The sequence below is a fragment of the Siccirubricoccus deserti genome, from assembly GCF_014283215.1.
Taxonomy (GTDB): Bacteria; Pseudomonadota; Alphaproteobacteria; order Acetobacterales; family Acetobacteraceae; genus Siccirubricoccus; species Siccirubricoccus deserti.
The window spans coordinates 221,767-277,554 of record NZ_JACOMF010000001.1 but is presented as its reverse complement, the minus strand read 5'-3'; the positions used below and the strand labels follow the sequence as shown (position 1 = coordinate 277,554).

General features: G+C 70.7%; 53 protein-coding genes (2 of these 53 cut by a window edge). 33 read left to right on the top strand and 20 right to left on the bottom strand.

Annotation, left to right across the window (positions count from 1 at the left end):
- On the bottom strand, positions 1 to 481 hold the 5' portion of the coding sequence (locus H7965_RS01315) for a hypothetical protein (protein ID WP_186768707.1). The gene continues 398 nt to the left of window position 1, outside the view; 481 of the gene's 879 nt are visible here — the first part of the coding sequence; the start codon lies at positions 479 to 481; its stop codon lies beyond the left edge, outside the window.
- 137 nt (positions 482 to 618) lie between these two features.
- Positions 619 to 1,641: an adenosine kinase gene (locus tag H7965_RS01310; protein ID WP_186768706.1), complete on the bottom strand. Its 1,023-nt coding sequence runs from the start codon at positions 1,639 to 1,641 to the stop codon at positions 619 to 621.
- 262 nt (positions 1,642 to 1,903) lie between these two features.
- Between H7965_RS01310 and H7965_RS01305 the strand changes: the two genes are divergently transcribed.
- The 6 genes from H7965_RS01305 to H7965_RS01280 all read left to right on the top strand — a co-directional run bounded on the left by H7965_RS01305 (position 1,904) and on the right by H7965_RS01280 (position 6,994).
- A complete protein-coding gene (locus H7965_RS01305) occupies positions 1,904 to 2,584 on the top strand; it encodes an EI24 domain-containing protein (RefSeq protein WP_186768705.1) in 681 nt (226 codons plus the stop codon).
- Between the two features lie 112 nt (positions 2,585 to 2,696).
- Positions 2,697 to 3,317: a bactofilin family protein gene (locus H7965_RS01300; RefSeq protein ID WP_315898673.1), complete on the top strand. Its 621-nt coding sequence runs from the start codon at positions 2,697 to 2,699 to the stop codon at positions 3,315 to 3,317.
- A 96-nt stretch (positions 3,318 to 3,413) separates the two neighbouring features.
- Complete coding sequence (locus H7965_RS01295; RefSeq protein ID WP_186768704.1) at positions 3,414 to 3,917, top strand: hypothetical protein; 504 nt, start codon at positions 3,414 to 3,416, stop codon at positions 3,915 to 3,917.
- Positions 3,918 to 3,930: 13 nt separating this feature from the next.
- Complete coding sequence (locus tag H7965_RS01290) at positions 3,931 to 4,860, top strand: AEC family transporter (protein WP_186768703.1); 930 nt, start codon at positions 3,931 to 3,933, stop codon at positions 4,858 to 4,860.
- Between the two features lie 110 nt (positions 4,861 to 4,970).
- On the top strand, positions 4,971 to 5,939 hold the full coding sequence (locus H7965_RS01285; RefSeq protein ID WP_186768702.1) for a Bug family tripartite tricarboxylate transporter substrate binding protein: 969 nt from the start codon (positions 4,971 to 4,973) through the stop codon (positions 5,937 to 5,939).
- 26 nt (positions 5,940 to 5,965) lie between these two features.
- Positions 5,966 to 6,994 carry an SAM-dependent methyltransferase gene (locus H7965_RS01280; RefSeq protein WP_186768701.1) on the top strand — a complete coding sequence of 343 codons (1,029 nt, stop codon included), beginning with the start codon at positions 5,966 to 5,968 and terminating at the stop codon, positions 6,992 to 6,994.
- 10 nt (positions 6,995 to 7,004) lie between these two features.
- Here the strand turns inward: H7965_RS01280 and H7965_RS01275 are convergent, their stop codons facing one another.
- Positions 7,005 to 7,643, bottom strand: coding sequence for an SGNH/GDSL hydrolase family protein (locus H7965_RS01275; protein ID WP_186768700.1), 639 nt, complete (start codon positions 7,641 to 7,643; stop codon positions 7,005 to 7,007).
- A gap of 342 nt (positions 7,644 to 7,985) precedes the next feature.
- On the opposite strand from H7965_RS01275, the gene H7965_RS01270 reads away from it, so the two are divergent.
- From H7965_RS01270 to H7965_RS01255, 4 genes are all read left to right on the top strand, one after another.
- A complete protein-coding gene (locus H7965_RS01270; protein ID WP_186768699.1) occupies positions 7,986 to 9,203 on the top strand; it encodes an OpgC family protein in 1,218 nt (405 codons plus the stop codon).
- The gene (locus H7965_RS01265; protein WP_456308112.1) at positions 9,200 to 9,952 is read left to right on the top strand and encodes an SGNH/GDSL hydrolase family protein; all 753 of its coding nucleotides are present in this window, start codon (positions 9,200 to 9,202) and stop codon (positions 9,950 to 9,952) included. Before H7965_RS01270 ends, H7965_RS01265 begins: the two co-directional genes overlap by 4 nt.
- A 166-nt stretch (positions 9,953 to 10,118) precedes the next feature.
- The gene (glcF, locus tag H7965_RS01260) at positions 10,119 to 11,477 is read left to right on the top strand and encodes a glycolate oxidase subunit GlcF (RefSeq protein ID WP_186768697.1); all 1,359 of its coding nucleotides are present in this window, start codon (positions 10,119 to 10,121) and stop codon (positions 11,475 to 11,477) included.
- On the top strand, positions 11,474 to 11,704 hold the full coding sequence (locus H7965_RS01255) for a DUF2798 domain-containing protein (RefSeq protein WP_186768696.1): 231 nt from the start codon (positions 11,474 to 11,476) through the stop codon (positions 11,702 to 11,704). The genes glcF and H7965_RS01255 overlap by 4 nt, the downstream gene beginning before the upstream one ends.
- A gap of 60 nt (positions 11,705 to 11,764) precedes the next feature.
- On the opposite strand, the gene H7965_RS01250 is transcribed toward H7965_RS01255, so the two are convergent.
- Positions 11,765 to 12,796, bottom strand: coding sequence for an ABC transporter substrate-binding protein (locus H7965_RS01250; protein WP_222440415.1), 1,032 nt, complete (start codon positions 12,794 to 12,796; stop codon positions 11,765 to 11,767).
- A gap of 127 nt (positions 12,797 to 12,923) precedes the next feature.
- Entirely contained in the window at positions 12,924 to 13,373 is a 450-nt protein-coding gene (locus H7965_RS01245) for a hypothetical protein (RefSeq protein ID WP_186768694.1), read from the bottom strand.
- 240 nt (positions 13,374 to 13,613) lie between these two features.
- On the opposite strand from H7965_RS01245, the gene H7965_RS01240 reads away from it, so the two are divergent.
- The 6 genes from H7965_RS01240 to H7965_RS01215 all read left to right on the top strand — a co-directional run bounded on the left by H7965_RS01240 (position 13,614) and on the right by H7965_RS01215 (position 23,643).
- Positions 13,614 to 15,152: an acetolactate synthase large subunit gene (locus H7965_RS01240; RefSeq protein WP_186768693.1), complete on the top strand. Its 1,539-nt coding sequence runs from the start codon at positions 13,614 to 13,616 to the stop codon at positions 15,150 to 15,152.
- A 339-nt stretch (positions 15,153 to 15,491) separates the two neighbouring features.
- Complete coding sequence (locus H7965_RS01235) at positions 15,492 to 16,730, top strand: efflux RND transporter periplasmic adaptor subunit (protein ID WP_186768692.1); 1,239 nt, start codon at positions 15,492 to 15,494, stop codon at positions 16,728 to 16,730.
- Positions 16,731 to 16,876: 146 nt separating this feature from the next.
- Complete coding sequence (locus tag H7965_RS01230) at positions 16,877 to 20,020, top strand: efflux RND transporter permease subunit (RefSeq protein ID WP_186768691.1); 3,144 nt, start codon at positions 16,877 to 16,879, stop codon at positions 20,018 to 20,020.
- Complete coding sequence (locus H7965_RS01225; RefSeq protein ID WP_186768690.1) at positions 20,017 to 21,504, top strand: TolC family protein; 1,488 nt, start codon at positions 20,017 to 20,019, stop codon at positions 21,502 to 21,504. Before H7965_RS01230 ends, H7965_RS01225 begins: the two co-directional genes overlap by 4 nt.
- A gap of 61 nt (positions 21,505 to 21,565) precedes the next feature.
- A complete protein-coding gene (locus H7965_RS01220; protein WP_186768689.1) occupies positions 21,566 to 22,339 on the top strand; it encodes an SDR family oxidoreductase in 774 nt (257 codons plus the stop codon).
- Positions 22,340 to 22,476: 137 nt separating this feature from the next.
- A complete protein-coding gene (locus H7965_RS01215; protein ID WP_186768688.1) occupies positions 22,477 to 23,643 on the top strand; it encodes an acyl-CoA dehydrogenase family protein in 1,167 nt (388 codons plus the stop codon).
- On the opposite strand, the gene H7965_RS01210 is transcribed toward H7965_RS01215, so the two are convergent.
- From H7965_RS01210 to H7965_RS01195, 4 genes are all read right to left on the bottom strand, one after another.
- Positions 23,621 to 24,040: a hypothetical protein gene (locus tag H7965_RS01210; protein WP_186768687.1), complete on the bottom strand. Its 420-nt coding sequence runs from the start codon at positions 24,038 to 24,040 to the stop codon at positions 23,621 to 23,623. The two genes, H7965_RS01215 and H7965_RS01210, sit on opposite strands and share 23 nt — an antisense overlap.
- Before the next feature lie 165 nt (positions 24,041 to 24,205).
- Complete coding sequence (locus tag H7965_RS01205; RefSeq protein WP_186768686.1) at positions 24,206 to 24,889, bottom strand: Fe2+-dependent dioxygenase; 684 nt, start codon at positions 24,887 to 24,889, stop codon at positions 24,206 to 24,208.
- Positions 24,890 to 24,891: 2 nt separating this feature from the next.
- Positions 24,892 to 27,003 (bottom strand): TonB-dependent receptor, encoded by a 2,112-nt coding sequence (locus H7965_RS01200; protein ID WP_186768685.1) that lies wholly within the window; start codon positions 27,001 to 27,003, stop codon positions 24,892 to 24,894.
- Positions 27,004 to 27,142: 139 nt separating this feature from the next.
- The gene (locus H7965_RS01195; RefSeq protein ID WP_186768684.1) at positions 27,143 to 27,340 is read right to left on the bottom strand and encodes a hypothetical protein; all 198 of its coding nucleotides are present in this window, start codon (positions 27,338 to 27,340) and stop codon (positions 27,143 to 27,145) included.
- Between the two features lie 35 nt (positions 27,341 to 27,375).
- On the opposite strand from H7965_RS01195, the gene H7965_RS01190 reads away from it, so the two are divergent.
- Both H7965_RS01190 and H7965_RS01185 read left to right on the top strand, forming a co-directional pair.
- On the top strand, positions 27,376 to 28,068 hold the full coding sequence (locus tag H7965_RS01190) for a DUF1194 domain-containing protein (RefSeq protein ID WP_229682429.1): 693 nt from the start codon (positions 27,376 to 27,378) through the stop codon (positions 28,066 to 28,068).
- Between the two features lie 13 nt (positions 28,069 to 28,081).
- Positions 28,082 to 29,197, top strand: a complete 1,116-nt coding sequence (locus tag H7965_RS01185; protein ID WP_186768683.1) for a 2-aminoethylphosphonate--pyruvate transaminase — start codon at positions 28,082 to 28,084, stop codon at positions 29,195 to 29,197.
- Here the strand turns inward: H7965_RS01185 and H7965_RS01180 are convergent.
- Together H7965_RS01180 and H7965_RS01175 are read right to left on the bottom strand one after the other, a co-directional pair.
- Complete coding sequence (locus H7965_RS01180) at positions 29,175 to 30,287, bottom strand: sensor histidine kinase (RefSeq protein WP_186768682.1); 1,113 nt, start codon at positions 30,285 to 30,287, stop codon at positions 29,175 to 29,177. The genes H7965_RS01185 and H7965_RS01180 overlap by 23 nt on opposite strands.
- A 98-nt stretch (positions 30,288 to 30,385) precedes the next feature.
- Complete coding sequence (locus tag H7965_RS01175) at positions 30,386 to 30,595, bottom strand: DUF1289 domain-containing protein (protein WP_222440414.1); 210 nt, start codon at positions 30,593 to 30,595, stop codon at positions 30,386 to 30,388.
- 104 nt (positions 30,596 to 30,699) lie between these two features.
- On the opposite strand from H7965_RS01175, the gene H7965_RS01170 reads away from it, so the two are divergent.
- Both H7965_RS01170 and H7965_RS01165 read left to right on the top strand, forming a co-directional pair.
- A complete protein-coding gene (locus H7965_RS01170; protein WP_186768680.1) occupies positions 30,700 to 32,370 on the top strand; it encodes a formate--tetrahydrofolate ligase in 1,671 nt (556 codons plus the stop codon).
- Positions 32,371 to 32,469: 99 nt separating this feature from the next.
- Positions 32,470 to 33,051, top strand: a complete 582-nt coding sequence (locus H7965_RS01165) for a sigma-70 family RNA polymerase sigma factor (protein ID WP_229682428.1) — start codon at positions 32,470 to 32,472, stop codon at positions 33,049 to 33,051.
- 52 nt (positions 33,052 to 33,103) lie between these two features.
- Here H7965_RS01165 and H7965_RS01160 read toward each other — a convergent pair whose 3' ends face one another.
- Positions 33,104 to 33,352, bottom strand: coding sequence for a hypothetical protein (locus H7965_RS01160; RefSeq protein ID WP_186768679.1), 249 nt, complete (start codon positions 33,350 to 33,352; stop codon positions 33,104 to 33,106).
- A gap of 162 nt (positions 33,353 to 33,514) precedes the next feature.
- Here H7965_RS01160 and H7965_RS01155 point away from each other — a divergent pair, with 162 nt between their 5' ends.
- Complete coding sequence (locus H7965_RS01155) at positions 33,515 to 34,732, top strand: methyltransferase domain-containing protein (protein ID WP_186768678.1); 1,218 nt, start codon at positions 33,515 to 33,517, stop codon at positions 34,730 to 34,732.
- A 150-nt stretch (positions 34,733 to 34,882) separates the two neighbouring features.
- Here H7965_RS01155 and H7965_RS01150 read toward each other — a convergent pair whose 3' ends face one another.
- Positions 34,883 to 35,413, bottom strand: a complete 531-nt coding sequence (locus H7965_RS01150) for a carboxymuconolactone decarboxylase family protein (RefSeq protein ID WP_186768677.1) — start codon at positions 35,411 to 35,413, stop codon at positions 34,883 to 34,885.
- A 164-nt stretch (positions 35,414 to 35,577) separates the two neighbouring features.
- Entirely contained in the window at positions 35,578 to 36,153 is a 576-nt protein-coding gene (locus H7965_RS01145; protein ID WP_186768676.1) for a peroxiredoxin, read from the bottom strand.
- A gap of 145 nt (positions 36,154 to 36,298) precedes the next feature.
- Here H7965_RS01145 and H7965_RS01140 point away from each other — a divergent pair, with 145 nt between their 5' ends.
- The 4 genes from H7965_RS01140 (at position 36,299) to ykgO (ending at position 39,190) form a co-directional block, all read left to right on the top strand.
- Entirely contained in the window at positions 36,299 to 37,228 is a 930-nt protein-coding gene (locus tag H7965_RS01140; RefSeq protein ID WP_186768675.1) for a hydrogen peroxide-inducible genes activator, read from the top strand.
- 29 nt (positions 37,229 to 37,257) lie between these two features.
- The gene (gene acdA / locus H7965_RS01135) at positions 37,258 to 38,493 is read left to right on the top strand and encodes a 3-sulfinopropanoyl-CoA desulfinase (protein WP_186768674.1); all 1,236 of its coding nucleotides are present in this window, start codon (positions 37,258 to 37,260) and stop codon (positions 38,491 to 38,493) included.
- A gap of 213 nt (positions 38,494 to 38,706) precedes the next feature.
- Complete coding sequence (locus H7965_RS01130) at positions 38,707 to 38,961, top strand: hypothetical protein (RefSeq protein ID WP_186768673.1); 255 nt, start codon at positions 38,707 to 38,709, stop codon at positions 38,959 to 38,961.
- 103 nt (positions 38,962 to 39,064) lie between these two features.
- A complete protein-coding gene (ykgO, locus tag H7965_RS01125; protein ID WP_043337704.1) occupies positions 39,065 to 39,190 on the top strand; it encodes a type B 50S ribosomal protein L36 in 126 nt (41 codons plus the stop codon).
- A gap of 90 nt (positions 39,191 to 39,280) precedes the next feature.
- Here ykgO and H7965_RS01120 read toward each other — a convergent pair whose 3' ends face one another.
- A complete protein-coding gene (locus H7965_RS01120) occupies positions 39,281 to 39,637 on the bottom strand; it encodes a hypothetical protein (RefSeq protein ID WP_186768672.1) in 357 nt (118 codons plus the stop codon).
- A 180-nt stretch (positions 39,638 to 39,817) separates the two neighbouring features.
- Between H7965_RS01120 and H7965_RS01115 the strand changes: the two genes are divergently transcribed.
- Together H7965_RS01115 and H7965_RS01110 are read left to right on the top strand one after the other, a co-directional pair.
- Positions 39,818 to 41,278, top strand: coding sequence for an FAD-linked oxidase C-terminal domain-containing protein (locus H7965_RS01115; RefSeq protein ID WP_186768671.1), 1,461 nt, complete (start codon positions 39,818 to 39,820; stop codon positions 41,276 to 41,278).
- Positions 41,275 to 42,459: an FAD-binding protein gene (locus tag H7965_RS01110; protein ID WP_186768670.1), complete on the top strand. Its 1,185-nt coding sequence runs from the start codon at positions 41,275 to 41,277 to the stop codon at positions 42,457 to 42,459. The genes H7965_RS01115 and H7965_RS01110 overlap by 4 nt, the downstream gene beginning before the upstream one ends.
- Before the next feature lie 109 nt (positions 42,460 to 42,568).
- On the opposite strand, the gene H7965_RS01105 is transcribed toward H7965_RS01110, so the two are convergent.
- Positions 42,569 to 43,522: an MBL fold metallo-hydrolase gene (locus tag H7965_RS01105; protein ID WP_186768669.1), complete on the bottom strand. Its 954-nt coding sequence runs from the start codon at positions 43,520 to 43,522 to the stop codon at positions 42,569 to 42,571.
- A 51-nt stretch (positions 43,523 to 43,573) separates the two neighbouring features.
- Positions 43,574 to 44,551: a 2-hydroxyacid dehydrogenase gene (locus H7965_RS01100; protein WP_186768668.1), complete on the bottom strand. Its 978-nt coding sequence runs from the start codon at positions 44,549 to 44,551 to the stop codon at positions 43,574 to 43,576.
- Positions 44,552 to 44,710: 159 nt separating this feature from the next.
- Between H7965_RS01100 and H7965_RS01095 the strand changes: the two genes are divergently transcribed.
- From H7965_RS01095 to H7965_RS01075, 5 genes are read left to right on the top strand one after another with little or no spacing between them, the layout of a single operon-like run.
- Positions 44,711 to 45,502, top strand: coding sequence for an SDR family oxidoreductase (locus H7965_RS01095; RefSeq protein ID WP_186768667.1), 792 nt, complete (start codon positions 44,711 to 44,713; stop codon positions 45,500 to 45,502).
- A gap of 57 nt (positions 45,503 to 45,559) precedes the next feature.
- Entirely contained in the window at positions 45,560 to 46,825 is a 1,266-nt protein-coding gene (locus H7965_RS01090; RefSeq protein WP_186768666.1) for a hydantoinase/carbamoylase family amidase, read from the top strand.
- A complete protein-coding gene (locus H7965_RS01085) occupies positions 46,822 to 48,891 on the top strand; it encodes a hydantoinase/oxoprolinase family protein (RefSeq protein WP_186768665.1) in 2,070 nt (689 codons plus the stop codon). Before H7965_RS01090 ends, H7965_RS01085 begins: the two co-directional genes overlap by 4 nt.
- A gap of 2 nt (positions 48,892 to 48,893) precedes the next feature.
- Complete coding sequence (locus H7965_RS01080) at positions 48,894 to 50,564, top strand: hydantoinase B/oxoprolinase family protein (RefSeq protein ID WP_186768664.1); 1,671 nt, start codon at positions 48,894 to 48,896, stop codon at positions 50,562 to 50,564.
- Between the two features lies 1 nt (position 50,565).
- Positions 50,566 to 52,020 (top strand): N-acyl-D-amino-acid deacylase family protein, encoded by a 1,455-nt coding sequence (locus tag H7965_RS01075; protein ID WP_186768663.1) that lies wholly within the window; start codon positions 50,566 to 50,568, stop codon positions 52,018 to 52,020.
- 289 nt (positions 52,021 to 52,309) lie between these two features.
- Here the strand turns inward: H7965_RS01075 and H7965_RS01070 are convergent, their stop codons facing one another.
- A complete protein-coding gene (locus tag H7965_RS01070) occupies positions 52,310 to 53,281 on the bottom strand; it encodes a Bug family tripartite tricarboxylate transporter substrate binding protein (RefSeq protein WP_186768662.1) in 972 nt (323 codons plus the stop codon).
- Between the two features lie 217 nt (positions 53,282 to 53,498).
- Between H7965_RS01070 and H7965_RS01065 the strand changes: the two genes are divergently transcribed.
- Complete coding sequence (locus tag H7965_RS01065; protein WP_222440412.1) at positions 53,499 to 54,563, top strand: phosphotriesterase family protein; 1,065 nt, start codon at positions 53,499 to 53,501, stop codon at positions 54,561 to 54,563.
- Between the two features lie 22 nt (positions 54,564 to 54,585).
- On the opposite strand, the gene H7965_RS01060 is transcribed toward H7965_RS01065, so the two are convergent.
- Both H7965_RS01060 and fdh3B read right to left on the bottom strand, forming a co-directional pair.
- A complete protein-coding gene (locus H7965_RS01060) occupies positions 54,586 to 55,761 on the bottom strand; it encodes a formate dehydrogenase subunit gamma (protein WP_186768661.1) in 1,176 nt (391 codons plus the stop codon).
- Positions 55,758 to 55,788 carry the 3' portion of a formate dehydrogenase FDH3 subunit beta gene (fdh3B, locus tag H7965_RS01055; RefSeq protein WP_186768660.1) on the bottom strand. Its footprint extends 566 nt past the window's final position, so only the last 31 of its 597 coding nucleotides appear in the window; its start codon lies beyond the right edge, outside the window; the stop codon is at positions 55,758 to 55,760. Before fdh3B ends, H7965_RS01060 begins: the two co-directional genes overlap by 4 nt.

Below are 55,788 nucleotides of genomic sequence, written 5' to 3'. Positions count from 1 at the left end.
CCATGTCATCGCGTGGCATAGACGCCAGCGCCGCAAGGGCGAGGTCCATCTCCCGCAGCGCGGCCGTCCGGTCGCGTGCCTGCAACGCGGCGCGCGCGGCGCTGAGCCGTTCCACCGCCGGGCTGCGCATCGGTCGTTCGGCATCCCGGGCCGGCGGCACGACGCGGGTCAGCAGCCGGGTCTCGGCGCGTTCCAGCAATTCGGCCGCTTCGCCGGGCCGGTTGCGGCGCGTCGCCTCCTGCGCCTGGGCGACCCAGCCGCTCGGGTCGGAGGGGCCGGCGGTCAGGCGGTCCGCTTCGGTCGCGGCGCCGCGCTGCCCCGGCAGGCCGGGCGAGGCGGCAAGCTGCTGCTCCTGCCGCATCTGCCGCAGCGACATATCGCCGCCGCCAGAGGCGGCCTGGGAGAGGGCAGGGCCCGCGAACAGCAACGCCCCGAGGGCGGTGCCGGAGGCAAGGGTGGTCAGACGGTGGGTGCGGCGCATCAGGGTCTCCGATCGAGCCGGTGTCCCGCATGCGGCTGACCGCCGACAGGAAGGGGGCCTGGGCGGAAGCCGCGCCGTGCGGTGCCTGGCCGATTCCCGCCCCGCGGCCGGCATGGCCCCGCGGCGATCGGCCGATGCTACCCTAAGACGGAGGAGACCGGGCGGTTCCCGGGCGGCAGCCTGCCGGCGACCAGCGCCTTGAGATCGGCTTGCGGCCGAGCGCCGAAATGCGAGATCACCTCGGCCGCCGCCACCGAGCCCCAGCGGCCGCATTCCGGCAGCGGCAGGCCCTGGGTGTAGGCGGCGAGGAAGCCGGCGGCATAGGCGTCACCGGCGCCGGTGGTGTCGACCACCCGGGTCGGCACCGCCGGCACCTCATGCCGCGCCTCGCCGGCCACCACCAGGCTGCCGGCGGCGCTGCGGGTCAGCGCCGCCAGCCCGACCTCCTCGGCGGCCTGCGTCGCGGCGGCGGCGAAGTCATCGGTCTCGTACAGCGCCAGCAGCTCGCTCTCGTTGGCGAAGAGGATGTCGGCCTCCTCCCGCACGAAGCGGCGGAAGGCTTGGCGGTGGCGCTCGACGCAGAAGGCGTCCGAGAGGCTGATCGCAACCTGCCGCCCTGCCTGGTGGGCGAGGCGGGAGGCTTCGCGGAACGCCGCCTGTGCCGCCGGCGGGTCGAACAGGTAGCCTTCCAGATAGACCACCTTGGCCCGCGCCACCTCCGCCGGATCGACATCGGCGGCGGAGAATTCGACGCAGGCGCCGAGGAAGGTGTTCATCGTCCGCTGCGCATCCGGCGTCACCAGGATGAGGCAGCGCGCGGTCGGCGCCCCGCCCTGCAGCGGCGCGGTCGGGAAATGCACCCCCGCGGCGCGGATGTCATGGCCGAAGACGCCGCCGAGCGCATCCTCCGCCACCTTGCCGAGAAAGCCGACCCGCGCCCCGAGCGCCGCCGCGACGGCGCAGCTATTGGCCACCGAGCCACCGGAGCTTTCCACCCCCGGGCCCATCCGCTGGTACAGCGCCTCGGCCTCCTCGGCGCCGGTCAGCCGCATCGCGCCTTTCGTGAGGTTCTGCGCGGCGAGGAACTCATCCTCCGCCCGGGCCAGCACGTCGACGATCGCATTGCCGATGCCGAGGATGTCGAGGGTAGGCTCGCTCATGTGCGGGATACACCTTTGCCGGCGCGCGGCGTTGCGGGGCGGTTGGCGACGGGATAGAGCGGATCGCGGCGGGGCATGAACGCCCGGAGCGTGAATCCGCTCTAAAAAGAACAGGCTACGGCGGATCGCGGCGGGGCAGGAACGCCCCGGGGCGTGAAGCCGCTCTACACACGACAGGCCACAGCGGAGTGGCATTCAGATCTGAATGTAGTCCGCTGTAGCCTCCGTCCCGACGCGCCGCAACCTCGGGGATTCCGCGCCGATGCTCGCCGCCTGCCTGCTGACCCTGCGCCAGATCGGTGACCCGGCCTTCCTCGGCCCGCTGGTGCGGGGGGTGATCGGCGCCTGCATCGCCTTCCTCGGCCTGGCGGCGGCGGCCGCTTGGCTGGTCGGCTGGCTGGCAGGCGGGGAGGGGTGGCTGGCCGGGCTCGCCGCGGCGGCGGGCGGGCTGATGGCGCTCGGCCTCGCGGTCTGGCTCTTCGTGCCGGTGGTGCTGGCGCTCTCCGGCCTGTTCCTCGACTCGGTGGCGGCGGCGGTGGAGCGGCGCTTCTACCCGGCGCTGCCGCCGGCGAGCGGGGCGGGACTGGGGGCGCAGCTGGCCTTCAACCTCGGCCTCGCGCTCCGCTTCGGGCTGCTGTCGCTGGCGGCGCTGCCGCTGGCGCTGCTGGTGCCGCCCTTCGGTGCGGTGCTGCTGTGGCTGATCTCGACCATCGCCCTCGGCCACGGGCTGTTCGAAGGGGTGGCACAGCGGCGGATGTCGGTGCTCGAGTCGCGCCGGCTGCGGCGGCAACGGGAGGTGCCGGTGCTGGGGCTCGGCGCGGTGCTTGCGGCGATGGCGCTGGTGCCTGGGCTCAACCTGCTGGTGCCGGTGCTGGGCACCGCGGCGATGACCCATCTGATGCATCGCAACACCGGCGGAATGTCCGCGGAAATCCGGATTTGAACGCTGACGTCTGTTGTGCCTGCACAACTCCGCGTGTTAGCCCGGGGCCACCGGGCGCGGTGCCAGATCACCGTTCCGCCGCCCGCGTGACGCTGTGATTAGGGGAAGCAGCATGGCCATCTTCAGCCGCAAACGTGAGGACGGGCCAGGGGCGCCCGGGGCCGATCCTGCGCCGGGCGGCCAGGCCGCGCGCGACGCCGAACTCGGCGTGCCGCCCTATCGCCCTTCTTCCAAGGATGCGCCCAGCATGAACACGGCTCCGAAGCCCTCCGCTGCCCCCGCCGCGCCGACCCTCGGTCCCCGTCCCGCGCCGGTGGGCGTGCCGGCCCGTCCGGTCGGCCGGGCTGATCCGGCGGATCGCCGCACCCTGGTGGTCGGCCGCGGCATCAGCCTCCAGGGCACCGTCACCGATGCCGAGCGGCTGGTGGTCGAGGGCACCGTCGAGAGCCAGATGATCCAGGCAACCGAGCTCTTCGTCGCCCAGGCCGGCGTCTTCAAGGGCGAGGTCCAGGTGGAGGATGCCGAGATCGCCGGCCTGTTCGACGGCACCATCACCACCCGCGGCAGCCTGGTCATCCGTGCCACCGGCAAGGTCACCGGCACCGCCCGCTACCGCAAGCTGCAGGTCGAGGAAGGCGGGCAGGTCTCCGGCAAGATGGAGATGGTGACCGAGGGCCAGCTCGCCGCGGCCCCGGCGCCGGCCCGGCTGTCGGCGGAGCCCGCCGAGGCCTGAGTCCCACCGCGTCCCCGTCTCTGGCCGGAGGCGGGGGACGCCTCTGGGTGCCGCACCCCTTGCGGCCCTGGCCGCCACCCCCGGGACCCGAGCGCCATGGCGCCCCGTCTCCGCCTGCTGCTGCTGCTCCCTGCCGGCTGCGCCGGCGCAGAGGCCCCCACGGCCGAGCTACGCGCGGCGCTGGACCAGGGCAGCGCCAGCCTCGCCGCCATGGGGCAGCTGGTGCCCGCCACGCTTCAGCTGACAGACCCCCCGCCGGATACGCCGCCCTCGGGCGATGCCATCGCCTGGCCGCACCGTCCCGCCCGCCCCGGCGGGCCGCGCGCCGCCGCGCAACTGCTTGGCGTCGGGCCAGGGGAGCTGCGGCGCCTGCTCGGCGAGCCGACGCTGCGCCGGGCCGAGGGGACGGCCGAGGTCTGGCTCTACGCCGGCGGCGGCTGTGCCCTCGACCTCATCCTCTACCCGGCGGCGCGGGGCGGGCTGCGCGTGGCGCATGCCGCGGCCCGGGCGAATGGCGCCGAAGCGCGCACCGAGGCGGCCTGCCTCGGCGAGATCGCCGGGGTGCCGCAGGACACGCCGCGGGCGGGATCCGGCGCATGAGGCACCGCGCGCCTTGAGCCTCTTTCTCGACGTCTTCGTGCCGCCCTTCGGGGCGATGCTGGCTGGCGTGCTGCTGCGCCGCTGGCTGCTGCGGGAGGATGCGATCTGGGCCGGGATCGAGCGGCTGGTGTTCTGGGTGCTGCTGCCGGCGCTGCTGGTCTCGGCCATCGGTGCGGTGGATCTGGCGGCGCTGCCGCTCGGCGGGATGGCGGTGGTGATCTGGCTGGCGCTGCTGGCCGGGGCAGGGCTCAGCCTGCTGCTGGCCCGCGCGGCCGGTACTGACCATGCCGCAACCACCTCGGTCTTCCAGGGCAGCATCCGCTTCAACCAGCTGATGGGCTTCTCCATCATCAGCGGCCTCTACGGCAGCATCGGTACCAGCCTCGGCGCCATCGCCACCGGCCTCATCGTGCCCTTCGTCCAGGTGCTGGTCACCCTGGTCTTCGCGCTGGGCAAGGCGGATGGGCAGCGCCTGTCGCCGCGCCGGGTGCTGCGCCAGCTCGCGGCGAATCCGCTGCTGCTGGCTTGCCTCGCCGGCTTCGCCGTGGCGCTGCTCGGCGGGCTGCCGGCCGGGCTGCGGCCGCTGCTGGCGACCTTCGGCCATGCCTCGGTGGCGCTCGGCCTGCTCTGCGTCGGGGCGGCGCTGTCGCCCTCCGCCATCCGTGGCCGGCTGCCGTTGCAACTGGTGACGGCGGGGCTGAAGCTGGCGGTGATGCCGCTGCTCACCCTCGGCATCGGTCAGGCGCTGGCGCTGGAGCCACTGGCCCTGGCGACCGCGGTGGTCTTCATGGGGCTGCCGACGGCGACGACCAGCTATGTCATGGCCCGTGCCATGGGCGGCGACGCGCCGCTGATGGCGGCGGTGATCACCCTGCAGCACCTGCTGGCGGCGCTCAGCCTGCCGTTGCTGATCGGGCTGCTCGGGGCAGTGCCCCACCCCTGAGCTTCAGGCCGGCGTTGTCCGGCCCTCGCGGCAATGCGTCCGGGGCCGTGACGGAAGCCCTGCGCATCGGCTAGATGCGAAGACGGACGACGGTGCGGGGACAGCAGGCGATGCTCGGACGACGCGGGGTTATGGCGGGGCTTGGCGGTATGGCGGCGCTGGCCGGGCCGGCGCGGGCGCAGGGCTTCCCCGACCGGCCGCTGCGCTGGGTGGTCGGCTACCCGCCGGGCGGCGCCAGCGACCTGTTCGCCCGGCTGATCGGCGCCCATCTCACCGCCCGGCTCGGCCAGAATGTGGTGGTGGAGAACCGCCCCGGCGGCGGCGCGGTGCTGGCCAGCGAGATGGTCAGCCGCAGCCCGGCCGATGGCTATACCCTGATGCACGTCGACAACGGCATCCTGGTCTACAACCCGGCGCTCTACACGCGCCTGCCCTATGATCCCGACCGCGACTTCCAGGGCGTCGGCTTCATCGGCCGCTTTCCGCTGTTCATCGTGGTGCGGCCCGACAGTCCGGTGAAGGATTTTTCCGACTTCGTCGCCCAATCGAAAACACGGGCACCGAACTACGGAACCCCGGCGGTGGCCTCGCCGCACCATCTGGCGATGGAGATGGTCAAGCGCCGCACCGGACTGGAGGCGACGCATGTGCCTTACCGCGGCGGGCCGGCGGCGATGCAGGACCTGCTGGCGGGCAATGTCGATTGCGTCGTCATCGATTGCGCCACCGGCATCCCCTTCATCGCCGGCAAGCGGGTGAAGACCCTCTGCGTCTTCTCCGAGGCGCGGAGCCCGCGGGCGCCGGAGGTGCCGACCCTGCGGGAGATGGGCTTCGCCAATGCCATCGCCTATGGCTGGCAGGGGATGAGCGTGCCGGCGGGGGTGCCGGCACCGATTGTCGCCCGGCTGGCCGAGGCGCTGCGGGGCGGCGTCGCCGCCGATGACGTGCAGGCCCGCTACCGTGACCTCGGCATCGAGAGCACGCCCTGGAGCCCGGCGGAATTCCAGGCCTTCGTGCAACGCGAGAATGCCGAATGGCGGCCGCTGATCCGCGAGCTGGGAATCAAGCTCGACAGCTAGCGCCGCAGGCGCCACAGCCTGTGGCGATGATCGCCGGAATCCTTCGACACCTCACCCGCTGGCGGCGGCGCCACCGCGTCCTGCCCTTTGTCGGGGATACCAGGCTGCGCGGGGAGCGCGAGGCGGAGCTGGCCCGCTGGTCGGTGAAGGTGCTCGGCGCCGAGATGGCGCAGCGCCACTACGCCGCCGGCCTCGCCGGGCCGGTCGCGCCGGTGCCGGAAGGACCAAGCCCGGCCGGGCTGACCAGCCGCAGCTGCCGGCAATCCGACATCGAGGCCGATTGGCTGCGCCATTGGTGCAGGCTGCTCGGCACGCCGCCGGTCTATCATCGCAAGCTCTGGGAGAATTGCTTCATCCTCCAGGCGTTGTGGGAGGCGGGGATGCTGGCACCCGGCCGCCGCGCCCTGGGCTTCGCGGTCGGCCGGGAATCCCTGCCCGCGATCCTCGCCGCGCATGGCGTGGCGGTGGTGGCGACCGACCTTGATGGCGGCGACGCCCGCGCCCGGGACTGGATCGCCACCGGTCAGCACGGCAGCGCGGCGGAGGCGCTGTTCCGCCCGGCGCTGCTGCCGCGGGCCGAATTCGACGCCAGGGTCAGCTTCCGCACCGCCGATATGGCGGCGATCCCGGAGGATCTGCGGCAGGGTGGCTTCGACCTGGTGTGGTCGGCCTGCGCCATGGAGCATCTCGGCAGCCTTGAGCGCGGGATGCGCTTCGTCGAGCAGGCGATGCGCTGCCTGCGGCCGGGCGGCATCGCGGTGCACACCACGGAGTTCAATCTCGACGAGCTGGCCGGCACCCTTAGCCGCGGCGCCACCGTGCTCTACCAGCGGCGGCATCTGGAGGCGCTGGCGGCGCGGCTGGCGGCGCAGCGCCATGAAATGCTGCCGCTGGATGACGGCCATGGCAGCGGGATGCTGGACCGCTTCGTCGACCTCCCGCCTTTCGAGGAGGCGGGCTCGCCGCTCGGTACGGTCTTCCCGCCGCATCTGCGGCTTTCGGTGCGGGGCTTCCCGGTGACCTCGGCCGGGTTAATTGTGCGGGCGGGGGGGTAGCCGGCCCGCCTCAGCGGTGGGCGATCAGCGCCGGGCCCACCGCATCCTGCATCGCGCGCGACAGCGCCGCCGCCACGCAGGCGTAGCCGCGGTCGTTGTGGTGCAGCCCGTCGGGCGACAGCATCTCGGCATTCGGCGTGCCGGCTTCCTCCCAGGCGCGCATCAGCGCGGCGCGGGAGAACAGCGGCGCCCGGGCGTGCAGCGCCAGGTCATGCAGCGCCGAGTCGAAGCGGCTGTAATGCGGCGCCGAGAGGATGCGCGGCGCCCGCTGGCTGTCCATCAGCACCACCTCGGCGCCGGCGGCCCGGACGCGGGCGATGCCGTGCGCCATGGCGGCGCTGAAGCTCTCCGGCGCCATGCCCCGCAGCACGGCATTGGCGCCGGCCTGCCAGATGACGATGGCCGGGCGTTCGGCCAGCACGTCGGCGTCAAGCCGGGCCAGCATCTCACCGACTTCCTGGCCGCCCTTGCCGCGGTTCAGGATCCTGACCCGCAACCCCGGCAGGGCTTGGCGCAGTCTGGCCTGGAGCTGGGCGGGGTAGGTCATGGCATCATCGCTGGCACCGGCGCCCTCGGTGGAGGAGGAGCCGAAGGCGACAATGGTCAGCGGCCGTCCGGCCTGCACCGCGGCGCGGGCCCGCGGCAGCACCAAGTTCTGGGCGGGCGCGGGCGGGCAGGGCTCCGCCGCTGCCCCTGGGGGAAGGGCAAGCGACGCAAGGCACAGCAATACGGTGAAAAAACCTCGCATCGTGCAAAAATGGCGCAAGCGGGAGGGGCTGAACAAGGCGAAATCGTGTGCTCAGCTCCTCAGGCATGATGGATCTGGCATGCGTCCAGGCAGCGCCAGCGTATGAAAAATCCGTAATCCGTCGCCACGGCTGGGATGTGGCAACATGCCTGGTTGCCGCTCCCCGCGACTGCGGTTGCCGAAGGGCAATCCCGGCTTGCATGCGGCGCCGGCCTCCCGCATGGAGCACCCGCGGAGGTGTCGATGCGGAGCCTGATCCGCGGTGCGCAGGAGGCCAGCCCCAAATCGGGGGCGAGGCGCGACCTGAGGGTCGATTTCTTCCGCGGCATCGCGCTGTTCTGCATCTTCATCGACCATGTGCCGGGCAATTGGCTCGGCCTCCTCACCTTGCGCAACATCGCCCTCTGCGATGCCACCGAGGCCTTCGTGCTGCTGGCCGGCTATGCCGCCGGGCTGGCCTATGGCGCGACCCTCGACCGCCGCGGTTTCACCTTCACCGCCGCCTCCCTGCTGCGCCGCGTCGGCACGCTCTATGTCGCGCATATCTTCCTGCTGGTGGTCTTCACCGCGCAGGTCGGCTTTTCGGCGGCGGCGCTCGACACCACCGCCTATCTCGACGAGCTGCACCTGGATGTCTTCGCCGAGCAACCCTACCAGGCGCTGCTGCAGGCGCTGCTGCTGCGCTTCCAGCCGGCCTTCCTCGACATCCTGCCGCTCTACATCGTGCTGCTGCTGCTGCTGATCCCGGCCTCGCCGCTGCTGCGTCACCCGGCGGTGCTGCTGGGGCTGTCGGGCGCCGGCTACCTGGTGGTGCGGCTGCTCGACCTCAACCTGCCGGGCTGGACCGGCGGCGGCTGGTTCTTCAACCCGCTGGCCTGGCAGCTGCTGTTCTTCGCCGGCTGCGCACTGGGCTACGTGCCGCGGGCGGCGGGGCGGCGGGGCACCCCGCCGGCGGTGCCCTTCCACCCGCTGTTGGCGGCGGCGGCGGGGCTGGTGCTGGTGGTTGGCGCCGCCGCCATGCTGATCGCCTATGCCGATGCCGACAGCTTCGCCGGGCTGCCCGAGAACGTCGCCCTGGTGCTGGCGGATGTGGACAAGACCGGCCTGCACCCCTTCCGCCTCGTCTCGATACTGGCGCTGGCTTACCTGCTCGGCCATCTGGTCCCCTTCGACGCCGGCTGGGTGCGCAGCCGGGTGGCGGCGCCCTTCGTGCTGATGGGACAGCACGGGCTGCCGGTGTTCTGCACCGGCATCTTTCTCTCCTTCCTCGGCCGGCTGGCGCTGGAGCAGGCGGAGGGCTGGCTGATGCAGCTGGCGGTGAACCTCGCTGGCCTTGCCGTGCTTGTCGGGGTCGGCGCCATCGCCGCCTGGTACCGGCTGCGTGAACAGGCGCCGGTCCAGCGGCCGGCCGCTGACGCCTTGCCGGATGTCGCGCCCTCTTCTACGACTCCAGTGCAATGAGCTGGTTACGACGCCTCCTGTTGCTGGGCGTGCTCCTTGTCCCCGTCGGGGCGACGGCGGCGGGCCCGCCCGCTTGTGGGGCGCCGATGGAACTGCTGGACCCGGGCGCGCCGCTGCCCACAGTGGCCCGGGCGGTCACGGCCGGGGCGCTGCGGATCCTGGTCGTCGGCTCCGCCTCGGTGCTCGGCCCTGGCACCAGCGGCCAGGCCGCCGGCTGGCCGGCTCGGTTGCAGGCCCTGATCCTCGCGCGTCGCCCCGGCCTGAAGCTGGAGCTGCGGGTCCGCGGCGCCCGCGGCGCCACCGCCACCGACACCGCCGGCATGCTGCGCGAGGAACTCGCCCGCAAGCCAGCTGATCTGGTGCTGTGGCAGACCGGCACTGTGGAGGCGGCGCGCGGCCTGGAGGTCGATGAGATGGTCGAGGCGCTGCACGGCGGGCTCGACCAGTTGAAGGCGGCCGGCGCCGGTGCGGTGCTGATCGACCCGCAATTCTCCCGCTTCCTGCGCGCCAATGCCAATGTCGATGCATATCGGGAGGCGTTGCGCTTGGTTGCCGCGGCGCATGGCGTGCCGCTGTTCCGGCGCTACGAGGTGATGCGGCACTGGGCCGAGACCGACACGATCGACCTGGAACGCGCGCCCCGCAACGCGCGCACCGCAGTGACCGACCGGCTCAACGATTGCCTGGCTCAGGCGATCGCCATGCTGCTGCGCGCGGCGGTGGCGGAGGCGCGCGCGGCCACGCCGTGAGGTTTGCCGGCATGGATGCCGCAGCACCCATGCCCTTGAACCGTCGGCCTGCCGCCGTGGCCCTGGCTGCGGGGCACGGGACACAACGGCTGTGGCCGGCCGGCGGGGGAAGGCTGGCCCGACGAGGCGCGGCGGCCTATATCCAGGGGCCGTCCCGCGAGGCCTCATGCAGACCAGCTTCACCCCGGAACAGCTGAAGGATGCCGATACGCGGGAGAGCAATAGCATTCTCCGCACCTGCGTCCATTGCGGTTTCTGCACCGCCACCTGCCCGACCTTCGTGCTGCTGGGCGACGAGCTGGACAGCCCGCGCGGCCGCATCTACCTGATCAAGGACATGCTGGAGAGCGGCCGGCCCGCCACCGAGGAGGTGGTGCGCCATGTCGACCGCTGCCTCTCCTGCCTGTCCTGCATGACCACCTGCCCCTCCGGCGTGAACTACATGCATCTGGTGGATCACGCCCGGCGCTACATCGAGGAAACCTACACCCGGCCCTGGCCGGAACGCGCCCTGCGCCGGCTGCTCGGCCGGCTGCTGCCCTATCCGCGCCGGTTCCGGCTGGCGTTGCAGGGCGCCCGGCTGGCGCGCCCCTTCGCCGGGCTGATCCCGGGCGGCTCGATGACCGCGGCGCGGCTGCGCGCCATGCTGCGGCTGGCGCCGCGGAGCCTGCCGCCGGCCGGCCCGGCCGCGCGGCCGCAGATCCACCGGGCCGAGGGCGAGCGGCGCGGCCGGGTCGCCCTGCTCACCGGCTGTGCCCAGCAGGTGATCTCCCCATCGATCAACGAGGCGACGATCCGGCTGCTGACGCGAATGGGGATCGAGGTGGTGGTGACCGCCGGCCAGGGCTGCTGCGGCGCGCTCAACCATCATCTGGGCGAGCATGACCCGGCGATGCGCCTGGCCCGCGCGAATATCGCCGCCTGGAGCGCCGAGCTGGAAGGTGAGGGGCTGGATGCGGTGGTGGTCAACGCCTCCGGCTGCGGCACCACGGTGAAGGACTACGGCTTCATGTTCCGCGAGGAGCCGGAGCCCTGGAAACGGCGGGCCGCGGCGATCGCCGGCATCGCCATGGACATCTCGGAGGTGCTGGTGAAATTCGGCTATGCGCCGCGGCGGGAGGAAGCACCGGGGCTGACCGTCGCCTACCACGCCGCCTGTTCCCTGCAGCACGGCCAGAAGATCATCGCCGCGCCGAAGCAGCTGCTGCTCCGTGCCGGCTTCCGGGTGAAGGAGCCGGCCGAGGCGCATCTCTGCTGCGGCAGTGCCGGCACCTACAACCTGCTGCAGCCCGAGATCGCCGGACGGCTGCGCGAACGGAAGCTGGCGAACCTCGAACGCACTGGGGCGGATCTGCTGGCGGCCGGCAACATCGGCTGCCTGACCCAGCTCGACGGCGGCGGGCTGCCGGTCGCGCATACGGTGGAGCTGCTGGACTGGATGGCCGGCGGGCCGCCGCCGCCGGCGGTGGAGGCGGCGCGGCAGCGCCAGGCCAGTTCCGAGGCGGCACGGCAATCCGCGGCATGATCCCGGCCCGCTACGCCGCGGCGCTGTTCCCGCTGGTCATGACCTTCTTCATGGCTGGCGTGGTCTCCCTGCTGCTCACCCTGGTCAATCTCGGCACGCCGCCTGGCTTCCTGCGGCTCTGGCTGCTCAACTGGGCCCTGGCCTGGAGCTTCGCCTTTCCCGCCGCGATGATGGCGATCCCGATCGCCCGGCGCATCGTCGGCTGGCTGACCACGGCGCCGCGCTGAGCGTGGGGTAGGGCGCCGGTCGGCCCGCCCCACGCGCAGGGGCGGGGGCTGGTCGGCGCCTCAAACCTTGCCGATGCCCTTGTTGACCAGCGACAGATCGAAGGCCTTCCGCCAGTCGAGGTCGCGCGGCAGCACCCCGACCTCCGCCACCGCCGCATGGAAGCGCTGCCAGCGCGCCTCGGTCATCGCGCCGATGCCGAGGGTCGCCGCATCGCCCGAGCGGACGATGCCATGCTCGTTCATCATCCGCGTGCCGAAGGCGATCAGCTCGTCGGTCATCTCGGGGTTCTGCGACTTGATGAGCGCATTGGCGGCGGCGGTGTCGAAGCCGCCGGCCGGCCCCTTCAGATACTGGTCCCAGCCTTCCATCGAGGCATCGATGAAGCGCTGCACCACCTCGCGCCGCTCGCTCAGCGTCTTCGCGCCGATGTTGATGGTCGTGCCATAATTCTCAAAGCCGGCGTCATGGATCAGCAGCGTATCCGGGTTCACCCCGGCGGCGCGGATCGAGAAGGGCTCGCTGCCCAGATAGCCCTGCTGGACGAGCTGCTTGTCGAGCAGGAAGGGCTGCAGGTTGAAGGTGTAGGGGCGAAGCTGGTCTTCCCGCAGGCCGTATTTCTTCACCAGGAAGGGCCACCAGGTCACCCGCGCCTCGGCACCGACCAGGATGGTGCGGCCGCGCAGCGCCTCGAACCCGCTGAGGCCGGTGTTCGGATGGGCGATCAGGACCTGCATGTCCTTCTGGAAGATCGCCCCGATGCAAAGGAAGGGGATGTTCTCGCGGACGAAATTCAGCGCCACCAGCCCATTGCCCATGGACATGTCGACGCGCCCGCCGAGCAGCAGCTGCGCCGGGTTGACCTGCGGCCCGCCGGTGCGGAGGTCGACCTCCAGCCCTGCCTTGCGGTACAGCCCCGCGGCCTGGGCCTGGTAGAAGCCGCCGTGCTCCGCCTGGGCCCGCCAGTTGGTGACGAAGGACACCCGGTCGAGGCGCGGCTGCGCGCGCACCGGCCCCGCCACCAGCAGCGGCGCCCCGGCCCCGAGCAGACCCAGCGCCGCACGGCGCGACAGGCGGTAGCGTTGCACGGTCATCGGATCGGTCCCCTTCCCTGGCGGAGCGGCCATGCCGGCCGACTGCCTCGCGCAACAAAGTGACATGCCGGGGCCATCGCGCAAGCGCCGCAATGGCCTCGGCGGCGGGCGGGGAGCCGGCTTGGCCTCAGCGTCGCAGCCGCAATGGCCGCAGCAGCAGCAGCGCGGTGCCGAAGCCCCAGGCGCCGTTGTAGAGGCCGGCCCGCAGCCAGACCTGCTTGTTGCCGCCGGCGAAGAGCGGCAGCCCCTTCATTGTGGCCACCAGGGTGAAGGCGACCAGGGTCAGGGCCAGCGCGCCGAAAATGAAGCCGGTCAGCAGCGCCGGCAGCGATGCGCGTTGCAGCAGCGCTGCCAGCACGATCCCCCAGATCCCGCCCCAGAAGGCTTGCGACAGCACTGTCGGGATACCGAAGGGCGGCACCGGGGCCAGGTTGAAGGGCGCCCCCACCCGGCCGAACAGGTTTCCCGACCAGGGCAGGTAAGTGCCCAGGTTGTGCAGGATGAAGGCGGTGCCCTGGTGGAACACCAGCACCGCGACGAATCCGGCGAGAAAGCCGAAGAGGATGGTTCTGGCCATGCATCAACCCTAAAGCGGTTTCATCTCGCAGAGAGACGGTAAGCGTGATCCGCCCAAGCGGAGAACTGCGAATTCGAACCGACCCAATGGTGGCTGGTGCATGGCCGACCCGAACTCCCCTGAAGCCGCGATAATCGTTTCAGGTACGGCATCCAGCGTTTCGCGTGGTGCCGGGCTTGCGGCAGTCGCTCGCCGCGCGCACCCTTCGCCGCCGCAACCGGAATAGGGGAGAGTGACGCCGTGAACGGAGCCGAAAGCCTGGTGCATACCCTGCTGGGGAGCGGCGTCGACGTCTGCTTCACCAACCCCGGCACCAGCGAGATGCATTTCGTCGCGGCGCTGGACCGCATCCCCGGCATGCGCTGCGTCCTCGGCCTGCAGGAGAACATCGTCACCGGCGCCGCCGACGGCTACTGGCGCATGGCCGGCAAGCCGGCCGCGACCCTGCTGCATTGCGGCCCGGGCCTGGCGAATGGCCTTGCCGGGCTGCACGATGCCAGGCGGGCGCGCAGCGGCATCGTCAACATCGTCGGCGACCAGGCGGTCTACCACCGGCCCTATGACGCGCCGCTGACCGCCGACACCGAGGGCTGGGCCCGCGGCGTCTCCGCATTCGTCCGCACAGCGACAAGGGCCGAGGATGTCGGCGCCGATGCCGCCGTGGCGGTGCAGGCGGCGCGGACCTCGCCCGGCCAGGTGGCGACCCTGATCCTGCCCTCCGACAGCTCCTGGAACGAGGGTGGCGTGGTCGGCCAGGCGCTGCCGGTGCCGGCGGTGCCGCAGGCCGACCCGCATGCGGTGAAGCAGGTGGCGCGCATCCTGCGGGAGCAGAAGAACGTGCTGCTGCTGCTCGGCGGCCTCGCCCTGACCGAGGGCGCCCAGCGCCAGGCCCACCGGATCGCCGCCGCCACCGGCGCGCGGCTGCTGGCGGAAGGCTCCAACGGCCGGATCCAGCGCGGCCAGGGGCGGCTCCAGCTCGACCGCGTGCCTTATGTGGTCGAGCAGGCCCTGGCGGTGCTCGGTCAGGTGCAGCACCTGGTGCTGGTCAATGCCCGCGACCCCGTCGGCTTCTTCGGCTATCCCGGCAAGCCTAGCCGGCTCTACCCGCCGGATGCCGCGGTGCATGTGCTGACCCGCAACGAGCAGGACGCCGAGGCGGCGCTGGCTGCCCTGGCGGATGAGCTGGGCGCGCCAGCCGTTGCCATCCCCTCGGCCGGGCCGCGGCCGGAGGCGCCGCGCGGTGCGCTGAGCCCGGAAGGCCTCGCCCAGGCGGTGGCGGCGCTGATGCCGGAAGGGGCGGTCATCGTCGACGAATCGGTCACCTACGGCCGCGGCTTTTTCCCGCAAACCTATGCTGCCCCGGCGCATGACTGGCTGCAGAACTGCGGCGGCGCCATCGGCTACGGCCCGCCGGTGGCGACCGGCGCGGCGATCGGTGCCGGCGGGCGGCGAGTCATCGCCCTGCAGGCCGACGGCAGCGCCATGTACACACCCCAGGCGCTCTGGACCCAGGCGCGGGAGAAGCTGCCGGTGACCACGGTGCTGCTCTCCAACCGCAAATACCAGATCCTGATCGGCGAATACCGCAACGTCGGCGCCAACCCGGGACGGACCGCGATGGACATGCTGGACCTCGGCAATCCCGACATCGGCTGGGTGAAGCTGGCCAACAGCATGGGGGTGGAGGCCGCCCAGGCGAGCACGCTGGAGGCGCTGGGCGACCTCATGGCGCAATCCTTCGCCCGGCCAGGGCCGTTCCTGATCGAATTGCTGATATAGTCCAGAGCGGTGACGCAAGACTCCATCATTGTGTTTTTAAGTTAATTTTTGGATTTCGCTGGTTTCAGGTTTCGCACAATCTCCCCGTAAGGGAGCGGTGTGCATGGTCCAGCATCCGGCCGAACTCCGGCCGGATGCTGCCCGACTTCAACGCGGCAGCAGGGATGGAGCGCGCCGCGTGGTGGGGTCTGAACAGCGATGAATATGCTGAACCAGCCGCCGTTGCCGGTGCCGCCCAAAGAGGTGGCGAAGCCGGAACCGCCGGGCGCGCCGAGTTTCGCCGTACCCGACAAGGCGGAAGTTTCCTCCGCGCGTCCACCGCTTTCGCCCGCGCCGCCCGTGGCTCCCCCCGCCCTGCGGAAGGGCCGTCGCCTGGCGCTGATCGGCGGCGCGCTGGCGCTGCTGGCGGCGGGCGGCGCCGCGCTCTACGACTCGATGGCGCGCAAGGTGCCGGTGCCGCAGTCGCCGCCTGCTACGGCCACCGAGCCGCTGGCGCAGGGCGAATTCCGCCTGTCGGACGCCGAGATGCGCGCGCTGCGGATCGAGGCCATGCAACTCCGCGAGTTCCGCGCCGAGCGCATCGCCGAGGGCCGCATCGCCTATAACGAGGACCGTGCCACGCCGGTCTTCTCCCCCTACAACGGCCGGGTCGTCCGCGCCCTCGCCCGCATGGGCGACACCGTCGCCGCCGGCGACCCGTTGTTCGAGATCGAGACCACCGACCTTGCCGGCGCGGCCAACGACCTGCTGGCGGCGGCCGATGCCGCCAACAAGGCCCGCGCCACCCTCGACCAGGCGCGGCGCGAGGAAGCCCGCCAGGCCAGCCTGTTCGGCGCCCGCGCCACCTCGCAGCGGGATGTCGAGCAGGCGAGGGTCGCCGCCGCCAATGCCGCGGCTGACCTGCGCAGCGCCGAGGCCACCCTGGCGGCGGCGCGGGACAAGCTGCGGGTGCTCGGCCGCAGCCCCGAACAGGTCGCCCGGATCGAGCTGACCCGCATGGTGGATGCGGTGGTGCCGGTGCCCGCGCCGATCGCCGGCACCGTGGTGCAGCGCCGGGTCGGTCCCGGCCAATGGCTCTCGAGCGGCGCCACCGATCCGGTCCTCACCATTGCCGACCTCTCCACCATGTGGCTGGTCGCCGCGGTGCGGGAACTGGATGCGCCGATGATCCGCCCCGGCCAGCCGGTGGAGGTCATGGTGGGGGCTCTGCCCGGGCGGCGTTTCGATGCCCGCATCGCCATGGTGGGCGCCGGCCTCGATCCGGTCACCCGGCGACTGACGGTGCGCGCCGAGGTGCAGGACCCCGACCGGCTGCTGAAGCCGGAGATGTTCGCCACCTTCCGCATCGCGGTGGGGGAGGGCCAGCAGGGTCTCGCGGTGCCGGTGAACGCCATCATCTATCGTGGCGCCGAGGCTTCGGTCTGGGTGGCGCTGGACGGCAACCGCTTCATCCTCCGCCGCATCACCCCCGGCATCCGCTCCGGCGAGGTGGTCGAGGTGACGGAAGGGCTCAATCCCGGCGAGCGCGTGGTGACGGGCGGCGCGCTCTTCATCGACCGGGCGGCCCGGATCGACTGAGGACAAGTGAGGGGATGCCGCGCCGTCAGGCTGCATGGGCAGGCCCGGGCGAGGCCGGCAGGCCTGCCCCCGCTCGCCCGACACCTTCACACGCCCTGCTACGGGCGGCGCCCCGCGCCGCGTCCTGAATCGCCGGAAAGCATCGCATGCGTCAGATCGTCGCCTTCGCCCTGCAGCGCCGGCCGCTGGTCATCCTGTTGTTCTTCGTCTTCATCGTGGTCGGGCTGGTCGCCTTCACCCGGCTGAACATCGAAGCCTATCCGGACCCGGTGCCGCCCCAGGTCGTCATCATCACCCAGAACCAGGGCCAGAGCGCCGAGGAGATCGAGCGCTACGTCACCATCCCGGTCGAGGTGGCGATGGCCGGGCTGCCCAACCTCACCTCGGTTCGTTCCACCAGCCTGTTCGGGCTGTCCGACGTGCGGGTGCAGTTCAACTTCAACTACACCTACGACCAGGCGCTGCAGCAGGTGCTGAACCGGCTGGCGCAGATCGACGCGCTGCCGGCAGGCGTGCAGCCGCAGATCTCCCCACTCTCGCCGATCGGCGAGATCATGCGCTACCGGCTGGTCGGCCCGCCTGGCTATTCCCTGACCGACCTCAAGACCCTGCAGGATTGGGTGCTGGACCGCCGCTTCAAGCGGGTGCCGGGGGTGGTCGACGTCACCTCCTTCGGCGGCCACAGCAAGAGCTACAACGTGGTGGTCGATCTGCGGCGCATGGCGGCGCACGGGTTGTCGCTGCCGCAGGTGATCGCCGCCGTCCGCGCCGGCAACGCCACGGTCGGCGCCGGCACCATCCGCATCGGCCCGCAGGTGGCGGTGGTGCAGGGCATCGGCCTGATCCGCGGCCTGGATGATCTGCGCAACGTCGTCGTCACCGCTGCGGGCGGGATGCCGGTGCTGCTGGCCGACATCGCCACCATCGAGATCGGCAACCTGCCTCGGCTCGGGATCGCGGGGCATGAGGGCGACGACGATGTGGTGCTGGCGACGGTGCTAATGCGCCGCGGCGAGCAGACCCTGCCGACCATCCGTGGGGTGCAGGCCGAGGTGGCGCGGATCAACGCCGGCGGCGTGCTGCCGCCCGGGGTGAAGATCGTGCCGCTCTACGACCGCGAGGATCTGGTGAAGATCACCACGCGGACGGTGGTGCACAACATCATCGAGGGCGTGGCACTCATCCTCATCATCCAATGGTTGTTCCTCGGCGATTTCCGCGGGGCGCTGGTGGTGGCGGCGACCATCCCCTTCGCTTTCCTCTTCGCCATCCTGCTGATGATGAGCCGGGGCGAGAGCGCCAACCTGCTCTCGCTCGGTGCGCTCGACTTCGGCTTGCTGGTCGATGCCACCGTCATCATGGTGGAGAACATCTACCGCCACCTCGGCTTGGCCCGAAGCCATGCCCACCGCTACATCGCGCCGGCCGGCTCCAAGGAGCTGTCAGGCCTGTCGCTGACCGTGCTGCGCGCGGCGGGGGAGGTGGACAAGGCGATCTTCTTCTCGGCGCTGATCATCATCGCCGCCTTCATCCCGCTGTTCACCCTGGGCGGGATCGAGGGCCGGATCTTCGGCCCGATGTCGAAGACCTACGCCTACGCCATCATCGGCGCGCTGCTGGCGACCTTCACCATCACCCCGGCCCTGGCCGCGGCCCTGCTGAAGGAAGACAGCCGGGAACGGGACACGCCCGTGGTTCGCGCGCTGCGCTGGGGCCACAGGCGGCTCTACGATGCGGCGATGCGGGCGCGGCGGCTCTGCCTGCTGCTGGCGGCGGCGCTGTTAGCCGGCTCCATCTTCCTGATGTCGCTGCTCGGCGCCGAGTTCCTGCCGACGCTGGAGGAGGGCAACCTCTGGGTCCGCGCCACCATGCCGGGCACCATCAGCCTGGAGGAGGGCAATGGCACGGTGAACCGCATCCGCGCCGTGCTGCTGGAGTTCCCCGAGGTGATCACCGCCACCTCGCAGCAGGGCAGGCCGGATGACGGCACCGACAGTGCCGGCTTCTTCAATGCGGAGTTCTTCCTGCCGCTGAAGCCGCCGGACCAGTGGACCACGGCGCCGCACCGCGACGGGCTGGTGCATGCCATGCAGGCGCGGCTGACGCGTGAGTTTGTCGGCATCGAGTTCAGCTATTCCCAGGCGATCTCGGACAATGTGCAGGAGGCCGCCTCCGGGGTGAAGGGTGCCAACGCCATCAAGGTCTACGGGCCGGAACTCGACATCATCGCCCGCAAGGCGGAGGAGATCCGCCAGGTCATGACCGAGGTCCAAGGCGTGGCCGACCTTGCGGTGTTCCGCTCCCTTGGCCAGCCGACCGTCGCCGTGAAGATCGACCGGGCGCGGGCGGCGCGCTACGGCCTGGCCGTCGACGACGTCAACCAGGTGGTCCAGGCGGCGATCGGCGGGCGGGAGGCCGGGCGGCTGTATGAGCCGGGCGGCGACCGCAACTTCCCCGTGATGGTGCGGCTCGACGCGCCCTTCCGCGACAGCCTGGACGCCATCCAGCGCATTCCGGTCGGCGGCGGCAGCGGCGCCACCCTGGCCGATGTGGCCGACATCCAGCTGGTCTCCGGCGTCTCCTACATCTACCGCGAGGATGCCAGCCGCTATGTGCCGATCCGCTTCAGCGTGCGCGGCCGCGACCCGGCCAGCACGGTGGCGGAGGCGCAGGCGCTGGTGGCGCAGCGGGTGGAGATGCCGCCCGGCTACCGGCTCGACTGGGTGGGTGAGTTCCGCAACCTGCAGGAGGCGATCGGCCGGCTTGTGGTGGTGGTGCCCGCGGCGCTCGCGCTGATCCTCGTGCTGCTCTATGTCCAGTTCAACACGCTGCGGGAGACGCTGCTGGTGTTCGGCATCGTGCCGATGTCGATCACCGGCGGCGTCGCCGCGCTGGCGGTGGCGGGGCTGAATTTCAGCGTGCCGGCGGCGATCGGCTTCCTCGCCCTGTTCGGCATCACCGTGATGGAAGGCATCATCATGCTGTCCCACTTCAATCACCTTCGGCTGGAGGGGATGCCCTGGCGCATGGCGCTGGACCAGGCCGGCACCGACCGCATGCGGCCGGTGTTCATGACCTGCTTCGCCAGCTTCTTCGGCCTGCTGCCGATGGCGCTGGCAAGCGGCATCGGCGCCGACGTGCAGAAGCCGCTGGCACTGGTGGTGGTGGGCGGCATCGGCTTGGTGCCGCTGTTCATCCTGGTGGTCTTCCCGGCGGCGATCGACCTCTTCGGCAAGCCCCGGCATGTCCGCCGGGCCGAGGCCGATGCCGCGGTGGCGGTGCGGGCATGAGGGGCTGGATCGCGCTGCTCGGGCTGGCGCTGCTGGCGCCGGCGGCCCTGGCGCAGGCTCAGGCGCCGGTTGCCGCGCCCATCGGCACCGCCGCCCTGCCGACCGGCCGCGGCGCCCAGCCGCTGACCCTGGCCGAGGCCGAGGCGCTGCTGGTCGAACGCAACCTGGGGCTGATTGCGGCACGGCGCGGTCTGGATGCGACGCGGGCGCAGCGGCTGGTTGCCTCCGCCCTGCCGCCGCCGCAGGTCTCGGTCGGCAGCAGCTTCGGCCAGTTCAACGAGACCGCGCGCGGCGCCCTCCAGGGCGCGCGCCTGCTCAGCCCGTCGAGCAACATCAATGTCGGCCTTTCCGTCCTCGTCGAGCGCGGCGGCAAGCGGGAACTGCGCACCCGCGTCGCCGATCAGCAGATCGGCCAGGCCGAGGCGCAGGTGCTGGATGCGCTGCGCACCCAGCTCTTCCAACTGCGCCAGGCCTTCCTCGGCGCGCTTCTGGCCCGGGCCAATCTGGAGGTGGCGCTGGCCAACCGCGCCAGCCTCGACCGTACCGAGGCGCTGCTGCGCCGCCAGCTGCGCGACGGGGCCATCCCGGAAGGCGACCTGCTGCGCTTCCAGGCCAGCCGCTTGCAATTCGAGAGCGATGTCACCGGCAATGCCCAGGCCTATGCCGCCGGCATCGCCACCGTCGCCGCGCTGCTGGCGGCCGACCCCGCGGCCTTTGCCCCAGGGGCGGGGCAGATCGGCGGCCCCGGCCTGGTGGCGCCCGGCCTTCGCGGCACCGCCGCGCCGCGGCAGGGCTCTGCCGCGGTGCCGACCACGGTGCAGACCATCCTCTCCCCGGTCGCCTTCGACCTGCGCGGGCGCCTCGACCAGATGCCGGTACTCGGCATCGGCCGGGAGGCGCTGGCCGAGGGCGTCGCCAGCCGCGCCGATGTGGTGGCGGCACAGCGCCAGGCCAGCGCGGCCGACGCCAATCGCCAGCTTGCCGAAGCCGAACGGTCGCGCGACGTGACGGTGAACGGCAGCTGGGGACGGTCCCGGCTGTCGCAGGATCTGCCGAACTCGCGCGACCAGCTGGATGCGGTGAACAGCTTCGGCCTGTCGCTCTCGGTGCCGATCTTCACGCGGCGGATCGTCGAGGGAAATCTCGGCGTCGCCACCGCGCAGGCCGGCCAGGCGGAGGCGCTGGCGCGTGCCACGCTGCTGCAGGCCCGGACCGAATTCGCCGCCGCCTGGGCAGGGTACGAACAGGCGCGGGCGCTGCTCAACCTCTACACCAGCGGTGCCCTGGGCCGGGCGGAGGACGCCTATCGCAGCGCCGAGCAGGCCTATGTCGCCGGCGGCCGCAGCCTGCTGGAGGTGCTGGACGCGCTGCGCACCCTGAACGCCACGCGCATCCAGGCCAACCAGGCGCGCCACGCCTATCTGCTGGCGCTGGCGACGCTGGAGCAGGCGAGCGGGGTATCCGGCGTCGCGCCGCGGCTGTAGCCTCCCGGGGGTCGCACGCGGACCGGGATGCGGCCGGGCGCGGCAGCGGGAGGAACGATCCATGGACATGAACATCGCCGGGAAGCGCGTGCTGGTCACCGGCGGCTCGAAAGGCATCGGCCAGGCCTGCGCCCACGCCTTCGCCGAGGCCGGCTGCGACGTCATCCTGGCCTCCCGCGATGCCACGGCGCTGGAGCAGGCAGCCGCCGGCATCCGCGCCCGGCACAATGTGAATGTGGCGATCCACGCCGCCGACCTCGCCGATGCCGGGGCGCGCCAGGCGATGCAGGCGGCCTTCCCGGATATCGACATACTGGTGAACAACGCCGGCGCGATTCCGGGCGGCACCATCCACGACATCTCGCTGGCCCGCTGGCAGGAGGCCTGGGCGCTGAAGGTGTTCGGCTATATCCATCTCTGCCAGCTCTACCTGCCGAAGTTCGAGGCGAGGAAGGATGGCGTCATCGTCAACATCATCGGCATGGCCGGCCGCGGCCCGCGCGCCGACTACATCTGCGGCGCCGCCGGCAATGCCTCGCTGATCGCCTTCACCGCGGCGCTCGGCGGCAAGGCGCCGGACCATAATGTCCGCGTCGTCGGCATCGCCCCGGGGGCGACCATGACCGACCGGATCATCACCCTCTCCAAGTCGCGCGCGAAGACCAAATTCGGCGACGAGAGCCGCTGGCAGGAGATGCTGGCCGGGCTGCCGCTCGGCCGGGCGGGGAAGCCGGAGGAGATCGCCGATCTGGCGGTGTTCTGCGCCAGCCCGCGTGGCGGGTATCTCTCGGGCACGACCATCGAGGTGGATGCGGGGGCGCAGTTCCGGGGCTGAGCGGCAAAGAGCGATGAGTTTGATCGGGGGTTTCACCCCCGAACCCCCACCGGGGAGGCGGGCGCTTCCCCGGACTTCGGCGCGAGTCGAAGCAGCGACCCCTGCGGCGGGGTGACTACAGGACCAAGGACACGATCATGGATTTCCGTCTCACCGACCCGCAGCGCGCGATGGTCGCCAGCGTGCGCGACCTGGCACAATCCAACTTCCGCCAGCGCGCCCTGCGCTGGATGGATGGCACCTTCCCCTGGGTGAACATCAAGGAACTCGCCGGCCTCGGGGTGCTCGGCATGACGGTGCCCGAGGAATACGGCGGCCTTGGCCTGCCGGTCTTCGAGACCGCGCTGATCCTCGAGGAGATCGCCAAGGTCTGCTACCCGACGGCGATGGCGGTGCTGGGCGAGGCCGGAGTGCAGACCCGGGTTATCGCCAAATATGCGCCGGAGAGCATCCGCAGCCGTATCCTGCCGCAGGTGGTCAGCGGCGACTGCATCCTGTCGATCTGCATGACCGAGCCGCATGCCGGCACCGATGTGGCGAATTACCGCACCAATGCGGTGATCAAGGGCGACCGCGTCGTGGTGAACGGCACCAAGACGCTGATCAGCCGCGCCGAGGAAGCTGGCATGTTCGTCGTCTTCACCCGTATCGACGGGAAGCCGGGTCGCGAGGGCATCGGCTGCGTGCTGATCGAGCGCGGCACGCCGGGCCTCGCCGTCACCGGCACCTACCACACCATGGGCGGGGAGAACCTGCACGAGGTGCAGTTCAACGATCTCGAGGTGCCGCTCGAGAATCTCGTCATCCGCGAGGATGGCTTCCGCAAGCTGCTCTCGGCCTTCAACACCCAGCGCTGCCTCAACCCCTCGATCAGCCTTGGCCTCGCGGAGGGCGCCTTCGACGAGGCGGTGCGCTACGTCCGCGACCGGCCGATCTTCGGCAAGCCGATCGCCGATTTCCAGGGCGTGCGCTGGAAGCTGGCCGACATGTACAAGGACATCGAGGCGGCGCGCGGCCTGCTCTACCGCGCCTGCTGGACCGCCAGCCCCTTCCCGGACCCCTTCCTGGCGGCGACCGCCAAGGTCTTCTGCAATGAAATGGCGATCCGGGTGACGAATGAGGCGGTGCAGCTGCACGGCGGCTTCGGCTTCACCGATGAATACCCGGTCTCGCGCCTCTACCGCGGCGCCCGCTACGGCTCGCTCGGCGGCGGCGCCTCGGAGACGCTGCGCGACCTGATCGGCCGCAAGCTGGCGGGCGAGGACCTCGGTCCCGACGGCATCATGGCGCTCGGCTACTTCTGACGCCGTCCATCGGGCGCTGCAGGGCATGCACCGCGCTCGCCAGCGCGGCGCAGGCGCGGCGGGTGTTGCCCCCCGCCACCTCCTCCCGCGCCAGGCTGATGGCGGCGAGCGCCGCCTCCAGCGCCGGCGTTGCGCCGTCATGCGTTATCGCAAGGCGGAGCCGGGTCTCGGCCAGAGCGAGGTTGATCGCCGCCGCATGGGGATGGTCCTCGCGGACATCGCGGTCGGCACCCAGCAGCAGATGGAGCAGCCGCTGCGCCTCCGGCATGCTGGCGGGCAGCGGCAGCAGGTGCGGCGGCGGCGGATCCTGCTCGTGGCCGGGTCCGCGCCGCATGTAGGGCACGAGGCTGGCGGTGAAGATGTCGAGGTAGGGGTGGGCGGTGTGGGCCGTCGCCATGGGCTGGCTCCTGGCATGATGATGGGCGGCGCCCTGCCAGGGGCACCGACTCCCACTCAGCTTACGCCCGTCACCGGTCGGGTGGTTCGCATATCCGTGTGATGGCGCGCGCCGGGGGGCATGGCCGCCGCGTGGCCAGCCGGCCTGACCGCCGGCCGGAAGGCCTCACGCGTCGGCCCAGCGCCGCAGCAGGTTGTGGTACACGCTGGTGAGCTGCACCGGCGAGGGATGGGTTTCCGGGATATCCCCGCGCAGCCGGTTGATCGCCATGTCCAGGTCGAATAGCAGCGCCCGCTGGCCGTCGTCGCGCACCATGCTCTGCACCCAGAAGAAGCTGGCGAGGCGGGCGCCGCGCGTCACCGGCGCGACGCGGTGCAGGCTGGTCGCGGGGTAGACCACGGCATCGCCGGCCGGCAGCTTCACCCGCTGCTCGCCGTAGGCGTCCTCGACGATCAACTCGCCACCGTCGTAGCTCGCCGGATCGCTGAGGAAGAGGGTGCAGGAGACATCGGTGCGGATGCGATGGGGCGTGCCGGTGATCTGGCGGATGGCGTTGTCGACATGCGCGCCGAATGTCATCCCTGGATCGTAGCGGTTGAACAGCGGCGGGAAGACCCGCAGCGGCAGCACCGCCGAGATGAACAGCGGATTCCGCTCCAGCGCGCCGAGGACCATGTCGCCCAGCGTGCGATGCTCCGGGCAGCCTTCCGGGACCTGGAGGTTATCCTTCACCTGCGCCGATTGGTGGCCGGCGGTGACCCGTCCATCGACCCAGGGTGCCTGCTCCAGCAGGAGGCGCGCCTGCGCCACCTGCTCCGCGGTCAACACCCCTTCGATCTGCACCAGCATGGCTAGAAGCGTGCCCCCACGGTGAACAGGAAAGTCCGTCCGGCGCCCGGCACCACCTGGCCACCGGTGACCTGGTCATAGTAACGCCGGTCGGTGAGGTTCAGTGCATTCGCCTGCAGCCGGAGGCCACGGAAGGCGCCCTCCCGCGGCTGCCAGGCGATGGCGGCGTCCCAACGGGTGTAGCCGGGCGCCCGGTTGGTGTTGGCGGTGTTGGAAAAGCGGCTGTCCACGTAGAAGGCGCCGCCGCCGAGCTGCAGGTCGTAGGGCAGGTCGTAGGTGGTCCAGACCGTGGCGGTGTGGCGCGGGGTGTTGGGGATGCGGCGGCCGACCTCGGCCGGGGTGTTCGACTCGACGATCTCGCCGTCGAGGAAGGTGTAGCCGGCCAGCAGGTTCCAGTTCCGGGTGATCCGACCGAGCGCCGAGACCTCGAACCCGTCCACCCTCTGGTTGCCGGCAAGGGAGGTGATGCCGGTTGCCGGATCGGTGGTGCGAGCGTTCTCCTTCTCCAGGCGGAACAGCGCGCCGCGCAGCTCGAGCTGGCCGGTCACCTCCCAGGAGGCGCCGAGCTCGTAGCTTTGGTTGCGCTCCGGCGCGAGGTCGGCGATGGTCGCCGAGAGGGTGAGGAACTCGCCGGAGGGGTTGAAGGAGGTGCCGGTGGAGAAATAGGTGCGCACCCCGGGGAATGGCTTGAACACCAGCGCGGCGCGGTAGCTGCCGACGTTGTCGTTCCCCTTCAGCCGGGTATTCGCCAGCCGGTCGCGGTAGTCGGTGGAGAAATGGTCGAACCGGCCACCAACCAGGATCTCGAACATCTCGCCCAGCTTGATCTGGTCGACCGCGAACACCGCGGCGCTGTCGGAGGTGACGTCGATGCGCGAGGAGACGGTGCGCAGCCCGTTTTCGATGGCATAGAAGTTCGGGAACAGCAGGCTGGTGGACGGCCGCGTCGCGGCGTAGCGGGTGGTCCTGTTCAGGTCGCGGCTGAGCTCGACGCCGATGATGGCCGAGTGTTCCAGGATGCCGGTGCGGAAGTTCAGCACCGCTTCCGAGAGGTTGGTGTAGCTGGTGTCGGTGGCGTCGCGGAACTGCGCCTGCCGGTTCACCAGGATGGACGAGAGCGGCGTTGACGGGGTGACCGTGCCCGCGATGCGCGGCGCGGTCGCATCCAGGTCACGGTCGTAATTGGCGAAGCGGAAGGTGTTGCGCAGGGTGATCGCGTCGCTGAACCGGTGCAAGACCCGCGCGGTCAGCACATCGGTGGTCAGCCGTTCATGGTCGACGCCGCTGGTGCCGTAGAAATTGCTCCGATTCACCGGAGCAGGCCGGCCGAACAGCCAGGGCACGCCATAGTCGGGGATATTCTCCTCATACTGGTGCAGGTAGTGCACGGTCAGCTGGGTATTGGTGCCGAGGCCCCAGGTGATCGAGGGAGCGACGCCATAGCGCTTGTTCTCGACATGGTCGCGGCCGGCGATCTGCTGGGTCATCGCCATGGTGTTCAGCCGCACCGCGACGTTGCCGGCATGCAGGTTGACGTCGCTGGTGGCGCGGACGCCGCCCGGGGAGAAGGCCTGCAGGCTCAGCTCGCCGAAATTCCGCGCCTGCGGCAGCCGCAGCGTCTGGTTGATGACGCCGCCGGTGGAGCCGCGGCCGAACTGGATGGAGGAGGGGCCCTTCAGCACCTCGATGCTGTCGAGATAGAAGGGGTCGCGGGTATACTGCCCGCTGTCGCGCAGCCCTTCGATGAAGAAGTCGCCGCGCGCGCTGAAGCCGCGCAGGGTGAGGTTGTCGCCGGAGGCGCCGCCTTCGCCGCCAACCAGGCTGATGCCGGTGACATTGCGCAGCGCCTCCCGCAGCGTGGTGCCGGCGCGCTCGTCGATCAACTCCCGCGGGACGACGTTGATGGTCTGCGGCGTGTCGGCGATGGCGGTGGGCAGGCGCGGCGCCGGCTGGGCATCGCGGCGGTAGGTCGAGGGTGCATCGGCGGCGATGCCGATTTCGGGCAATGGTATGGCCGCGGGCGGGGTCTGGGCGGCGGCTGGCAAGGCGCCGAGCAGGGAAAGGCCGGCAAGACCAAGCGTCGGCTGAAGGCGAGGCGGAAGGCGATGTGACATTGCGTGTTTATCCCGAACACAATGTATCCGAGATATCGAGATTGCGAATCAATCGCAATACGGAAACTGCCCAACGCCGCTCACGCTTGCGGGCCGGTCATAACGCCCTCGGCGGCAGCCGTCGATCACAGCCCCACGCCTATGGTATGCCTTCTGCCTCCTGCCGGTTCTGCTCTGCCGCACCGCTATTGTCCTGCGACATGTTGCCGGGCAGCCGCTCGCCCTCCGTCACCGGCACATGGCGGCAGCCGCAATCCTGCATCCGCCGCAGCGCCCGGGCGCCGGCCGCGCTGGCGCGACAGGGAGTTGCTGCCCGGATCAGGAGCTTCCGAAGCATGAACCACAGCCTGGCGGTGTGCGGCCAGGATTGACATGCTCTATGTCTGGTCCATGGAACCGGTGGACCTTGCGCTCTGCCTTGCCGTCGACGTGTCCGCCAGCGTCGACTTCGATGAATTCGGGCTGATGATCGGTGGCTATGCCGCGGCCTTCCGCGACCCCGGCATCGCCGCCCTCTGCACCGCCGGGCCGCGCGGCGGCATCGCTGTCGCCGTGCTGTTCTGGTCGGGCGCCTGGCCCTCGATGGGGGTGGGAGCGGGACAGCCGGACGTCGCGGTGCCCTGGCTGCGGGTGGGAGGCGCCGAGGCCGCCTCGGCCCTGGCCGATGCCGTCGAGAGCGCGCCACGGCTGCCTCTGCCGGGCGCCACGGCGCTGGGGGAAGGGATGGCGGCCGGTTTCGCCCTGCTCGCCCGCTGCCCCGCCGAGGCGACGCGGCATGTGCTGGATGTCTCGGGCGATGGCCGCCACAACCAGGGAAGGCCGCCCGGCCCGGTGCGCGACATCGGCGTCGCCGCCGGCATCACCCTGAATGGCCTGGCGGTGCTGAACGAGGAGCCTGACCTGCTCGAGCATTACGCGACGGAGGTGATCGGCGGCCCCGGCAGCTTTGCCATGGCCTGCCCGGACTACGCCGCCTTCGCCCAGGCGGTCCGGGAAAAGCTGCGGCGCGAGATCGCCGGCCTTCTCCTGGCCGGGCCGGATGGGCTATGCCCCGCTTCAGCGTAAAGGTGCCGATTACATGCTGTTGCTGATTCCGGGCCCGGTGCAGACGAGGCCCGAGACCCGCGCCGCCATGGCGCAGGACATCGCCCCCTGGGACAACGACTTCCGCGCCGTCTACGCCGAGATTCGCACCCAGGTCCTTGACCTCGCCGGCGGGCGGGAGGGCGAGCATGCCACCCTGCCGCTGCAAGGGTGCGGCCATTTCCTGATGGAAGCCGCCATCCGCAGCTTCATCCCCGCCGGCGGCAAGCTGCTGATCCCGCGCAACGGCGCCTATGCCGAGCGCGCGGTGCGGCTGGCGACCGAGGCCAGGCGGCAGGTGGTCTCGCTGCACGGTCCGGACACCAGGGCGGTGGCGCCGGAGGAAGTGGCCGCGGCGCTCGCCGCCGACCCCGCCATCTCCCATGTGGTCATGGTGCAGAACGAGACGGGCAGCGGCATCGTCAACGACCCCGCAGCGGTTGGCGCGGCAGTGCGGGCGGCGGGGCGGCGGCTGATCCTCGACAGCGTCTCCGCCTTCGGCGCCCTGCCGATCTCCCTGGCGGCGCAGCCGGAGCTGGACGCGCTGCTGTTCACCTCCGGCAAATGCCTGGAGGGGCTGCCCGGCATCGGCTTCGCCGTGGCGCGGATCGACAGCCTGACCGCCGCCGCGGGGCAGGCGGGGTCCTGGTCCTTCGACCTGGCCGATGTCTACCAGCATGCGCTGCGGGCCGGCTGGGGCAGCTTCCGCTTCACCCCGCCGGTGCAGGCGCTGGCGGCCTTCCGTGTCGCGCTCGACCTGCATGCCGCGGAGGGTGGCCAGCCCGCGCGCCTCGCCCGCTACGCCGAGAACATGCGGGTGCTGTACCAGGGCGTCCAGGCGCTCGGCCTGACACCCTATCTGGAGTGGCGGCACCAGGGGCCGGTGATCGTCACCGTCCACCAGCCTGCCGACCCGAATTTCGAGTTGCAGCGCTTCGTCGATGCGCTGAAGGCGCGCGGCGTGCTGATCAGCAATTTCTACAACACCAAGGTGCCGACCATGCGCATCGGCTGCGTCGGCGCCATCACGCCCGAGGATATGCGCGGCGCCGTCGCGGCGATCGGCAAGGCGCTGGATGCCCTCGGGGTCAGGCAGCGGCAGGCGGGCTGAGCCGAGGCGCGTCGAGCTGCAACCGGCGCGGCTCCACGACGGGAAAGCGCAACTGGGCGATGGTGCCGACGCCGGCCTCGCCCGCCGCGCGGCTGAAGCGGCCGCGCAGCTGCGCCGCGAGCCCATGCATCAGCCGGGTGCCGAGCCCGGTGCCGCTGGTGCGGATGGACCCTGCGGCCTCGTCATCGGCGCCGGCCTGACCGATGCCATCGTCGCTTACGATCAGGACGAACTCCTCGGCCGAGCGGGTGAAGCGCACCGAGATCACGCCGTGCCGCTCGTCCGGAAAGCCGTATTTCAGCGCGTTGGTAACCAGCTCATTCAGCACCAGACCGAGATGCACCGCGCGCTCGGTGTCGAGCGAGTAGGATTCGGCGCTGGCACGCAGCCCGATCGGCCGCAGCCCACCGGTCTGGGTGACCTCCAGATCGCGGCAGAGGCCTTCAATGAACTCGCGGGTGTCTACCCGTGCCGGATCGTCGCGATCGGCCGGGGCGCCGCGGGCGAGCCAGCCATGGACCCGCGCCAGCGCCCGTGCATGCCCGGCTGCCTCGCGCAGCCCTTCGCCGGCCGCCTCCGACGTCGCCGCCCGCGCCCGCAGCAGCAGCAGGGCCGACAGCGATTGCAGGTCGTTGCGGGTGCGATGGCGGAATTCATGCAGCAGCATATCCCGCCGGCGGTTGGACTCGACCAGCTCGGCATGGGCCCGCTGTGCCCGGGCCACGGCCCGATGCATCGTCTCCACCATGCCGGACATCGCCGCGCCGATCGCCATGAACATGACCAGCATGGGGGTGTCCGTCGCATGGTCGAGGCTCAGCGTGCCGGCCGGCGACAGATTGGACCAGGTGACGAGCACCGCCGAGGCAGCGGTCGCGAGCAGCCCCGAGCCATGATCGAACAGGCAGGCGGACAGCAGGACCGGCACGAAGAACAGCATGAAGGGATAGCTTTCCCCCAGCGCCCGGTCGGAAATCATCCGCACCAGCAGCGTGGCCAGCACGATCCCCAGGGTCGTCGCGTAGCGCAGCCAGACCGGCTGCGCGCGGGTTTGACGGATCAGGTGATTGAGGCGGTTGGCTGGTGACATGTCGCACAGAACGGCGCCGTGCCGAGTTCTCTCCTCGGCTCCACGGAACGTGAGGATGATCGGCTCAGGGCCGGTGGCGCGAATCCGGCCCATGGACGTCAGGCCTTCTTCTTGTGCTTCGCCGCCGGTCCGATCGGCTTGCCGGAGGCGGCCAGGGTCAGCAGCCGGCCGGATAACGCATCGCGGATGGCCGGGCGCCGGTCCTTCTCCTTCTTCCAGTGCTTCTTGTCCTTGCGGGTCATGCCGCAGCCGAGGCACCAGCCGGTGGCCTCGTCATAGCAACAGACGTCGATGCAAGGGCTGGCCATGGCCTGGTGAAGTCCCCCGGCGCCGGATGGTTGCATCTCCGCCTTGCCTGGCATCGGCCAGGACGATAAGCGCCATGCAACCGCCCCGGGAGGCAGAATAACCCATGGCCACCGACCTCGAGATCGCCCGCGCCGCGACCCTGCTGCCGATCGGCGACATCGCCGCCCGCGCCGGCATTCCCGAGTCCGCGCTGCAGCCCTACGGCCGCTACAAAGCGAAGATCGATTCTGGTTTCGTCGCCGGTCAGGCCGGAGCGAAGCGCGGCAAGCTGGTGCTGGTCACCGGCATCAACCCAACCCCGGCTGGCGAGGGCAAGACCACCACCACCATCGGTCTCGGCGATGCGCTGAACGCGCTGGGGACGCGGACGATGATCTGCCTGCGCGAGCCCTCGCTCGGCCCCTGCTTCGGGGTGAAGGGCGGGGCGACCGGCGGCGGCCGGGCCCAGGTCGGGCCGATGGAGGACATCAACCTCCACTTCACCGGCGATTTCCACGCCATCACCAGCGCCAACAACCTGCTCTCGGCGATGGTCGACAACCACATGTACTGGGGCAATGAACTCGGCCTCGACCCCCGTCGCATCAGCTGGCGGCGCGCGCTCGACATGAACGACCGCAACCTGCGTGACCTCGTGTTGGGCCTTGGCGGGGCCAGCCAGGGCATCCCGCGGGAGGATGGCTTCGACATCACCGTGGCGTCGGAGGTGATGGCGGTGTTCTGCCTGGCGACCGACCTTGCCGATCTTCAGGCGCGACTCGGCCGCATGATTGTCGGCCAGACCCGCGATGGCCGCAGCGTGACCGCCCGCGACATCAAGGCGGATGGCGCGATGGCGGCGCTGTTGCGCGACGCGCTGGCGCCGAATCTCGTGCAGACGCTGGAAGGCTCGCCGGCGCTGGTGCACGGCGGGCCCTTCGCCAACATCGCGCATGGCTGCAACAGCGTGGTGGCAACGACACTCGGTCTGACGCTGGCCGATGTCGTGGTGACGGAAGCGGGCTTCGGCGCCGACCTCGGAGCGGAGAAATTCCTCGACATCAAATGTACCAGCGCCGGGCTGGCGCCCGATGCTTGCGTCATCGTCGCGACGATCCGCGCGTTGAAGATGCATGGTGGTGTCGCGAAATCCGATCTCGGGCGCGAAGATGTAGCGGCGCTGCGGCGTGGCGTGGTGAACCTTGCACGCCACGTTGAGAACATGGGCAAGTTCGGCCTGCCGGTGGTGGTTGCGCTGAACGCTTTTACAACCGACGCGGGTGAAGAGATCGCAGCGGTGCAGGAAGCGATGGCGGCGCTCGGCACCGAGGCGGTGCTCTGCACGCATTGGGCCGATGGCGGCGCCGGCGCTACCGATCTCGCTTGCGCGGTGCAGCGCCGGCTTGCTGCGGGCAGTGCCAGCTTCGCGCCGCTGTATGACGCGGCGCTGCCACTCGCGGAGAAGTTGCGGACCATCGCACGGGAGATCTATCGCGCTGCCGAAGTGCAGATCCCGGAGCCCGTCGCGGCCCGGCTGGCGCGCTTCGAAGCCCAGGGATTCGGCCATGTTCCGGTTTGCGTGGCGAAGACGCAGTACAGCTTCAGCGCCGACCCGAAGCGGCTCGGCGCACCGGTCGGCCATGTGCTGCCGGTGCGCGAAGTGCGGCTATCGGCGGGGGCCGGATTCGTCGTCGCGGTGTGCGGCGAGATCATGACCATGCCCGGCCTGCCGCGGCGGCCGGCGGCGGAATCGATCGGGCTCGACGCCGCCGGCCGCATCGAGGGTTTGTTCTGACGCCTTGCGGACGGCGTCCCACGCAAGCGTGCAACGCAACACCCGGGTTACACGCAAGGGTGTCTCCGGCGAAGGCCCTCAGTCGCATGGCTTCGGATAGTGTCGCGCCGCACGCGATGGGTCGTGCGACAGGGGCATTGCCAGGGACGCATGAAGCAGGAAAAGGCGCCCGAAGCGGACGCCTTCGCGGCAGCGATTGCGGCGGAGATTCCACGGCTCCGCCGGTTCGCGCGCGTGCTGGCGCGGCAGGCTGATGTCGCGGATGATCTGGTGCAGGAAACGCTGGTGCGGGCGATTGCCGCGCGCGGGCAGTTTCAGGAAGGCACCAATCTGCGGGCATGGTTGTTCACCATCCTCCGCCACGCGCGTGCCGCGGCGGTACGGCGGGCCGCGCGCAGCCCGATGGTGCATCCGGAGTCGCTGCCGGATGCGCCGGTGTCCGGCGGGCAGGAGGAACGCCAGGCGATGCACGACGTCGCCAACGCCTACCGCCGGCTGTCGGCAATCCATCGGGAAGCCCTATGGGTGGTCGTGGTGGAGGGGCTGGACTACGCCGATGCGGCGCGGGTGCTGGGGGTGCCGGCCGGCACGCTGCGCTCCCGCCTGTCGCGCGCTCGGGAACAGCTGCGCCGCAGCCTGGGCCTCGATCCGCTGCCCCGGTCGCAGATGGAGGAAGAATAGTGCGGTGGACCGATCATCGCCGCTTCGGGCCGGCAGGCCGGCCGCCTTCGGATCAATCCGGCTTTGACTGCTGCAGGATGGCGAGCAGGTGTTGCGGGATGGGCTCGGACAGCACCGAGGAGTGCAGGCTGTTCAGCTCGTTCCGCAACCAACGGTCGAATGTGCCCTGGTCGTAAGCGAAGGGCATAGTGGGCGGTGCTTGCGGGATGATCTGCGTCTGGGCTTGCATGGGACTGTCAATGCCCTGGGCTTCCGGGGGTTCCGCCGCAGCGGGCGGGTCGGGCTCAGGCGTGGTCTGCATGACGCACCATGAATGGGCCCCCGGCGGCGTGTCGGGGGTGCGTGAGCCTTACGGATCGGTCATGGCGGACGCAAGCACATAAATGTGATCGTATGATGCTGTTGCACGCCAGCCACGCCGCGCTTGGTTGCGCCGGCTGGCCGGCGCCGCCAGAGTGCCGCCATGCCGGCCGAGAACCCGAGGGAATTGCTGGAAGATGGCGCCGCCCGCCATGCGCGGGGCGATCTGGCCGGGGCGGAGCGGCGGTATCGCCGGGTGCTGGCGTTGCGGCCGCAGGACGCCAATGCGCATAACCTGCTGGGGGTGCTAGCCCGCCAACGCGGAGATGTGACCGCCGCGGTGGCGCATACCGGCCGCGCCGTGGCGCTGCAGCCGGAGGCACCGGTGTTCCTCGCCAGTCATGGCGCGGCCCTGGCCGAGGCCGGCCGGCTGACGGAGGCGGTGCGGCACCTGCGTGCCGCTTTGGCCCGGCGGCCGGCGGACCCGGTGACGCTGCGGAACCTCGGCCAGGCGCTGTGCGGGCTGGGCGACGCCCCGGCGGCGTTGGGACCGCTTGCCCAGGCGGTGGCGCTTGATCCGCAGGCGCCGCTGCCGTGGCTTGCCCTGGCGCATGCCCGGCGGGAGGCGGGGGATGCCGCGGGAGCGGCGGCGGCGGCCGAGGCGGCGCTGGCCCGCGCCCAGGGGCATGCCGAAGGCGATGCGGCGGTGGCCGAGCAGGCGCGGTTTCTGCTGGCGGCGCTGCGCGGCGGTGCGGTGCCGGACCGGGCGCCTGCCAGCTATGTGCGCGACCTGTTCGATCAATTCGCCCCGCGCTTCGATGCCGAGCTCACCGGCCGGCTGGAGTACCGGACGCCGGAGCTGCTGGCGGCGCTGCTGGAGGAGATGGGGGTGGCGCGCGGGCTGAGGGTGCTCGACCTCGGCTGCGGCACTGGGCTGTCAGGTGTCGCCCTGGCGCCCTTCGCGGCCCGGTTGGAGGGGCTGGACCTCTCGCCGCGGATGCTGGCGGAGGCCGGGCGGCGGGGTTTGTACCAGGCGCTGCACCAAGCCGACCTGCTCAGCTTCCTGCCGGCGCATCCGGCCGCCTATGGGCTGGTCGCGGCGGTGGATGTGCTGAATTACCTGGGCGACCTCGCACCTGCCCTGCACGCCATGGCGACGGCGCTGGCACCGGGCGGGGTGGCGGCATTCTCAGTGGAGGCGGGGGAAGGGGTGCCCTTCGCGCTGGGCGAGGGCATGCGCTACCGCCATGACCCGGCGCATGTCGCACAGCTGGCGGCGACGGCGGGGCTGGCGGTGGCAGCGCAGCGCGGCGCGGTGCTGCGCCAGGAGAAGGGGGCGCCGGTGGCGGGGGCGCTGTTCGTCCTCCGCGCCACCGGTTGAGCGGGTTCATACCATCGGCATGAGTCTTCCACTCATGCCGGGCGCCCGAACGGGCGCCGCGCCGAGTGGCGCGTAGCCACGGTTTTGCGGAGCAAGCCGCCCGGCGGCTGAAGCGGGCCGTTGATCAGGGGCGATCAGCGGCCGTCGGTATCAGGCGGCCAGCGCCGTTTCGGCATCGAGGGTCGCGGCGGCGGCATGCACCACTGCGGCGATGCGGACCGCGGCCTGGACCTGCTCCTTGGTGATCCCGTGCTGCAGCACGACTTTCTCATGCGCTTCCATGCACATGCCGCAGCCGTTGATGGCCGAGACGGCGAGCGACCAGAGCTCGAAATCCACCTTGTCCACGCCGGGGCGGGCCATGACGTTCATCCGCAGCTTGGCCGGCATCTGGGCGTAGTCGCCGCCGACCAGATGGGTGAAGCGGTAGTAGATGTTGTTCATGCCCATGATCGAGGCGGCGGCCTTGGCGGCGTTCAGCGCCTCCGGGCTCAGCTGCGGGCCGAACTCCCCGACCACGGCCTGGATCACCTCGGCATTGCGGGAGGCCAGCGCCGAGGCGATGAAGGTGCCCGCGCGCTGCTGCTGGTTCAGCACGGGCTCGGTCGCCAGGCTACCGAGGTTCAACTTCTGGTCCTTCGCATATTCGGGCAGGCGGTTGCGCAGGGCTTCCAGCGACATGGCGGGCTCCTTCGAAGGCTCAGGGGGACGGGGTGGGCGGAGCGGACCGCGGGCGATCCGTTCGGCCAACCCTCTCCCGCGCCAAGGGCGCGGGAGAGCGGCTACGGGGGCTGATTGCCCCCGTTTCGCTTCGGACGATGCCGCCCTTCGGCGATCCGCTCTGATCAGGCCGCCTTTTCGAACAGGGCGTCCGGGTTCAGCACTTCCTTGCCCTTCTCCCAGTTGCAGGGGCAGAGCTCGTCGGTCTGCAGGGCGTCGAGGACGCGCAGCACTTCCTGCGGGTTGCGGCCGACGTTCAGGCCGTTGACCGAGGCCCACTGGATGGTCCCCTCCGGGTCGACGATGAAGGTCGCGCGCAGTGCCACGCCGGCGGTCTTGTCAAGGATGCCGAGGCTCTCGGCCAGCTCGCGCTTGATGTCGGCCAGCATCGGGATCGGCAGGTCGCGGATGTCGTCGTTGTGGACGCGCCAGTTCAGGTGGACGAACTCGCTGTCGGTGGAGACGCCATAGACCACCGCGTCACGGTCGGCGAACTCACCGGCCAGCTTGCCGAAGGCGGCGATTTCGGTCGGGCAGACGAAGGTGAAGTCCTTCGGCCAGAAGAAGACGATCTTCCACTTGCCGGCATCGGAGGCGGAGCTGATTTCGGTGAAGGACTTGCCGGGGCCGCCGAGACCTTCGGGGCCGGCTTTCACCGCAGTGAGCTGGAAGGACGGAAACTTATCGCCAACGGTCAGCATGCCTGAATCCTTGAGCCTGTGGTCCAACGGGCCGCAGCAGGCGCGAAACGGGTCCTGCTGCGGCGCACAAGCATATGCCTGCTGGCGAACGACTTAGCCAATGAATAGTTTTTTGAAATTTGATCGATAGAAACGATGGACCCGGATGATCTCCCTCCCCAGCCCGCAGCAGCTCCGCTATCTTCTGGCGCTTGCCGACCATGGCCATTTCGGGCGGGCGGCGGCGGCTTGCACGGTGACGCAGTCCACCCTTTCGGCCGGCATCATCGCCCTTGAACGCCAGCTCGACGCCGCGCTGCTGGAGCGTGGCGCGGCGAAGCGGCCGATCTTCACGCCGCTGGGGCTGGAGGTGGTGGCGCGGGCCCGCACCGCGCTGGCGGCGCTGGAGGCGGTGGCGGAGACCGCCGCGGCCTCGCGCGACCCGCTCTCCGGCCCGCTTCGCCTCGGCGTCATCCCGACCATCGGCCCCTTCCTGCTGCCGCGGCTGATGCCGGCGCTGCGCCAGGCTTTCCCGCGGCTGCGGCTCTGGCTGCGGGAGGACCAGACGGAGCGGTTGCTGGCGCAACTCGATGCCGGGCGACTGGACCTGCTGCTGCTGGCGCTGCCCTGCGCCTGTGGCGATGCCGAGATCCTGCCGATCGCCCTCGACCCCTTCCTCGCCGCCTTTCCCGCCGGGCACCGGCTGGCGGCGCGCGACCGGATTCCCGCCGGGGCGCTGTCGGCCGAGCATCTGCTGCTGCTGGAGGATGGGCATTGCCTGCGCGAACACGCGCTGGATGCCTGCGGCCTGCCACGCGCGGTGGCGCCGGTGGAGGACAATTTCGCCGCCACCTCGCTGCATACGCTGGTGCAGATGGTGGCGAGCGGCCTCGGCGTGACCCTGCTGCCGCGGCTGTCGGTGGAGGGCGGCGTGCTGGCCGGCGCCGCGGTGGAGGTCCGGCCGCTGGAGGCCCCCGGGGTGGCGGAAGCCGCACCGGGCCGCAGCCTGGCGCTCGCCTGGCGGTCGCGCAGCCCGCGCGCCGCGGAATTCCGCGGCCTCGCGCCGACAATTGCGGCGGCGATCGGAACCGCCTAATCCTGCCATGCTGGGCAGGAAACACACGCATGGACGGCTTGACCGAAGCGCAGGTGCAACTCCGCGGCCGCGCCCGCGACATGGCGCAGGAGGCCGCCGCACAGGCCGCCGGGACCGACCGCACCGAGCAATACCCCTGGCCGATGGTCCGGCGCATGACCGAGGCCGGCTTCTTCGGCCTGACCATCCCGCGCGAATGGGGCGGCCCCGGCCTCTCCTATCTCGACGCCGTCCTGGTCATCGAGGAATTCGCGAAGGCCTGCGCGGTCTGCGGCCGCATCGCGGTCGAGGCCAACATGGGCGCGGTCGGCGCCATCATGGCCTATGGCACCCCGGCGCAGAAGCGCATCGCCGCCGACCTGGTGCTTGGTGGTGACAAGCCGGCGATCTGCATCACCGAGCCCGAGGCCGGATCCGCCGCCACCGAGATGACGACACGGGCGGTGAAGCACCGCGACCGCTGGGTTATCGACGGGGTCAAGCACTGGATCACCGGCGGCGGCGTCTCCCGCCTGCATCTCATCTTCGCCCGTGCCTTCGAGGATGGCCGCGATCTTGGCATCGGCGGCTTCATCGTGGTGCGTAACGGCGAGCGCGACCCGGCCGGACTGGTGGTGCACCGCCGCATCCCCTCCATGGGCCTAAAGGGCATGCCGGAGGCGGAGATCCGTTTCCAGGGGCTGGAAGTGCCGGACACGATGGTGCTGCGCCCGCCGGGCGGCTTCGCCCGCGGCTTCGGCCGGCTGATGGAGGCCTACAACGGCCAGCGCGTCGGCGCCGCGACCGCGGCGCTCGGCATCGCCGCCGGCGCCTATGACCACGCCCTGGCCTATGTCCAGAAGCGCCGGCAGTTCGGCCGGCCGATCGCTGAGTTCCAGGGGCTCGGCTGGATGTTGGCGGATATGTCGATCAAGCTGGAGGCGTCGCGCGCGCTGGTCTGGCAGGCGGCGCGCTCGGCCGGGCCCGGTGACGCGCAGATCGGCTTCCCGGACCGTCTGCTGGCGGCGCGTGCCAAGGTGCTGGCCGCCGATACCGCCATCGAGGTGACCAACAACGCGCTGCAACTCTGGGGCGCTGCCGGCTACAGCCGGGAGAACCCGATGGAGCGCGCGGTGCGCGACGCCCGCATGTTCGCCATCGCCGGCGGCACCGCCCAGGTGCTGCGCACCCAGGTGGCGGAGCAGATCCTCGGCCGCAAGCTGCCGCAAACGCGGGATGGCTTCCTGCGGTTGGAGGCGGGGGCCGGGAAGCTGGCGGCGGAGTGAGCCTGCCGAACCGGCGCTTGTCACCGCAGTGATTGCGTGAAGAGCGCCATGCCGCTCCGGAACGCAGGCGGAACCCGTTCCGCCCTTATGTCAGTAATGCGTCAAACCGCGCCGATTCGCCGCGGCTCCGGGCCGTGGCGATTGCGTCCCGTCAGGCCACCGTCGATTGTTCTGGCCGCGTACCCCTCGACGCAGGATTACGGAGGCGATCGGATGCCGCGGCGAACCAAGCCCTCCCCAGGCGCGACCGAACAGGCCGCCTTGTGGCCGGATGAGCTTCTGGTGACGGGCTTCAACCTGATGAACCGGCGGCGCAGCCTGATCCGCCGCCTCGACCACCTGCTGGAGGATGCCGCGAACGAGCAATTCGAAGAGGCGGCAATGGTGCTGCGGGACGCGCTGGAACGGCTGCGCATCGCGTTGCTGAAGGACACGCTCTGCCTGCAGAATGGCCATGCCGAGCGGTGACGCAACGGCAGAAAGGCGGCCGGGAAGGCGGCACTCATGGCCGCTGCGGTTGACATCCCGGCCTGCCGCCCCTAGACGCACCGCCTCTCCAGGGTTTGGTCCGATGAAGATCCGCAACAGCCTCAAGACTGCGAAGACGCGCGACAAGAACTGCGTGGTGGTGCGCCGCCGCGGCCGGCTCTATGTGCTGAACAAGAAGAACCCTCGGCTGAAGGCTCGCCAGGGCTGAATCGTGCCGCCTGGGCCATGACGCCCGGGCATTGAGGCCACCAAGCCGCCGCCGGCACCGCCGCGGCGGCTTTGCGTGTTCGGCGCCTCCCTATTCAGGCGTCAGCATCTCCGACCCCATGCCGCCGCCGGTGGTCCAGGTGCCGCGCAACTTGCCGTCCGGCTCGACCTGGTAGGCGGCGATGCCGGGCCGGCCCTCGTTGACGAAGGAGAGGGCGAGGATCCCGCCCTCGATCAACCCGAGCCCGGCGACCCGCGCCGACCCGACCTGCCAGATGCCGACCCAGCTGCCCGCCGGCCCCGGCTGCAGGGCGAATTTCCCGGAGTAGCTTGTGCCATCGGGATTGCTGCCCTCGATCGCATAGAGCCCCTCGCGGATCTGCGCCTGGGCGATCGGCGCGAGGCAGCAGAGCAGGGCGGCAAGGCAAAGGCGACGAAGCGGGCGCAAGGAATTCTCCCCTCGGGGTGGTGACGGCGTCTGCTGGATAATTACTGCGGCGGTGGCGCCGATGGCACCCCTGGCGGCGCGGCGGAGAGTGGCCGTGCCGGGCCGCCGGGGCAAGCGCGCCTTGCCCGTCACGGCGGCCCGGCCCATCTTGCCATCCCCACCTCCTGAGGGAGTCCCAGCATGATCCGGCTGCCCGAACCCAAGGCCGAGGTGATGGCCCGCCGTGCCGAGATCGTCGCGGCGCTTCGCGCCATTGTCCCGGGCGAAGGCGTGATCAGCGAGACGCTGCGCCTCAAGCCCTATGAGACCGACGGGCTCTCCGCCTATCGCCAGCCGCCGCTGGCGGTGGTGCTGCCGACCAGCACGGAGCAGGTTGCCGCGGTGCTGCGGCTCTGCCACGCCATGGGGGTGCGGGTGGTGCCGCGCGGCGCCGGCACCTCGCTCTCCGGGGGGGCGCTGCCGCTGGCCGATGCGGTGGTGCTCGGGCTGATGCGGATGAACCGGATCCTCGAGGTCGACTACGACAATCGCCTGGCGGTGGTGGAGGCCGGGGTCACCAACCTCGGCATCACCAACCATGTCTCGGCCGACGGCTTCTTCTATGCCCCCGACCCCTCCAGCCAACTCGCCTGCATGATTGGCGGCAATGTTGGGATGAACTCCGGCGGCGCGCATTGCCTGAAATACGGCGTCACCGCCAACAACCTGCTCGGCCTGAAGGTGGTGACGATGGCCGGCGAGGTCATCGACATCGGTGGCCGCCATCTGGATGCCGCGGGCTATGACTGGCTTGGGCTGCTGACGGGCAGCGAGGGGATGCTGGCGGTGGTCACCGAGGTCACCGTCCGCATCCTGCGCAGCGCCGAGGGTCAGCGTGCCATGCTGGCCGCATTCAAGGGCATCGAGATCGCCGGCCAGGCGGTGGATGCCATCATCGGCTCCGGCATCATCCCGGTGGCGCTGGAGTTCATGGACAGGCCCTGCATCCACGCCTGCGAGGCCTTCGCCCATGCCGGCTACCCGCTGGATGCCGAGGCCATGCTGATCATCGAGGTCGAGGGCAGCGAGGCGGAGCAGGATCTGCTGCTCGGCAAGCTGAAGGAGATCTGCAACCGCTTCGACCCGATCAGCCTGAAGGTCGCCCAGACCGCCGAGGAATCCCTGGCGATCTGGAAGGGCCGCAAGGGCGCCTTCGGCGCGGTCGGCCGGATCAGCCCCGACTACCTCTGCATGGACGGCACCATCCCGACCGGGGAGCTGCCCTTCGTGCTGAAGCGCATCGGCGAGATGTCGGCGGAATACGGGCTGCAGGTCGCCAATGTCTTCCACGCCGGCGACGGCAACCTCCACCCGCTGATCATGTTCGACGCCAACAATCCGGAGAGCTTCCACAAGGCGGAGCGCTTCGGCGCCGAGATCCTGAAGCTTTGCGTCGAGGTCGGCGGCTGCCTGACAGGCGAGCATGGCGTCGGCGTCGAGAAGCGCGACCTGATGGGCGTGCAATTCACCGCCGCCGAGCTGGACCAGCAGCGCGCCATCAAGGCGGCCTTCGACCCCGGGTGGCTGCTGAACCCGGCCAAGGTCTTCCCGCTGGAGGGCAACCCCGCGGTCGCCCCCGCCGCCCTGCCGCGGGCGGCATGAGCGCGAGCTTCCTGGCGCCGGACACCGAGGCCGGGGTCGCCGCCGCCGTCGCCGCCGCGGCGGCGGAGGGGGTGCCGCTCGGCATCGAGGGGCGCGGCAGCAAGCGCGGGCTGCTGCGCCCGGTGCAGGCGGCGCGCGGCCTCACGCTGCGCAACCTCTCGGGCATCACCCTCTACAAGCCGCAGGAGCTGATCATCGCCGCCTGGGCCGGCACGCCGCTGCCGGAGATCGAGGCGGCACTGGCCGAGCACGGCCAGCACCTGATTGCCGAGCCGCCGGATCTCGCCGCGCTGTTCGGCAGCGCCGGGCCGGCGAGCCTCGGCGGCATCGTTGCCACCAACCTCTCCGGCCCGCGCCGCATCACCGGCGGCGCCACCCGCGACCATGTCATGGGCATCCGCGCGGTCAACGGGCGGGGGGAGGTGTTCCGCAGCGGTGGGCGGGTGCTGAAGAACGTCACCGGCCTCGATCTCTGCAAGCTGCTGACCGGGGCGCATGGCACCCTCGGCGTGCTGACCGAGATCACCCTGAAGGTGCTGCCGGCGCCGTCCGCGACCGGCACTATCGCGGTGCGGGTGGCGGATCTCGCGGATGGGGTGCGGGTGCTCTCGGCCGGGCTCGGCAGCCCCTTCGGCGTGACCGGCGCGGCGCTGCTGCCGCAGGGCGGCGTGGGGCTGGGTGGGCCACTGGCGATCCTGCGGCTGGAGGAGCTTCCCGAGTCTGTCGCCTACCGCAGCGTCCGCCTGCGGGACGAGCTTGCCCGGTTCGGCGAGGTGGCGTTGATCGGCGATGCCGAGAGCCGCGCCCTGTGGCGTGCGGTGCGCGATGCCGAGCCGCTCGGCGCCACGGCGGAGCAGGCGGTCTGGCGGGTCTCGGTCCAGCCCAGCGCCGGGCCCGGGGTGGTCGCCGCTACCGGCTTCGGCCAGGCGTTGCTGGACTGGGGCGGTGGGCTGGTCTGGCTGGCCGGGCCGGCAACCGCGGCGGCCCATGCCAACGTGATCGCCGCCGCCACGGCCGCGGGCGGCAGCTTCACCCTGTTCCGCGCGCCGGAGCCGCTGCGCGCGGCAGTGGAAGTACTGTCGCCGGAGCCGCCGGCGCTGGCCGAGATCGGCCGCCGGGTGAAGGCGGTGATGGACCCGCGCGGCGTGCTCAACCCCGGGCGGATGCGGGCCGGGCTCTAGACCCGTCTGCCGTTTGCCAGCGGCCCGGTCGGATTGACCGGCCGGGCCGCTGACCGTGGCGATCTGCCGCCGGATGCTGGTGGCGAAGCCGGCGCCGCCGTGTGTTCTTCTACGACCAGGCGTTGGCGATGTAGCGGTAGCCTTCCGGCTCGCGGGCGATGTGCCCGACGGCGGGGAAGGGAAAGTGGTAGCCGATCACCTGCACCCGATCCGTCGCCACCTGGTCCAGCACCCGCCGGCGGGTCTGCTCGGCCATCTCCGCGTCGAAGTCGAACAGCGAATGCAGGCCGGGGCGGCGAACGAAGAGCTCCGGGCGGTGGGTGGTGTCGGCCAGCAGCATCAGCTGCGCCCCACCATCGGCCACATGCACCAGGCTGTGGCCCGGCGTATGGCCCGGTGCCGCCACCGCCCGCAGCCCCGGCGCCAGCTCCGCCCCCGGCGCGTAGCGGCGTAGCCGGTCGCGGTAGGGGGCGAAGCGGCGGGCGACATTGGCGAAGTTCACCCGCTGGCCCTGCGGGCTGCGGCTTTCATTGGTGGGGTCGCTCCACCAGGCCCATTCCGCCTTGGGCACCGCCACCTCGGCATTGGCGAAGAAAGCGGCGCCGTCGCGCGTCGTCAGCCCATGGATGTGGTCCTGGTGGCAATGGGTGATGACCACCAGATCGACCTTGGCCGGGTCCAGCCCGGCCGCCGCCATATTGGCCGGCAGCAGCCCCGCGGTCGGCGCCATCTGGCCGCCGGTGCCGGTGTCGAAGGCAATGAGCTGCCGCCCGGTGTCGATGAAGGTGACGGTATAGGGACCGTCATAGGTGGCGGTGGGCAGGAAGCTTTCCGACAGCACCGCCTGCACCTGCTCGACCGGGGCGTTGCGGACCAGCCCCTGGACCTGGCGACGGTTGTAGCCGTCGTAGACAGTGGTGACGGTGAAGCCGCCGACCTTGAAGCGGTAGTAGCCGGGCGCCTGCTGCGCCGGGGCCGCGGCCGGCGCCTGGGCGGCGGCGGTGCCGGCCAGGGCCGGGGCGGCGAGTGCGGCGGCAAGCAAGGCACGGCGGGTCATGCGCATGTCGGTCCCTTCCGGAAAGCGTTCCATGGTGGCGATGGCTGAAAGCCCCGGCTACGCCACCCGATGCGGCGGCGCCGTATGGTGCAGCAGCACCGCGTCGAGGTTCTCCAACGCCCGGTTGCCCATGGCGTCGCGCACCTCGATGGTGGCGCTGCCGAGATGCGGCAGCAGCGCGACATTCTCGAGTGTCAGGTAGCCCGGGTTCACCTTCGGCTCGCCGTCGTAGACATCGAGGCCGGCGGCGCGGATATGGCCGGACTTCAGCGCCGCGATCAGCGAGTCGTCGTGCACCGAGACGCCGCGGCCGCTGTTCACCACGATGCTGCCGGGCTTCATTTTCGCGAGTCGCGCGGCGTTCAGCCAGTGGCGGTTGGCGTCGCCGCCGGGCACATGCATGGAAATGATATCGATCGTGCCGAGGAAGCTGTCCTCGCTGTCGTGATAGATCGCGCCCTGCTCGACCTCGGGTGGCAGCTTCTGGATGTCGCGGTAGTGGATCTCCATGCGGAAGCCGCGCGCCATCGCCGCCAGTTCCCGCCCGATCCGGCCGAAGCCGAGGATGCCTAGCTTCTTGCCCTCCAGCGTCACGCCCATGAGCTGGGTCGGCGCCCAGCCCTTCCATTGCCCGGCACGCACCATGCGCTCGCCCTCGCCGGCCCGGCGGGCGGCCATCAGCATCAGGGTGAAGGCGCATTCGGCGGTGGCGAAGCTCAGCACTTCCGGCGTGTTCACCACCGCGATGCCGCGCGCCTTGGCAGCGGCGATGTCGATGTGGTCGAAGCCGACGCTGAAGGTGGCGATGACCTTCACCGACGCGGGCAGGGCGTTGATGCAGGCGGCGTCCAGCCTGTCCCCCGCCGCGCCGAGGATGCCGGCGGCACCGGCCGCGGTCGCCCGGCGGGCGATCTCGGCGCCGTCGCTCGACCAGGGCTCGTCCTGCGGATTGAGCCTGGCGTCGTAGTCGCGCGCGGCGCGCGCCTCGATGGCCTCGGGCAGCTTGCGGGTGACGAGCAGGACGGGTTTGGCCATGGGGACGCCTCCGGGTTTCTGCTGGACTTCTAGCAGTCCCGGCCGGGCTTGGCAGCCGCGGGGAGGCGGCGCCGCAGCGACCCTCGTCGCGGCGCCGCCCTCCCTTGTGTTGCGCCGCCGCCGCGGGCAGGGTCCGCCGACCGGAGGGGAGTAGAGACCATGGATCTCGGATTAAAGGGCCGCCGCGCCCTGGTGATGGGCGGAACCAAGGGCCTGGGCCGTTCCATCGCCGATGCACTGGCGGGCGAGGGTGCCTCGGTGGTGATCAGCGGCCGCGACCAGGGCCGGCTGGATGAGGCCGCGGCGGCGCTGAAGGCGAAGGGCGCTGCCAGCGCCAGTGGCATCGTCGCCGATGTGGCGAACGGCGCCGACATGGACCGGCTGGCCGATGCCGCCGAGAAGGCGCTGGGCGGCATCGACATCCTGGTGCTGAACCATGGCGGCCCGCCGCCCTGCACCGCCGCCGAGATCACCGACGCGGCGCTGCTCGAATGGTTCCAGCACATCGTCGCCTCGCCGATCCGCATCACCAACCGGCTGCTGCCGGCGATGCGGCAGCGCGGCTGGGGGCGGATCATCGTCGTCGGCAGCACCGGCATGCAGCATCCGATCCCAACCCTGGCGCTGTCCAACACGCTGCGCGCCTCGATCTGGGGCTGGCTGAAGACGCTGTCCGGCGAGGTGGCGAAGGATGGGGTGACGATGAACGTCCTGGCCCCCGGGACCATCCAGACCGACCGGGTGACCCAGACCACGACGAAGCGCGCCCAGCAGCTCAACATCAGCTTCGAGGAGGCGCTGGCACAGGCGGCGAAGGAGATTCCCGCCGGCCGGCTGGGCGTTCCGGAGGACTACGGGCCGATGGGCGCGTTTCTTGCTAGCGAGAAGGGCGGCTATATCACCGGCAGCATGATCCGCGTCGATGGCGGACGCGTGCGCGGAATGGTGTGACCGCCACCGGAGGCCGCAGGGCCTTCGGTTGGCACCTGCTCAACGGAAAGGCTCTTGATGCTGCCCAACCTCACGCCTGACGTCGAACTCGCGGAACGGCTCTTCGCCGAGTTGCAAGCGAAGAGCTTCGACGGCGTCGGCATCACCCGCGAGGCCTATGGCCCGGGCGAGCGCATGGCGCATGCGCTGGTGACGGAGACCGCCCAGGCGCTGGGGCTGGAGCACAGGGTCGACCCGATCGGCAACCTCTATGTCACCCTGCCCGGCGCCGACCGGGCGGCGAAGCGGGTGATCCTTGGCAGCCACCTCGACAGCGTGCAGCAGGGCGGCAACTTCGACGGCGCCGCCGGGGTGCTGGCCGGGCTGGCGGCGGTCGCCGGCATGCGGCGCGCCGGCTTCACCCCGGCGCGCGACGTGACGGTGATGGCGATCCGGGCCGAGGAGGCGGGGGCCTGGTTCCCCACCTCCTACCCCGGCAGCCGCGGCGCCCTCGGCATGCTCAAGCCGGAGGAGCTGGAGGTGCGGCGCAGCGACAGCGGCCGGACCCTCGCCGAGCACATGCGCGAGGAGGGCTTCGACCCGGGCTTCGCCGCCGCCGGCAAGCGCGCGATCGGCCCGGATGACGTCGCCGCCTTTCTGGAAGTGCATATCGAGCAGGGGCCGGTGCTGGATGCCGAGCAGATCCCGGTCGGCATTGTCACCGGCATCCCCGGCAGCCGGCGCCTCCGCGCCGGGCGGGTCCTCGGCGAGTACAACCATTCCGGCGGCACGCCGCGGAAGTACCGCCGCGACGCGGCGATTGCCCTGGCCGAGCTGGCGGTGGCGCTGGATGAGGCCTGGTGCCGGATGGAGGCGCGGGGCCATCGCATGGTCTGCACCTTCTGCACCCTGGCGACCACCGCCGAGGCCGGCTTCACCAAGATCCCCGGCGAGGCGCATTTCCAGTTGGATGTGCGCAGCCTCGACCTGCACAGCTGCGACGCGCTGTTCGAGCTGCTCCACGATAAGGTGGCGGAGATCGAGGCACGGCGCGGCGTGCGCTTCGAGCTGGGCGCCGAGGGCGGCAGCCGCGCCAGCCCGATGGATGCGGGTGTGCAGGCGGCGCTGCAGCGCGCGGCGGAGGTGCTGGCGATTCCCCACCTCGTCATGGCGTCCGGCGGCGGCCATGACGCGGCGGCCTTCGCGCAGGCTGGCGTGCCGTCCGGCATGCTCTTCGTGCGCAACCAGAACGGCAGTCACAACCCAAAGGAAGCCATGCGGATCGAGGATTTTCAGCAGGCCTGCGCGGTGGCGCAGCGCTTCGCGGCGGAGTACGGCGCGTGACCGCGCGTCTCGCAGTGGATATCGGCGGCACCTTCACCGACGTCGCCGTGGAACAGGATGAGCAGCGCTGGACCGGCAAGGTGCTGACCACGCCGCATGCGCCGGAACTCGGCGTGCTGGAAGGCGTCCGCGTGGTGCTGGAGAAGGCGGGCCTCGCGCCCGTCGACATCGCCCTCGTCATCCATGGCACCACCCTGGCGACCAATGCCGTCATCGAGCGCAAGGGGGCGAAGACCGCGCTGCTGACGACGGAGGGCTTCCGCGACGTCCTCGCCCTGGGGAATGAGAGCCGCTACGACCAGTACGACCTCAACATCGACCTGCCGCAGCCGCTGGTGCCGCGCCGCTGGCGGCTGCCGGTGCCGGAGCGGCTGGACAATACCGGCAAGGTGCTGCTGGCGCTCGACGAGGCGGCGGTGGAACGCCATGTCGGTTTCATGCGCGCCGAGGGCATCGAAGCGGTGGCGATCGGCTTCCTGCACGGCTTCGTCAACCCGGCGCATGAGCGCCAGGCCGCCACGATCATCCGCCGGCTCTGGCCGGAGGTGCCGGTCTCGCTGAGCAGCGAGGTCTCGCCGGAGATGCGGGAGTGGGAGCGCTTCTCCACCACCGTTGCCAACGCCTATGTGCAACCGCTGATGGCCAGCTACCTCGGCCGGCTGGAGACCGAGTTGCGCGCCGCGGGCCTGACCTGCCCGCTGTTCATGATGCTGTCCGGTGGTGGGCTCACCACCCTCGACACCGCGGCGCGCTTCCCGATCCGGCTGGTGGAAAGCGGTCCCGCCGGCGGCGCCATCTTCTCGGCGCATGTCGCCCGGCAGCGCGGGTTCGAGAAAGTGCTGTCCTTCGACATGGGCGGCACCACCGCCAAGGTCTGCCTGATCGATGACTATCAGCCGCAGGCCTCCCGCAGCTTCGAAGTCGCGCGGGTCGGCCGCTTCAAGAAGGGCTCCGGCCTGCCGCTGCGCATTCCGGTGATCGAGATGGTGGAGATCGGCGCCGGTGGCGGCTCCATCGCCGCGGTCGACAGCATGGGCCGCATCACCGTAGGCCCGGAATCCGCCGGCGCCGATCCTGGCCCGGCCTGCTACGGCCGCGGCGGATCGAAGCCGGCCGTCACCGACGCCAATCTGGCGCTCGGCCGCTATGATCCGCTGCTGTTCGCCGGCGGCGCGCTGCGGCTGTACCCGGAGGCCTCGCGCGATGCGCTGGCGGCCGAGGTGGGCGGCAAGCTGGGGCTGTCGGCCGATATGGCGGCACTCGGCGTGGTCGAGATGGTCGACGAGAACATGTCGAACGCCGCCCGGGTGCATGCCATCGAAAGCGGCAAGGGTTTCGGCGGCCGTACCATCATCGCCTTCGGTGGCGGTGGGCCGGTGCATGGCTACCGCGTGGCGGAGAAGATCGGAGTGAAGCGGATGCTGGTGCCGAGCGGCGCCGGCGTCGGCAGCGCCATCGGCTTCCTCCGCGCCCCGGTAGCCTATGAGGTGGTGAAAAGCCTCTACCAGCGCTTCGCCAGCTTCGACGTGCTGGCGGTGAACGCGCTGCTCGCCGGCATGGCGAATGAGGCGGCGGCGGTGGTCGCCAAGGGGGCCTTCGACGCGCCGACCCGGGAAAGCCGCATCGCCTACATGCGCTATGTCGGCCAGGGCCATGAGATCGCCGTGCCGCTGCCGCCGCGCGACATGACGGAGGCGGATGTGCGGGAGATCCGCGCCCTCTACGACCGCGAGTACACCCGCTTCTACGACCGCCCGGTGCCCGGCAGCGACGTGGAGATCCTGAGCTTCGCCGTGACGGTGGCAACCGTCGTCGAGGCGGTGGAGCCGGTGGCGGAGGTGGCCGCCGCCCCCGCGCCGGCGCCGATCCGCCACCAGGCGGTGCGCGACACCACCACCGGCGAGGTGACGGAATGGGCGATCTATGACCGTGCCACCCTGTTCCCCGGCGCAACGGTGCAGGGGCCCTGCATTGTGACCGAGGCGGAGACCAGCACCATGGTCGGCCGCGGTTGGGTTTGCCGGATGGATGGACTTGGCTACCTCGACCTGACGCAGGAGGCGTGACCGTGAAGGAAACCGGGGCACTCGCGAAGATCCAGCGCCAGATCCAGTGGAACCGCCTGATCGCGGTGGTCGAGGAGCAGGCGCAGACCATGATCCGCACCGCCTTCAGCACCACGGTGCGGGAAGCGGGCGATCTTTCGGCCGGGGTCTTCGACCTGCAGGGCCGCATGCTGGCGCAGGCCGTCACCGGCACGCCGGGCCATGTCAATTCCATGATGGAATCGGTCGGCCATTTCCTGGCGAAATTCCCCGCCGAGACGATGCAGCCGGGTGACCACTACATCACCAACGACCCCTGGCTCGGCACCGGCCACCTGCATGATCTTACCGTGGTCACGCCGGCGTTCCGGAACGGGAAGATCGTCGGGCTCTTCGCCAATACGGCGCATATCATCGACATCGGCGGCCTGGGCATGGGGCCGGAGGGGCGGAGCGTCTTCGAGGAAGGGCTCTATATCCCGATCGTCAAATGCTTCGACCGCAACCTGCCGAACGAGACCTTCTTCGACTTCATCCGTGCCGGCTCGCGCACGCCGGTGGAGCTGGAAGGCGACATCTACTCGCTCTGCGCCTGCAACGACGCCGGCGCCAGGCGGCTGGTGGAGATGCTGGACGAGTTCGGCATGGATAGCCTGGACCCGCTGGCGGAGTATATTTTTGCGAGTTCGCTGCATGCGACGCTGGAGGAGATCGCCAAGCTGCCGCGCGGCACCTTCAGCGGATCCATCAAATCCGACGGCTACGAATTCGAAGTCACGCTGAATGCGGCGATGACGATCCACAATGACCGCATCGTGGTGGATTACGCCGGCACCTCCGGGCTTTCGACGCGCGGCATCAACGTGCCGCCGGCCTATTGCCGGGCCTATTCCTGCTTCGGGATCAAATGCGTGGTGGCGCCGGAGATCCCGAACAACTGGGCCAGCCTGTCCCCCTTCCACATGGTGATTCCGGAAGGCTGCATCCTCAACGCGCCGCGGCCCTATCCGGTCAGCGTGCGGCATGTGGTCGGCCAGCTGCTGCCGGATCTGATGATGGGCTGCCTGCACCAGGCGGTGCCGGATCGGGTGAATGCGGAAGGCTCCTCCGCGCTGTGGAACCCGCCGCTGCGGGGTGGCAGCCAGGTCTCCGGCCAGGCGGCGGAGACCGAGGATTTCGAGATCATCACCTTCAACTCCGGCGGCACCGGCGCGCGGCCGACCAAGGATGGGCTGGACGGCACCGCCTTCCCCTCCGGCGTGCGCACCATGCCGGTGGAGGCGACGGAGAATGTCGCGCCGGTGATCTTCTGGAAGAAGGAGCTGCGGCCCGACAGTGCCGGCGCCGGCCGCACCCGTGGCGGCTTCGGCCAGGTCATGGAGATCGGCGCGAAAAACGAGGCGGAATTCGCGGTGAACGCCATCTTCGACCGCGTCGCCAATGCGCCGAAGGGCCGCGAAGGCGGCGGCGACGGCGCCAATGGCTGGGTCGGGTTGAACGACGCGAACGGCACGCCGCTGCGCACCAAGGGTTTCCAGATCGTCCCGAAGGGAAGGCGGCTGCTGCTGAAGCTGCCGGGCGGCGGCGGCATGGGCGATCCGAAGCAGCGCGACCCGGCGCTGGTGAAGCGGGACGTGGCGGATGGGCTGATCAGTCGCCAGGCCGCCAAAGACCTCTACGGGGTGGAGGTGTAGCATGGCGCTCCGCTGCGACCTCATCATCCGTGACGCCACCCTGTTCGACGGCACCGGCGCGCCGCGCAGCGTCGGCGATGTCGGCGTCACCGGCGACCGCATCACCGCGGTCGGCGACCTCGGCGGCGCCAGCGCGGACCGGGAGGTGATCGCCACCGGGCGCGCCCTGGCGCCCGGCTTCATCGACGCCCACACCCATGACGACCGTGCCGTGCTCTGCGGCCCGCAATGCCTGCACTGCAAATCCTCGCAGGGCGTCACCACCGTGGTGGTCGGCAATTGTGGCGTGTCGCTGGCGCCGCTGGTCACCACGAAGCGCCCGGTGCCGCCGCTCGACCTGGTGGGGGAGGAGGGCTGGTGGCGCTTCGGCAGCTTCGGCGACTACACCGAGGCGCTGCGAAAGTCCCCGGCCGCGGTGAACACCTACGCCATGGTCGGCCACCAGACCTTGCGCTACCGCGTCATGGGCGAGGATCTCTATCGCCCGGCGAAGGATGCCGAGATCGCCGAGATGCGGCGCATCGTCGCCGAAAGCCTGGCGGAGGGCGCTTCCGGCTTCTCCACCGGCCTCTACTACAAGCCTAACATGCACGCGCCGACCGAGGAGGTGATCGCCGTCGCCGAGCCGCTGCGTGCCGCCGGCGGCATCTATGTCACGCATATGCGCGACGAGGCGGACCGCGTCTGCGCCTCCATCGAGGAGACGCTGAAGATCGGCAAGCGGGTCGGCGTGCCGGTCTGGATCAGCCACCACAAGTGTTCGTTGCCGGAGAATTACGGCCGCAGCACCCAGACCCTGGCGCTGATCGAAGCCGCGGCGGCGATGCAGGAAGTCTTCTTTGACATGTACCCCTATCCGGCCGGCTCCACCGTGCTGATGCCGGACCGGCTGCGGGAGGATTGCCGCGTCATCATCACCTGGTCGATCCCGCACCCGGAGGTGGCGGGCAAGGATCTGGCGGAAGTGGCGCGCGGCTGGAACACCGATATCCGCACCGCGGCGGAGAAGCTGCTGCCGGCCGGCGCCATCACCTTCCAGATGGACGAGGAGGATGTACGCCGCATCATGGCGCATCCGATGTCCGTCATCGGCTCGGATGGCATTCCGCATGACGCGCATCCGCATCCACGGCTGTGGGGCACCTTCCCGCGGGTGCTCGGGCTGTATTCCCGTCAGCTCGGGCTGCTGGACATGGAAACCGCCATCCACAAGATGACCGGGCGCACCGCCGCGCTCTTCGGCATGACCGACCGTGGCGTGCTGAAGCCTGGGGCCTATGCGGATCTGGTGCTGTTCGACCCGCACCGGATCATCGACCGCGCCACCTTCGAGGACCCCAAGCAGCCCTCGGAAGGGATCGAGGAGGTCTGGACCAATGGCGTCTCGACCTATCGCGGCGCCAGCGGCCTCACCGGCGAGGCCCCAGGCCGGCTGATCCGCCGCCGCCGCGACTGAGCCGCGGCGCCGCGGCTTTACGCGTCGTAGGGCAACCAGGCGATGCGGTTGCGGCCGGTGCAGTGCCGCATCCGCTCGTTCGGCGAAGCCGGGCAATGGCATGGGCGGCTTCGCTCATGCGCTGCCCCGATCCTGCGCGGCCGCTGAAGGCAAGGTGAAATGCAAGGACGTCGGCCAGGCAAAGGCGCATCCTTCATCTGTCGCCCATCGCAGATGTCCCGCCATCATCGTTGTGGCGGCCCGGCCAGGTAGCTGCCGGCCGGGCTGGCGCCATGGACACGGACCCGCGTCAGATGCGGATGCCGCGGGCGCGGATGATCTCTCCCCATTTCGCGCTATCCTCCGCCTGGTGACGGGTGAAGGCCGCACCATCGCCGCCGATCGGCAGGAAGCCGGCGTTGGTGAGCTGCGCCTGGGTCGCCGGCAGCGCCAGGTAGCGCAGCACCGCGGCGGTCAGCTTCGCCAGGATCGGCTGCGGCACCCCGGCCGGCGCCACCATCGACCAATAGGTCGCGCTCTCGAAGCCGGGCACGCCGGATTCATCGAGGGTCGGCACCTCCGGCATCAGCGGGTGGCGCTGCCGGCTGGTGACCGCCAGCGGCCGGATGTTGCCGGTAGGCAGCAGGCTGCGGACCAGCGCCGCCTCCATGAAATTCACCTGCACCTCGCCGGCGACGATCGCCTGGGCCGCCGGCGCGCCGCCGCGGTAGGGCACGTGCAGCATGCTGATGCCGGATTTCGCCATGAACAGCTCGGTCGCCAGATGGCTGGTGAAGCCGATGCCGGCGGTGGCGAAGGTCAGCCCTTCCGGCTGCCGCTTCGCCAGCGCGATCAGCTCCGCCAGGGTGTTCGCCGGCACGCTGCGATGGACGCAGACGAAGCTTGGCGCGCCGGCGATCAGCGCAACGGGGACGATGGACGCCACATTGTCATAGGGCATCGGGTAGAGATGCGGCGCGATGGTGTAGGTGCTGTTGCTGTAGATCAGCAGCGTGTGCCCATCCGGCCGCGACCGCACGGCGTGGTCGACGCCGATGGTGCCGCCGGCACCGGTCCGGTTGTCGATGACGAAGGGCTGGCCGAATTCCGCCGCCAGATACTGGCCGAGCGGCCGGCCGATAACATCGCCCGGCCCGCCCGGCGCCACCGGCATCACCAGGGTGACGGAGCGGCTCGGCCACGCGTCCTGCGCGCGCCCGGGGCTGGAGGTGGCGAGGGCCAGAGTGGTGCCGAGCAGCGCCCGGCGATCGAGTATCGGCATGGTGCACCCCATGTTGCGCAACCTTGCAGTCGCGCGGGTTTGCAGCGCCCCTCGTGATGCCGCGGCCCTGGAACGGGCCGTCGTCGCGGCGCTCCGTGTTCGCGCCGGCCCCTCAGCCGGGGTGGGTGCAGCATAGGCGTGGCATGGCGCGATCGGCAAGGTGGACAGGCGCCGTCGGCAGCTGGATCATGGCCGCGGCAGCAAGGGCAGCGACACCATGGCGCAAACCTCCCCGCCGGCCCGCATGACGCGCGATGTACTGCGTGGCCGCGCGCAGACCGTGCTCGGTCCGCTCGATCCGGCCGAGCTGGGCCCAACCCTGATGCATGAGCACCTGATCTGGGACATCCGCACCCCGGCGATGCGGGCGGATCCGGACCAGGGGCCGGAGATCACGCTCTGCAACTGCTTCGCCATCAACTACGGCCGCAAGAAGGTGCCGGGCAATCTGCGCTTCCGCTGCGAGCCAACAGCGGTGGCGGAACTGACGGCGCTGCGCGCCTCCGGCGGGCGGACCCTGGTGGAGCTGAGTTCCGGCGGGCTCGACCCCGACCCGGCGGCGCTGGCGCGGCTGGCGGCGGAGGCGGGGCTGCACATCATCATGGGCTGCGGCCATTACGTGCATGAGTACCAGGATCCGGCGAATGCCGCCCGCGGCGCCGAGGATTTCGCCCGGGAGATGGTGGACCAGGTCCAGTTGGGCGCCTGGGGCACAACGGTGCGGGCCGGCATCATCGGCGAGATCGGCTGCCAGGCGCCCTGGACCGAGCAGGAGCGGCGGGTGATGGCGGGCGCGCTGCTGGCGATGGCCGAGACCGGCGCGGCGGTGAACGTCCATCCCGGCCGCCACCCCGACCAGCCGCAGGAGGTGGCGGATTTCATCCGGGCGCATGGCGCCGATCCCGGCCGCATCATCATCAGCCACATCGACCGCACCATCTTCGACGAGACGCGGCTGCTGCGCCTGGCGGACAGCGGTGTGGTGATCGAGTTCGACCTGTTCGGCCAGGAGGCGAGCTACTACCCGCTCGCCGCCATCGACATGCCGAACGATGCGGTGCGGCTGAAGCTGATCCGCGCGCTGATCGCCCGTGGCCATCTGGAGCGGATCGTGATCAGCCACGACATCTGCTACCGCACCCGGTTGAGGCGCTGGGGCGGCCATGGCTACGGCCATATCTTCGAGAACGTCGTGCCGCTGATGCTGGAGCGCGGCTTCACCGAGGCGGAGGTGGCGGCAATCACCACCGGCAACCCGCGCCGGCTGCTTGCCTTCGCCTGAGCGGCGCCGCACGGCGCCGATGTCAGTCGCCCGCGGCGGGCCGGGCCTCCTGCGGTGCCACGCTTCGGCGGGCTGCTGCCGCCTGCTCCTCCAGCCAGACGCTGTGGTGCTCGCGGGCATAATTCCAGTCGACCTCGCCCTCGGCCATTGCCTCGAAGGCGCCTTCCGTGCCGATGGTCCCGATGTAGATATGGCCGAGGATAGCAACAACCAGCACCATCGCCATGACGGCATGCACCACATGTGCCCATTGCTGGCTGATGACATTGTCCAGCAGCCCCGGTGCCATCAGCAGGTAGCCGGAGATGGCGGCCAGCACGCCGCCGGCCATCACCAGCCAGTACAGTCCCTTCTGCGCCGCGTTGAAGCGCCCGGCTGGCGGATGACCCTTGGCGAGCGGCCCGCCGGCGCGCAGCCAGGCAAGGTCGACCCTGGTCGGCAGATTGTCCCGCAGCCACAGCGCCAGCATCACCAGTAGGCCGAGGACGAAGGCGAAGGACAGGTACTGGTGCGCCGCCTGGCCGAGCCAGGTGAGAGACGTAAAGGCCTCGGGGCCGATTACCGGCCGCAGCACATAGGCGCCGAAGGTGATGTTGAGCCCGGTGAGCGCCAGCACCACGAAGCTGCCGGCGACCATCCAGTGGTTGCAACGCTCCAGCAGGCTGTAGCGGGGAATGCGGCGGCCGGCCCGGCCGGCGTCGATACGCCTCGGTCCCTTCCACAGATGCAGCACGCCGAGCACCACCACCATGCCGAGGATCAGGATGGCGCCGGCGATGGTGAGGGTGCGCGTGCGGAAGCCGCGCCAGTCGCGCCCCGCCGGCTGGATCAGGATGCCGGCGGCCTGGTTCGGGATGGTGACCTGGCCCTCGATGACGCCACCACGCAGCGCACGCTGCAATTCGAGTTCGCCCGCATCGATGTTCGGCCGGTCGGTGAAGGGGCGGCCGGCGGGGATCTCCGTGGTCGGTACCGGCGGGCGCGGCGGCGGTACGGTGGCGCGCTGGTCACCGGTCTCAGGCGGCCGTTCGGTGCTGTCGGGGATCGGCCCGCTGCCGGTGCCGCCGCCGCTCGGGCCAACCTCCGGCGCCACCGACTGCACCGCAGGGGCGCCGGGGTTCTGTGCCTGGTTGTCCTGCTGCGCGCCCGCTGGCGCAGCGAACAGCAGCAGGGCCAGCAGCATGAGGCGCGCGGTCATGCCGTGATCGTCTCCCCATAGGCGGTG

Coding starts and splice junctions, on each gene's coding strand:
- H7965_RS01090 (WP_186768666.1), top strand. CDS start 45,560: ATGCTGCCCAACCTCACGCCTGACGTCGAACTCGCGGAACGGCTCTTC.
- H7965_RS01245 (WP_186768694.1), bottom strand. CDS start 13,373: ATGGCCAGAACCATCCTCTTCGGCTTTCTCGCCGGATTCGTCGCGGTG.
- H7965_RS01225 (WP_186768690.1), top strand. CDS start 20,017: ATGAGGGGCTGGATCGCGCTGCTCGGGCTGGCGCTGCTGGCGCCGGCG.
- H7965_RS01060 (WP_186768661.1), bottom strand. CDS start 55,761: ATGACCGCGCGCCTCATGCTGCTGGCCCTGCTGCTGTTCGCTGCGCCA.
- H7965_RS01155 (WP_186768678.1), top strand. CDS start 33,515: ATGCCGGCCGAGAACCCGAGGGAATTGCTGGAAGATGGCGCCGCCCGC.
- H7965_RS01265 (WP_456308112.1), top strand. CDS start 9,200: ATGAGCTGGTTACGACGCCTCCTGTTGCTGGGCGTGCTCCTTGTCCCC.
- H7965_RS01140 (WP_186768675.1), top strand. CDS start 36,299: ATGATCTCCCTCCCCAGCCCGCAGCAGCTCCGCTATCTTCTGGCGCTT.
- H7965_RS01310 (WP_186768706.1), bottom strand. CDS start 1,641: ATGAGCGAGCCTACCCTCGACATCCTCGGCATCGGCAATGCGATCGTC.
- H7965_RS01300 (WP_315898673.1), top strand. CDS start 2,697: ATGGCCATCTTCAGCCGCAAACGTGAGGACGGGCCAGGGGCGCCCGGG.
- H7965_RS01185 (WP_186768683.1), top strand. CDS start 28,082: ATGCTGTTGCTGATTCCGGGCCCGGTGCAGACGAGGCCCGAGACCCGC.
- H7965_RS01255 (WP_186768696.1), top strand. CDS start 11,474: ATGATCCCGGCCCGCTACGCCGCGGCGCTGTTCCCGCTGGTCATGACC.
- H7965_RS01150 (WP_186768677.1), bottom strand. CDS start 35,413: ATGTCGCTGGAAGCCCTGCGCAACCGCCTGCCCGAATATGCGAAGGAC.
- glcF (WP_186768697.1), top strand. CDS start 10,119: ATGCAGACCAGCTTCACCCCGGAACAGCTGAAGGATGCCGATACGCGG.
- H7965_RS01220 (WP_186768689.1), top strand. CDS start 21,566: ATGGACATGAACATCGCCGGGAAGCGCGTGCTGGTCACCGGCGGCTCG.
- H7965_RS01070 (WP_186768662.1), bottom strand. CDS start 53,281: ATGCCGATACTCGATCGCCGGGCGCTGCTCGGCACCACTCTGGCCCTC.
- H7965_RS01305 (WP_186768705.1), top strand. CDS start 1,904: ATGCTCGCCGCCTGCCTGCTGACCCTGCGCCAGATCGGTGACCCGGCC.
- H7965_RS01100 (WP_186768668.1), bottom strand. CDS start 44,551: ATGGCCAAACCCGTCCTGCTCGTCACCCGCAAGCTGCCCGAGGCCATC.
- H7965_RS01270 (WP_186768699.1), top strand. CDS start 7,986: ATGCGGAGCCTGATCCGCGGTGCGCAGGAGGCCAGCCCCAAATCGGGG.
- H7965_RS01295 (WP_186768704.1), top strand. CDS start 3,414: ATGGCGCCCCGTCTCCGCCTGCTGCTGCTGCTCCCTGCCGGCTGCGCC.
- H7965_RS01210 (WP_186768687.1), bottom strand. CDS start 24,040: ATGGCGACGGCCCACACCGCCCACCCCTACCTCGACATCTTCACCGCC.
- H7965_RS01205 (WP_186768686.1), bottom strand. CDS start 24,889: ATGCTGGTGCAGATCGAAGGGGTGTTGACCGCGGAGCAGGTGGCGCAG.
- H7965_RS01280 (WP_186768701.1), top strand. CDS start 5,966: ATGATCGCCGGAATCCTTCGACACCTCACCCGCTGGCGGCGGCGCCAC.
- H7965_RS01180 (WP_186768682.1), bottom strand. CDS start 30,287: ATGTCACCAGCCAACCGCCTCAATCACCTGATCCGTCAAACCCGCGCG.
- H7965_RS01160 (WP_186768679.1), bottom strand. CDS start 33,352: ATGCAGACCACGCCTGAGCCCGACCCGCCCGCTGCGGCGGAACCCCCG.
- H7965_RS01285 (WP_186768702.1), top strand. CDS start 4,971: ATGCTCGGACGACGCGGGGTTATGGCGGGGCTTGGCGGTATGGCGGCG.
- H7965_RS01230 (WP_186768691.1), top strand. CDS start 16,877: ATGCGTCAGATCGTCGCCTTCGCCCTGCAGCGCCGGCCGCTGGTCATC.
- H7965_RS01195 (WP_186768684.1), bottom strand. CDS start 27,340: ATGCTTCGGAAGCTCCTGATCCGGGCAGCAACTCCCTGTCGCGCCAGC.
- acdA (WP_186768674.1), top strand. CDS start 37,258: ATGGACGGCTTGACCGAAGCGCAGGTGCAACTCCGCGGCCGCGCCCGC.
- H7965_RS01065 (WP_222440412.1), top strand. CDS start 53,499: ATGGCGCAAACCTCCCCGCCGGCCCGCATGACGCGCGATGTACTGCGT.
- H7965_RS01200 (WP_186768685.1), bottom strand. CDS start 27,003: ATGTCACATCGCCTTCCGCCTCGCCTTCAGCCGACGCTTGGTCTTGCC.
- H7965_RS01215 (WP_186768688.1), top strand. CDS start 22,477: ATGGATTTCCGTCTCACCGACCCGCAGCGCGCGATGGTCGCCAGCGTG.
- H7965_RS01170 (WP_186768680.1), top strand. CDS start 30,700: ATGGCCACCGACCTCGAGATCGCCCGCGCCGCGACCCTGCTGCCGATC.
- H7965_RS01250 (WP_222440415.1), bottom strand. CDS start 12,796: ATGACCGTGCAACGCTACCGCCTGTCGCGCCGTGCGGCGCTGGGTCTG.
- H7965_RS01175 (WP_222440414.1), bottom strand. CDS start 30,595: ATGGCCAGCCCTTGCATCGACGTCTGTTGCTATGACGAGGCCACCGGC.
- H7965_RS01075 (WP_186768663.1), top strand. CDS start 50,566: ATGGCGCTCCGCTGCGACCTCATCATCCGTGACGCCACCCTGTTCGAC.
- ykgO (WP_043337704.1), top strand. CDS start 39,065: ATGAAGATCCGCAACAGCCTCAAGACTGCGAAGACGCGCGACAAGAAC.
- H7965_RS01130 (WP_186768673.1), top strand. CDS start 38,707: ATGCCGCGGCGAACCAAGCCCTCCCCAGGCGCGACCGAACAGGCCGCC.
- H7965_RS01110 (WP_186768670.1), top strand. CDS start 41,275: ATGAGCGCGAGCTTCCTGGCGCCGGACACCGAGGCCGGGGTCGCCGCC.
- H7965_RS01145 (WP_186768676.1), bottom strand. CDS start 36,153: ATGCTGACCGTTGGCGATAAGTTTCCGTCCTTCCAGCTCACTGCGGTG.
- H7965_RS01115 (WP_186768671.1), top strand. CDS start 39,818: ATGATCCGGCTGCCCGAACCCAAGGCCGAGGTGATGGCCCGCCGTGCC.
- H7965_RS01095 (WP_186768667.1), top strand. CDS start 44,711: ATGGATCTCGGATTAAAGGGCCGCCGCGCCCTGGTGATGGGCGGAACC.
- H7965_RS01190 (WP_229682429.1), top strand. CDS start 27,376: ATGCTCTATGTCTGGTCCATGGAACCGGTGGACCTTGCGCTCTGCCTT.
- H7965_RS01105 (WP_186768669.1), bottom strand. CDS start 43,522: ATGCGCATGACCCGCCGTGCCTTGCTTGCCGCCGCACTCGCCGCCCCG.